Below are 44,797 nucleotides of genomic sequence, written 5' to 3'. Positions count from 1 at the left end.
ACATTTTCAGACACAGTTGCTTGACATCGTTGGAATACTGCCAAGGTCGGTAATGGTCGAGGAACTGGCGACCACAGTGCTTGCATTTGTAGCACTGCCTACCTTTACGGTGAGCGTTCTTAGATACCTCAGTTGCGTTACACTTTGGGCATTTCATCTTAGACAAGGGTGAGACAGGTCAATTATTTTAGTCTATAAATAACATTATCCTTTCAGCAACGCCATAAGCCTTATCTATTGTAGGGTGGGCATCTTCCCCGCCCTTGCTTTGGCCGACAACAGATTTCTCAGCTTCCATTCCCAAACATCATCTTGTGCATTCTCTCAACCATATCGGTTAAACCGATAAATAAAGTTGCCAAAATCTCCAGAATTGCCAGTAATAAAATCGCTGAAAGTTTCACAACTCCCAAAACGAAAAGCCAAGCCAAACCAATAATTTTTGACTCTGTTACCACAATTCGCAGAGCGCGTAAACCCATCCTGGCAATTCTAATCTTTTGACTAAACTTCAAATCTGCGGGTTGAGGATCTTTATCAAGAAGATACTTCTGGGCATCCCTGACCAACTCCTCAATTTCTGCTTCGGAAATTTCTACATTACAGTGTTCGTGCAGCCAGGTAATACCGCAGATTCGACCTAGTATAAAATCATGATCGCGATAGCGTTTATCGAAAAATCCCCCGAAAGCACCCAGAAAATCTGAAGCTAATAATGCCGCTGCGCTTCCTTCCTGAAGCGAAACTTGAATATTGTTTGGTAGATTTGCATAGATTGGTTTCAGTCGGCTCAGATTTGGATGCTTTTCTGGTTCAGCAATTTTGCCAATAATTGCTGGAGTAATCGGGCGAAGATTAACGTGTCGATAAGGTATCGATTCCTCCAGCTTTTCCTTGATCTGGGTTATATTCTCAACACCCTGATATTGGAGCTTTTCTAGCAATTCCTGCTTTGCTTGCACTAACTCATTCCGTTTTTGAATTTCTTTGAGTCGCATTGAGTCGTGTTCTGCTTTTGGCAATGTTAACCCCTTTATGCCAACTTCCAGCATTGGGAAGTATCCTTGTGTTAGTCTTTCGTCACTTTTTAAGTTCTCCACAGGAATTGGACGAATATAAACGTGCAACCTTTCTGTATTGCTTGAGGATTGTTGTGCCGTAAATTCCTGACGGAACTGTTGACGCGAGTTACCGTTATTATGTATCTTTCTTAAACGTAAATCATGTTCAAGGTCAATTCCCTTCAAAATTGGTAAACCATCTAAAATGCCGCCGTCAGTGTACAAAAACATTAAGTCTGTATCGCTGTTTTCGGTTCTTGGTATAGCTCCTAATCCTTCTTTTTTCAGAATTTTAGGATTAAGAGTTGCAAAGTAATCATCGCTGAGATTTTTCAGATTGTGGCTAGTAATATCTGAATGATCCCAAATCGGAGGGAAAGCGATAGGAAAAGCACCTGAAGCTCTACCACCTATAACGGCTTTCTCCCACATCTTATTCATCTTTTCTTGGTCGAGTTTAGAATGAAAAAGAAATTGACGAGTTTCAGAACTAGCGATCGCTTCTATTTCTTGCTCAACCAAACCCTGCGAGTCTGCAAGAGTTACTTTCTCCAGAAGTCCCTGTAAGTTTGTCAGCGTCATCAACAATGCTAAGGGCTTTGTATTGTCTGTTATTTGCGGCGGCTCTATCACAAGTTGGGCAATTTTCTTTATTGCTTCTCCAGACAAAACGCTTAAGTTTGTTCTATTGCGTTTTTGTTGGGGAGTAGATTCTGAGTATTTATTTTTTTTGAATAATTTAAAAATAGCTCTCCGAATTGGGCTAGAGCTAACTTTGTATTTTTCCAAAGTAGATTCAAAGCTATCTACGAAACTTTCTATAGTAGCTTTGTATCCATCTTTGAAACTAGATAGCATCACAGCAAAGCTGTCTATTTGTTCAATATCAGCTTGTTCAACCCAGGCTTGATATAACGGGCTTTTATGCGCTTCATCGGTAATTTTTTCCAAGTTTATGTATTTAGATGGTGGCGCTACGTTTCCATTTAGTAGACAGTAGGCAGCGATCGCGCCCGACATTGCCCCCGCTGAGGAGCCTGTGATAATATCAATGATGACTTTAGGTTCAGGCTTTACTGCTTCTTTCGTCAGCTCATAAAAAACTCCTGCCATATAAGCGCCTAATGATATACCGCCAGAGCAGTTGAGGGTGATGAGTTTGGGGGTTGTTGTCATGTTTTTATCCTTGTACTAAATTTAAGGGTACAAAATAATGATGTTGTAAAATGCGCTCTACTTTATGGTTGCTTGTGCTTCCGGAAGAATTATTATTTTGTTATATTTGGAAATAATATTGAGCAGGTAAAGTAGTGATCGCTTAATATAATTTGTAAATTAAATTTACTTTTTTATAGAAAAACATCCTCCCAAGGAAAGAAATTCAGAATTGTCTAACAGAATTTGGAATGGCTATTTGCCGATAAGCCGAATGTGTTGGTTGCTGGAAATTTGGTTTGGTATCCGTATCCACAAAACTTATCGCTAACATGGTTCTAGCACAGCTTTACTTCCAGTTGAGCTTTTAAAAATATTTTGTCAGCCATTTGCTAAAGCGAAGGTGCTAGAGACAGCTTCCCTTGTCAAGCTTCTATAGACATAGTAAAAAATTCCTGCCAAGTGTACATTTACTCTAAGCCTATCTATAGTCTAAATTTGTTTATTCTTAAAATTACTTGTTGTGTAAAATATTTTCAACTTTTTGTCGATTTACTGTCTGGAATCAGGTTAGTTTTGCCAAAATGTAGAAAACAGAGATTGGTTGAATAGCTAATCGTCTCAACAGACGTATGCTTGTTAAGAGCGTGACTCGCTGGTGTATGTTGAAAAGGTCAAGATTGAGGATGGCATGGCTAAGTGTTCTCAAGATTATCGATGGAATTGGTTCGATTGGTTTTGTCTGTGGTATCCTCCAGGCTGGCTGATTTTATTCAACCGTCACTGGCAACACTATCATGTAGATCCTGATGGTTGGAATTGGTTGGAGTATGGATTATTTTTGATTCCTGGGGGATTTTATCTAGCGTTGCTGATTCGTTGGGTACGTCTTGGTTGCCGTTCTCCGCGCTTTTCAAAAGGGCAGTTCGACCCCAATTATCAGCAAGCTTTTCGAGATGAAGTTCTCGCTCCTATTGTGAAATACTATTTTCAAGGAGAGCTACAAGAACTAGAGAATTTGCCTCAGACAGGCCCATTAATTGTAGCGATGAACCATGCTGGGATGTCCTTCCCTTGGGACATCTTAGTATTAGGTACGCTCTTGAGTCAGACACGGGGATGGAGTATGCGATCGCTTGCGGGTATATCCTTATTTGAGCATCCTTGGGTGATTTGGTGGCTACCTCCCGGATGGTCAAACGTTCTGGGTGGTGTAAAAGCTCAAGCTGATGATTTTGAAGCGGCAATTGCCCAGAAAACAATTTTACTTTATGCGCCGGAGGGTTTGCGCGGGCCTGGGAAAGGTTGGCGAAAGCGCTATCAGCTAGAAACGTTTCATCCCAGTTTTATTAGATTAAGCGATCGCTACCAAATTCCAGTTCTGCCAGTTGTTTGTATTGGTAATGAATCTTTACATCCTTGGGCTGTTAATCTTAAAAAGTTAGCCAGAGTTTTCTATCTACCTTTCTTGCCTATTTCTTTTTTAATGTTTGCCTTCATTCTCTTCCCCTCAATGGGCGTTTGGGCGATGAGAACCAAGTTGCGTTATTATGTTCAACCTATGTATAAAACTTGGTCAATAGAAGATACTCCAGAGCCAGAAACTTCTGTAAGAGAAGAGAGAACAGTTGCTTATCGACAAGCACAACTATTACAAGAAAAAATGCAAAGTCAAATTAATAAATTTTTAGCAGAAGTGTAATTGTTAAAAGTAAATTTAGGTAGGGTTAAATCACATCTTGCACCAAGCTCTCAAAATAGAATTATTAGAGCTATTACATTCCCAGCCCACCTGTATTGCCTAACTGAAAATCAACGGTTTTGTAACCTGATCTCGTCAGATTTCGTTTGTGTAGCTGCCGTTGCAACCGCCTGGTGCAAGATATGAGGTTAAAGTAACTAAAACCCAACCATTTAATCCCTTGGTTGGGTTAAGCGAAACCTAACATACAGCTCTAAACCAATTGCTTTTCCCGAAAATGTTTTAACTCAGCAGGGGCAACTGCACCATGTTCTGTAATAATTGCTGAAATTAATTCAGCAGGAGTGACATCAAAAGCAGGATTATAAAACTCTACGCCTGCGGGAGTGAGAATGGTATCCCCAACTTTATAAATCTCAGCCGGATCGCGCTCCTCAATAGGGATTTCCTCGCCAGAAGATAACTCAAAATCAATCGTTGAAAGAGGTGCTGCTACAAAGAAAGGAACGTTGTGAGCTTTAGCCACCAATGCCAAACTGTAGGTGCCAATTTTATTAGCCGCATCACCATTAGCGGCAATTCTGTCAGCACCGACGACGACAGCATGAATTAAACCTTGTTTCATACAATGAGCCGCCATACTATCAGTAATGACAGTGACGGGGATGCCTTCTTGGACGCATTCCCAGGCTGTAAGTTTGGCACCCTGTAAACGAGGGCGGGTTTCATCGGCAAAGACTCGCATCAAACGCCCCTCGCGCCATGCAGAACGCACCACGCCCAATGCCGTGCCATAACCTGCGGTTGCCAATGCTCCGGCGTTGCAATGAGTAAGAATAGTTAGTTTATCAGGGTTGGAGGGTAAAACTTTTAAACCGTTGTCGCCAATTGCCTGACAGGTTTGCAAGTCTTCGGAATTAATCGTCTGAGCAGTTTTTAGTAAAATGGCTTTGATTTCTGCTACGGTTCCTATGGACTCGTAGGCGGTTCTCATCATTCGCGCGATCGCCCAAAATAAATTAACCGCAGTTGGACGAGTTTGACGCAACATCTGAGCAATTTGCTCTAACTTAGTCAAAAACTCATCCCGGTTTTCGGTTTGAATTTCCGTTGCTCCCAAATACATTCCATAAGCAGCAGCAACACCAATTGCAGGTGCGCCTCGCACAATCATAGTTTTAATCGCCTGCCCCATATCCTCAGAGCAGGTAATTTCCACAAATGTGTACTCGTTGGGAAGGCGATTTTGGTCGATTAATAAAACGCGGTCTTGGTTCCAAATAACCGGATAAACTTGGTTGGTGATAGACATATCAGTTGGGTAGTTAGTGTGGGATGCAAAATCAAAGATTTAACGCAAAGGGTCACTGAGGTAATGGCAGAGTAACGCTAAGAACCTTTGCATTGCTCTGCGCTTCCCTTTGCGTTAAAAAACCTTCTTAACCGCCAACTGCTGACAGTTGAGGGCTAAAAGATTTTCGGACTCTTTCGGCAATTTGCGGCGGTGTCAATCCCAATTCTGCCATAGACTGATCTGGCGTGGCGTGGTCTACTAAGACATCGGGTACGCCAATTCGCATCACAGGCACTACGACATTATTATCTAGGAGAGACTCCGCGATCGCGCTCCCAAAGCCGCCCATCAAGCAGCCTTCTTCTAGCGTCACAACCCGACCAATTTGCTTGGCAAGGGGCAAAATTAACTCAGTATCAAGAGGCTTAGCAAAGCGGGCATTGATCACAGTGGCTTCTATCCCATGTTCGCTCAGAATTTGAGCTACCTGCATGGTTGGGTAAACCATTGAACCATAGCCTACCATCAGCACATCATCCCCTTGCCGCAAAATTTCTCCCTTACCGATGGGCAAAGCTTCCCAGCCTTCTTCCATCAAGGGAACGCCGTAGCCGTTGCCGCGAGGATACCGCATCGCAATCGGGCCATCGGTATAATTCACTCCCGTCACCACCATTTGCTGCAACTCTGCCTCATCTTTGGGTGCCATCAACACTATGTTGGGAAGGCAGCGCAGATAGGCGATGTCATACATCCCCTGGTGGGTGGGGCCATCAGCGCCCACAATTCCCGCCCGGTCAAGGCAGAAGAAGACAGGCAGGTTTTGAATGCAGACATCGTGAACAATCTGGTCGTAGCCGCGTTGCAGGAAGGTTGAGTAAATCGCAGCAACAGGGCGCATCCCTTCGCAAGCCATTCCTGCCGCTAAGGTGACGGCGTGTTGTTCCGCAATGCCAACATCGATGTATTGCTGGGGCAGTTTGCTGGCGAGTTTGTCTAAACCTGTTCCTGTTGCCATTGCCGCTGTAATGCCAACAATTTTCGGGTTGTTCTCAGCAAGTTTCACCAGCGTGTGGGTAAAAACTTTGGAGTAGGCGGGAGGTTTTGGTTTGCTGGAAGGGATGGCTTTGCCAGTGGCAAGGTTAAAAGGGCTTTGGGCGTGGTAGCCTACTTGGTCTTTCTCGGCTATTTCGTACCCTTTACCTTTCACGGTTGCCACATGAACCAGCACTGGCCCTGGCATTTTGTGTGCCTGCTTGAAGGTGGCAATCAGTTCCTCCAGGTTATGACCATCCACTGGCCCCATGTAGGTAAAGCCGAGTTCTTCAAACACCGCCCCTACTTTGGGAACTGCCAGCCGCTTCATTCCTTCTTTCACCCTTTCCAGTTCTGGGGAGAGGGATTCGCCGACAAAGGGAATATGTTTGAATTGTTCCTCTAAGTTGTCTGTGAGGAATTGCATCGGCGGGCTGAGGCGCATTTTGTTGAGATAGCGGGGAATTGCGCCCACATTGGGCGAAATTGACATCTCGTTATCATTCAGCACTACCAGCAAATTAGTTTTCGGCAAATGTCCGGCATGGTTAATCGCTTCTAATGCCATACCGCCAGTAAGTGCGCCATCGCCAATCACGGCAACCACTTTGAAGTTATCGCCTTTCAGGTCTCGCGCTACAGCCATGCCCAAGGCAGCTGAGATACTGGTCGAAGCGTGACCTGCACCGAAGTGATCGAATTTACTTTCACATCGCTTGAGATAACCAGCAATACCGTCTTTTTGCCGCAGGGTGTGGAAGTTGTCGTACCGCCCGGTAATTATTTTGTGCGGATAGGCTTGGTGTCCGACATCCCAGACTACTTTATCTCGGTCTAAGTCGAGAGTTTGATACAGCCCTAATGTAAGTTCCACGACACCCAATCCTGGCCCCAAATGTCCACCGCTGGTGGCTACAGTTTGGAGATGCTTTTCCCGGATTTGACGCGCAATTTGCTGGAGTTGACGAATTGATAGACCGTGCAACTGGTTAGGATGGGTTATTTCACTCAGGTGCATTCCAAGTTTCCCTATAAGCTTAAGGATCGGTTTTTACTTATCTTTTTTACTGTAATGGATTTAGGGGTATTACCATTTTTGATTTTGGATTTTTGATTGCGAAATCCTAGCCTGTAGCGAGTTTGGGGAAATCAAATGCTGCAAGTATAAAACGAAATAGTCTACCCAGGCGGGTCGGTGCTTCATCCACCTTCATATAATGCGGGTGTTCTAACACAACAGGTGCCTTCTGGCTTGACTCTTAAGGGCTTTTTGAGGAAGCGTAGGACGGAGTCCGAGGCGAAGCGATCGCTATCAGCGTAGGTGCGTAGCGCTATTTCATTTCATCCTCAGTGTATTTACTAATGTTGCAAGCCCCTGCCATAGCCTAACCTAACAAAAGTACGTCGGCAGTTTTAAAAATATATTTAAACTTCCATAAAGCTTCACAAACTTTAATTACTTATGTCCCTATCTCACCATAAGCAAAGAGCGATTATTGCTTTTTTTATTTTGATTGCAGCAGCATATGCAGGCAATTATTTCAGCCTTCCGCTCTTTTTTGGGGTAGATTGTGTGTTCGGTAGCATTGCCGTTTTGCTCGCGGTGCGCTTTTTTGGCACCATATGGGGAACGCTGGCAGCCATTATTTCTAGCAGTTACACAATTTTACTCTGGCATAATCCCTACGCTGCAATTAGTTTGATTCTTGAAGCTATGTTTGTGGGTTGGCTGTGGCACCGCAAGCAATACAATATAGTGCTGCTGGATGGTATTTATTGGCTGCTGATTGGTATGCCCTATTTGTGGCTGACTAATTTCGGTATCATGCACGTAAATGCCACTCAAACACTGTTAATTGTGCTTAAAAGTTATGTTAATGGTGTTTTTAACGCCTTAGTTGCCAGTTTGATCATCGCTTATTTACCAATTCATAAATGGGTAGGTCGTCCAACTGTCAACAATAAAATATCTCTCCAACAAACTTTATTTAACTTGTTAGTTGCATTTGTATTTTTCCCAGCGCTGATGCTCATGGTCTTGGACGGACAGCGCGTCTACAGCGATATTGATAATAATATTCAAGTCGAACTCCAATCCACTTCGGCACACATAGCTTCTGATATTCAACATTGGCAAGACCAATATCTGAATGGGCTTAGTGAACTAGGAAAGATTGCTGTTGAGTCTGATATGGAACCATCAGATATGCTACAGCAAAGCACAATACTTATGAAGCGGATGTTTCCGGCTTTCGATAATTTGTATGTGGTTAATAGCTCTAAAACTATCATTGCCTCTTACCCAACAGCTAATCAATCTCAAAATTCAAAGATAGGTGTAGGTGTCCTTAATCAATCACTTTTGCAAAAAACGAAGGCTACTTTGCAACCCTCAAAGATTAATGTACATATCAATCCGATTTTGCTGATTCCCCATCTTGAGTTGAGCGTACCAGTGGTGATAGGCGATGTAGCTGAAGGCTTCACTTATGGTTCTCTAAATTTGAGCCACATCAGCCAACTACTTCAATTGCATGCTGCTCATAAAGATATTCAAATTACGCTGCTTGATAAGCAAGGGAATATCGTTGCCAGCACTAAGTCAGATCGGTTGCCAATGCAAGTTTTTGAGCTCAGCAAAAGGGGGGAGCTCCAGTTAAAAACTGATACTATTTATCAGTGGCTACCAGTTAAGGGTAATATGCCTCTTTTGACGCGCTGGTATAAATCTTTCTACGTGCAGGGAACTATAATTAGCGGCAAGATACCCTGGACTTTAGTTGTGGAGTTACCCGCCGCACCACATGTCAGTTATCTGCAAAATTTTTATATTAAAGACCTTGCTATCATGATACTAATTTCCGGTTTAACACTGCTATTGGCAGTTAAAATCAGCCGGCGATTAGTCAGTCCGCTCCTTAATTTAGCTTATGTTACTAGCAATTTACCGGATAAATTATTAGAACAAGAAAAAATTAATTGGTCGTTTAGTTCAGTGATAGAGATAGACTTGCTTTCGCGAAATTTCAAGTTGATGGCGATCGCGCTCAAGGAGAAATTTCGCGAAATCTGTATCGCCAACGAAACCCTCGAAAAACGAGTCACTGAGCGCACAGGAGAGTTGTTGCACACGAACCAACAATTAGCGATCGCGATCGCAGAACATAAACGCACGGAAGAAGCTTTGCGGGAAAGCGACGAACGGTTCCGTCAGATGGCGGAAAATATCCAAGAAGTCTTTTGGATGAGCAACCCCGATATGAGCGAAACTATCTATGTTAGTCCCGCCTACGAGGAGATATGGGAACGTAGCTGCGAGAGTTTGTATGCGAACCCTAAATCTTGGTTAGACAAAATTCATCCGGAAGACAGGGAAAATGCGATCGCATCTTCGGCAATACACTCTCACACAGAATACAACATCGAGTATCGGCTGGTGCGTTCTGATGGCTCAATCCGCTGGATCTGGGATCGTGGTTTTCCGATTCGCAACCAAGCTGGAGAAATTTACCGTATTGTGGGTATTGCCAAAGATATCACTCAGCGCAAAACCGCTGAACAAGAAATTCGTTATGCACTCTTAAAAGAAAGACAACTCGGCGACCTGAAATCTCGCTTTATCACCACAGCATCCCATGAGTTCCGTACCCCGCTAACCACCATCCTCATGTCTGCCAAATTGCTCGAAAGGTTCAGCCAAGTTGCAACTGAGGAGAAAAAACGCATGTATATTAATCGAATTGAAGTAGCCACCAATCAGATGACTCAGTTATTGGATGGCGTGCTGCTGATCGGCAAAGCAGAAGCCGGGAAACTAGAGTTTAACCCAGCGCCAATGGATCTAGAACAATTTTGTCGGGAGCTGGTGGAAGAAATGGAACTCACTGCTGTTCATAAGTATGCGATTGTCTTTCAGACACTGTTTGCTAACGATTTCCTCTGTGAAGACGACTGTACTACCACCTGTTTAGATGAAAAACTGCTGCGGTACATTCTGAACAATTTGGTCTCGAACGCCATGAAGTATTCACCCCAAGGCGGCAAGGTTTATTTTGACTTAATCTGCGGACAAACAGAAGCAATTTTCCGGATTAAAGATGAAGGCATTGGTATTCCGGAAGCTGACAAAGCACAATTATTCGATTCCTTCCATCGGGGTAGCAATGTCAGGAATATCTCTGGTACAGGATTAGGATTGTCAATTGTCAAACAGTGTGTAGACTTACATGGGGGGAAAGTTACTTTTCACAGTGAAGTCGGAGTAGGTAGCACGTTTATCGTGACGCTGCCATTATGAAAAAGGCAATCATGCAGCGATCGCGCACGTTTAAGGGCGCATACTAACAAATCAAGACAGAGTGATTGTTCTACTTGCAGCCTAGTGTGAATTTTATATACAAAAACGGCGTGATCGCTTCTAATAATAAATTAGTATTCTAACCCCAGAGAAACAGATCAATGCTGCAAGATCGGCTATCCACAGGCATTTCAGGTTTAGACGAGGTTCTGCATGGCGGTCTTGTCCCAGCTTGCTCCTATCTAGTGCGAGGCGGCCCCGGAAGCGGCAAGACCACGCTCGGACTGCACTTTCTGGCGGCGGGCATAGTCAATGGCGAAAAAACTCTTTACATCACACTGGGCGAATCCGCCGAGCAAATCGGCACTAATGGCGATCGCCTTGGCTTTGACATGGAAGGGATGACCTTCCTCGACCTCAGCCCCACTTCTGAATTCTTCACAGAAATTCAGACCTACGACATCTTCTCGCCAGCTGAAGTAGAACGAGAACCAACCACGCAAAAAATTATTGAATCTGTAGAAACCCTCAAACCAAAGCGAGTGGTTCTGGATGCGATCACCCAGTTCCGCTACTTGTCAGCCGATGCCTTCCAGTTCCGCAAGCAAGTGCTTTCATTTATCCGCTTTCTTTTAGAACAAGGTGCAACGGTAATTTTCACCTCCGAAGGCAGCGAGACAGCACCCGACGACGACTTACAATTTATGAGCGATGGGGTAATTAACCTCAACCACGATGCCGAGGGACGTACCCTTAACATCACCAAGTTTCGCGGTTCTAACTTCCACAGTGGTTTGCACTCGATGCGGCTAACCAATAAAGGGATGGGGGTCTCCCCCCGTCTACAGCCGGAAGTTTACAAACGGGAATTTGCCGTTCAAAGCATTCCCTCCGGCGTACCGGAACTGGACGAACTGCTGCACGGCGGGATAGAGCGGGGTACTGTCACCATTTTTACTGGCTCCACTGGTGTCGGCAAAACCACCATTGGTTTACAGTTCATGAAAGAAGCGGCGGGAAGAGGTGAACGTTCTGTCGTCTACTGCTTCGAGGAACCAGAGGAAATTTTGCTGCATCGCTGTGAATCGATCAATATTCCGGTTAATGCCATGAGCGATCGCGGTACCCTTTCAGTCATTCCTGTGGAACCCCTGTACTTCAGCCCTGACGAGTTCGCCAACATGGTGCGTCAGGAGGTAGAGCAGAAAAAAGCTCGGATTGTAATGATTGACAGTGTTGCTGGCTATCGGCTTTCCCTGCGGGGAGAAGATTTGATTAGCCACCTGCACGCTCTGTGCAAGTATTTACAAAATATGGGCGTAACGGTGATTTTAGTCAACGAACTGGAAACAATTACCGGAGACTTCCGGGCGACGGATGTTGGCATCAGCTACATGGCAGACAATATCATTTTCCTCCGCTACATAGAGGTTCAAGGTGAGCTGCGTAAGGCAATCGGGGTGCTGAAGAAACGGATGTCTGACTTTGAAAAGACGATGCGCGAAATCGAGATTACTCGTTATGGCATCAAGGTGGGTAAGCCACTGACAAATCTGCGCGGAATCTTGAGCGGTGCGCCGGAGTTTATCGGTAAGCAGGAAATTGAATGAGGAAAAACTGTTGATGTAACGAACGCAACCATCGCAACACAGAACTGTTGGCTCAACTTTTGGTTAAGGAAGGATAGCAGACTATTGGCGCTACCAGTGGAATCGGCAAATATCCTTTGATAATCTCGCCTAAGCAAAGCGCTGTTATTGGGCAACAGTGCATTGCCCACAGCGGGGGGAGTATGCTAGGTAAAACCACTCGCAATCAAAGAATTTTTTATATTTATTAAAAGTCTGTTGGGAGAATGATCATGGATCGGATTTTGCTGCTTGTAGAAAACAAACAGAACCGCCGCCTGCTGTCGGAGTGGCTGGTGATGCGCTACGAGGTAATTTCACCAGATTTAGAAGTCGCAAAGCAAGAGCCGGATTTTCTACTAGCGCCATCTTTCGATTTATGTATTGTATGTGGGCGATCGCTTGATCAATTCTGGGAATCGGTGCAACGAATACGAGAGCTTCAGCAGCCTGTCTTTCTCCCATTTCTCCTAATTACTTCAGGTGCTGATGTGAGGATGGTAACGCGACATTTGTGGCAAACCATTGATGATTTGATTACTAAACCTATTGAAAAGGTGGAATTGCAGGCGCGGGTAGAAATTTTGTTGCGAAGTCGTCAGTATTCACTGAATCTCAAAGCCGCGAATCAGGAACTGCAAAGCGAAATTGTCCACCGTCAGCAAGTAGAGGCAGCATTGGCTCAAAGTGAAGCCAAATTCCGGGCGTTGGTGCAAAATTCTTCAGATGTAATTAAAGTTTTAGAGGCGGATGGAACCATCACTTATGCCAGTCCTTCAAGTCAAATGGTTTTAGGTTTGTCTAGAGAAGAGCTGGAAGGAACAAATGTTTTTGATTATATTCATCCTGATGATTTAACAGAAGCGATCGCTACTTTTAAGGCAAGTTTAACTAGTCCCGGCGAAACGCAAATCTCCGAATATCGTTTTCGTCACCAAGATGGAAGTTGGCATTACCTGGAATCTAAAAGTACCTTTTCAAATACTGAAACCACTTTAAGGGGGATTGTTGTCAATTCAAGAGACATAACTATTCGCAAACACGCTGAAGAAGATATGCTCGAAACTTTGGAAAAAGAACGAGAGCTGAATGAACTTAAATCCCGTTTCGTAGCAATGGTATCCCACGAGATTCGCAATCCACTAAACACCATTCTAGCTGCAACTCAAATCCTAGAAAATTATAGCGACAAATGGTCTGTAGATAAGAAACGCGAATTTTTTGAGCGAATCAAAAAGAATGTCAAAACTATGACCGCGCTATTAGATAATGTTTTGATAATCGGTCGCTCCGATCAAAGAAGATTAGAAGTCAAACCAGTACCTCTCGATCTGGAAAAATTTACCCGCAATTTAATAGAAGAAATCAAATTAAGTACAAGTTGCAAACACATAATCACCTTTGAAAAACACACTAATGAAGCCTGTGTCAATCAAAGTCAATGTATAAGCGTTTGCCTAGACGAAAACCTGCTGCGGCACATCCTGACTAATTTGCTTACAAATGCGATTAAGTATTCCCCTGAAGGCAGCACTGTTCGTTTTAAGTTGCTGTGTCAGAATGAACAGGCTATTTTCCAAATTCAAGACGAAGGTATTGGCATTTCGCCAGAAGATCAACAGCAACTTTTTGAATCATTCCAACGAGCTAGTAATGTCAGAAATATTCCCGGTACTGGGCTAGGATTAGCGATTGTCAAAAGGTGCGTAGATTTACAAGGAGGCAATATTGCCGTTACCAGTGAAATTGGGGTAGGCACGACTTTTACCGTCACTCTGCCATTACAAAACTCGGTATTGATGGACGCAAATGATATTGTGTCAACGCTATAAAAAGCTATTGGCTTTTAGAACATGAGGAATAGGATTCTGGTAATTGTCTTTCATTATTCAGGAAATTTTCCACACATTTATTTTTCTGAATAGCAGAAGCATCCTTGATAGGATAACTTCCCCGGATTAAGCGATCGCTCTTACCGCTTTCCATAACATTTTCATAACAATCCTATTTCTTCTTTAATATTTTGCCTAGCTTTTTGTTCTAAAGCGAGAAACATTTTTTCAGTAAAATATATTCTTTCTCGCTCTAAAAAGCTCTGCAATACTTGTTTCCTACCCGTTCGATATTTTTCAGGCGAGAGCCATAAATATTCTTTTCTAATTAATTGAGCATATATTTTGTACTTAGAAGGCGATGCTCCTAATATAGATAGATCCGCATCCAGAAAAATTTTGCTGTCAATACTATCTATATCTTGGTGATATTTTGTTTTTATGATCAAGGAATATACCGCCTCTATGGTTGATGAGGGAATATTTAGTGCGTTTAAAATGGTTACTGCATATTCTGCACTTTTTTCTTCATTATCGTTAGCTTTAGGGTTATAAATTGCATCGTGAAACCAAACTGCAAATTCAATAGCTGCATAGTTTTGGGATAGCGATCGCAGATTGTTAATTGTTGCTAAAACTTGTTCTATATGCTCCAGAGTATGATAATATGTACCAGCACTAGAGTAAGCCTGGAATAAATCAAGCAAAACTTTCTGACCAACCTCTTGTTTAACCTGAAACGGTTGTAGTAAAGACTCCCATCTAGATTGCATAAAGCATCTAGATGGATCTAGATCGTAGCGTGATCGCATATTTCCCCAAATTCTTTAGCTAATCATTTGCTCTTTGCCAATGAATTAAAATAGTTCAACTGACTCAAACTGCTTTTGAGAGTGAGCGTATGCAGCTTCGCCACAAGTACGCGGCGTGGGGAATATTTTACCTGGATTTGCTAAACCTTTAGGATTAAAAACTTCACGCACAAATTGCATCGTTTCTAAATCTGTTTCGGTAAACATTTGCGGCATATAGCACTTTTTATCGGCACCGATGCCGTGTTCTCCAGAAAGGCTACCCCCCACTTGTACGCAAAGTTTGAGAATTTCTCCGCCTAATTCTTCCACTTTTTCTAACGCTCCTGGCAGGGAATTATCGTAAAGAATCAGCGGATGAAGATTTCCGTCCCCAGCATGAAACACATTAGCGATACGATAGCCGTATTTTTGACTCAATGCTTCAATTTCTTGCAACACAAATCGCATCTGAGTGCGGGGTATTACGCCATCTTGCACGTAATAATCCGGGCTGAGCTTGCCTGCTGCTGCGAAGGCTGCTTTACGTCCTTTCCATAATTTTAGGCGTTTTTCTGGCTCGTTAGCTGTGGTAATGTTACGCGCCCCATTTTTGGTACAAATTTCAGCAATGCGGTGTTTATTGGCTGCAACTTCTACTTCTAACCCGTCTATTTCTACTAACAGTATTGCTGCTGCATCTCTAGGATAACAACCTGTTGCTACAACGTCTTCTACAGCGTTGATGCTGAGGTTATCCATGATTTCCATACCACCAGGAATAATTCCAGCGCTGATAATATCAGACACTGCTGCACCAGCGTCTTCAACACTGGTGAAATCTGCTAAGAGTACGCAAATTGATTCGGGTGTTTTTAGAATTCTTAGAGTAATTTCTGTGGCAATTCCTAGCGTTCCCTCAGAACCAACAAATAACCCGGTAATGTCATAACCAGGCATTTCCGGAATTTGTCCCCCTACATCTACAATGGAGCCATCGGGTAGCACCAGTTTTAAGCCCAAGACGTGGTTGGTGGTAACGCCGTACTTGAGGCAATGGACACCCCCGGAGTTTTCCGCCACGTTACCGCCAATGGAGCAGATAATTTGGCTGGAGGGGTCAGGAGCATAGTAAAATCCGGCACCGCTGACGGCTTGTGTCACCCAGTTGTTGATGACTCCTGGCTGCACGACGACTCGCTGATTGTCCAAATCGATGTTTAGTATTTTCCGCATAAGGGCGGTTACAATTAGCACGCAATCCTCTACAGGTAATGCTCCACCGGAAAGTCCGGTTCCTGCGCCGCGTGCTACCCAAGGCAGAGAAAAGCGATCGCATATTTTCACCACCGCCGCCACTTCTTCTGTAGTTCGCGGTAGCACGACGAGGGCGGGTTTTTGTTTATAGCTGGCTAAACCATCGCACTCGTAGGTAATCAACTCTTCGCGGCGTTGAATAACACCGTTTTTGCCGACGGCTACTTCAAATTGTTTGATAATTTGTTTCCAGCTTTTCTGTTGTTTATCTTGGGTTATCATGGGTGTCTCTACGTCTGCGAAAGTCCTTTTTGAACAACCTGTTTATAAAAATCTTCAAGACCTGCTACACAAGTTTTGTCGTCATAAAGATAGTCATGGCGAGCCTTGATTGTTTCTGCAACATCGCGCCGCCAAACTGGGTCTAAACCCAACTTTACCGCAATATCAATATATTCTGCTTCAGTTTGAGCAATTGTCTCTGTCACTCTTAACATTCTGAGGAAGCTATAAGAGTGAAGACCTCGCATAAATTTCCCAGGATAGGTGACGACGGGTATATTAAGAGAGGTTTTCCAAAGCTAAGGTGGGTTATGGTGGTTGGCATTATTGTATAATTACGATAGCTAATTATAAATATATTAGGCAAAATCATTAAGAAATTTTACCATAACCTGCTACAGCAGCTGCGGTGCCGCAGCTGCTGCTAGGAAGGGGAAAGAGCCCGATCGCTACCGCTGCTCTTGCGGCTAATTGAGAATTTCGTGCAAGGCTTTTAATAACTCTTCTGCTGTGAAGGGTTTAGACAAAAATGTTTTTATGTTGCTACCTATGCTTGCAGCCAGTTTATGATTTGACACCAGCCCGCTGACAGCAATAATCTTGAGAAGCGGGTTAATTTTTTGCAAGGCGCGGATGGTTGTCGGGCCATCCATAGATGGCATCATCATGTCAATCAACACAGCGCTAATTTCCAATCGGTGTTGTGCGTACATCGCGATCGCTTCAATACCATCACTTGCAGTTAACACCCGATAGCCGTAACTCTCTAGGGATGTTTTTGTCACTTCACAAATTGACTCTTCATCATCAACAACTAGAATCAATTCTCCGTTTCCTGTAGGTAGTTCGTGACGCTCTTCGTTTTCTTGATCTGTTTCAGTTGTCTCTATTGCTGGTAAATACACCTTAAATTGCGTTCCTTTTCCTACTTCGCTATACACATTAATAAAGCCGCCATGCCCCTTAATGATACCAACAACTGTTGAAAGACCCAGACCAGTGCCTTTTCCAAGTTCCTTGGTTGTGAAAAATGGTTCAAAGATTCTATCTAATATTTCACCAGGAATGCCCATACCACTATCCACGACAGTTATCACAATATAAGCACCAACTTGGGCATCTATATTCATCCGAGCATAGTTTTCATCAATGAATAGATTTTCAGCAGTAATACTCAAACTACCGCCATTTGGCATCGCATCGCGAGCATTAACACAGAGATTCATTAAAACTTGATGTAGTTGTGTGGCATCTCCAGAAACAGGCCACAGGTCTATCATCGATACATCAGTGGAAATTTCGATTGATTTAGGAAAGGTTTGCTTGGCAATTTTCTCTATTTCATAAATCAGATGCCCTACTTGCAACATCATCCGCTCACCTTCAACTCCTCGCGCAAAAGACAGAACTTGCTTAATTAGCTCAGCACCACGCTTAGCATTTGTTTCTAGTAGCGTCAATATCCGCTGACTACGCTCATCGGGAAGCACCATTTCTAAGATTTGAATTGATGCCAGAATTGGCGTTAGTACGTTGTTCAAATCATGAGCAATACCGCCGGCAAGAGTACCGATACTCTCCATTCGCTGAGCGCGAAGAAACTGGTTTTCAAGTTTTTTCTTTTGAGTAATGTCAGTGTCAACAGTGAGGATTGATTTTGTTTTCTCTTCTTCATCGCGGACAAGTGTCCAGCGGCTAGCGACAATAACTTCCTTACCGTTTTTGGTAACTTTATGCAATTCTCCTTGCCACTCACCCTTCTCTAGCGCAATATTTTGGGCTTCTAGGAGCTGATTTGAAGGATATTTGTAAAATAGATAATCGGCATTTTTTCCGATCGCTTCTTCTGCCTTCCAGCCATACACTGCCTCAGCGCCTTTGTTCCAGAACAAGATTTTATTGTCCAAATCTTGAACTAGAATCGCGTCTGTTACTACATCGAGTAAAGCAGCTTGTTGGCGGATTTTCTGTTCTGACTGCTTGCGTTCGGTAATGTCTGTATGGGAGCCGGCCATTCGCGCAGGATTTCCCTCTTCATCCCAAAGAGCTTGTCCCCGATCTAGAACCCATTTGTAGGTTCCATCTTTGCACAGTAATCGATGTTCGCTGATATAAAACGGTGTTTTTTTAGCAAAGTGATCTTCTATTAATTGTGTCATAAATGCAATATCATCTGGATGGACTCTTTCCCTCCATTCATCTAAATGGTTGGCAATTTCACTTTCTTCATAACCCAGCATTTCCTTCCATCGTGCTGAGAGGAAAACTTCATTAGTTTTTACATTCCAGTCCCAAATGCCATCATTATTGCCGCGCAAAGCTAATTGCCAACGTTCTTCACTTTCTTTGAGTGCTTTTTCAACCCGCTTCCTCTGGGTGATGTCATTAAAATAAACCGATAAACCTTCTTTAGAGGGATAGGCATGGACTTCAACCCAGGTATTTAACAATGGGTAAAATTCCTCAAATTCAACAGCTACTTGTTCCGCTATTACTTTGTGATATTGATGGAAGAAAACTGAGCCAACAGATTCGGGAAATTTATCCCATATATTGCAACCGAGGACTTCGGCTGCTGCTTTATGTAAAATTTGTTCGGCTTGACGATTAAAATAAGTAAATCGCCATTCTTTGTCTAAGGTATAGAAGGCACCAGTGATACTTTCAAGAATGTTTTTCGTGCGGTTGCGTTCGGCTTCAGCTTCGGCGCGTGCCTCTTGTTGTCTGTTTAAAAGTTGGATGCGTTCTTGTTCAGCAGCAATGCGATCGGTAATATCTGTCTGAATACCGACAAAGTAAAGTAAATCACCTTTGTCTGAGAATACGGGAGAGATTTTTACTTCATTCCAGAATGGCTTACCATCTTTGCGATAGTTGAGGATGGTGGTTTTAACTTCTCGGCGTTGAGCGATGGCGTTTCTAATCAGCGCGATCGCTTCTTTATCTGTCCCATCTCCTTGCAAAAACCGACAGTTACGCCCTAACGTCTCTTCTGGCTGATACCCAGTCATCCGCGTAAAAGCAGGATTAGCGTAAATAATTGGGTTGTCCGGTTGGTTCGGATCTGTAATCACAATTCCATCTGAGACAAAAGCCACAGCACGCGCCAGTCGCAGATTTTCGTCAGCAGCTGCCTTAAGCGCTTCCTCAGTAACTTTGCGTTCGGTGATGTCGCGAGTAAAGCACCTTGTGTGGATAAATTTATCATTTTCCCACAACACGTTTGAATCAATTAGTACATGCTTAATCGAGCCATCTTTGCACAGCAGACGCGCCTCATAGTCATGCAGTGTTTCTTTTGCTTTTAACCGTTGGAGAATATCTTCTATTACCTCTTTGTCTGCATAGAACTTGGCGATATTCTGACCAACATACTCTTCCCAAGAGTAGCCAAGAAGATCCAATTCCGCCTGGTTTACCCAGAGAATTTCTCCATTTGCTCCCACCCAATGCAACCCAACGACTCCATTTTCTAAGAAGTCAAAAAGATCTTTTTCTCTAGTGCTTAGCTTCGCCTCAAGCGCCTTGGCGCGGGCGATATGGCGTTTTTCTTCAGCTAAATTACGCCTTAATTCTAGTTGGCTAACTACCTGACGGCTTAGCGCTTTAAGTGCCTCTACTTGTTGCGAACTCAGCTGCCTTGGTACAGTGTCAACGACACATAGTACCCCGCTCGTCTGCCCCTCTGGTGTAATTAAAGGTGCACCAGCGTAAAACCGGATATGGGGAGAGGAATTCACCACGGGGTGTGTGGCAAACTGTTCATCAGCCAAAGTATCAGGAATAATCAGAACGTCGCTCTTGTTGATACAAGCGGGAGATAAATCGATATCTCGCAGCACTTGGGAGATATCTAAACCCACCTTCGACTTGAACCACTGACGGTTCTCATCGAAAAGATTTATCAACGCTATTGGGGTTCCACAAATCTGCGCGGTTATTTGAGTAAGATCGTCAAAAGCTGCGTCCGGATCGGTGTCGAGAATCTGATATTGGCGAATCGCTTCCAGCCTCGCCGCTTCATTTTTTGGTAGTATATTGTTCATTTTATTATTCCTACTTTGACAAGAGCAAAGGGAGCAACCACCTTTAGAGCGATCGCTTGCTAAGTCATCGCTGATTTCTGTGACGCAGTGAAAAAGCATGAGAAATATTAAGCTATTAGCTACTCGATAAGTCTTATTAAAGTGTTCCCTTTTGTTTCAATGGACTAACGCTTCTGTTGAAGTCCTCATAGAAATTACACAATTCCTACAGACCTACAGATTCAACCACTAAGTAGAAGCGATCGCCTATGGGTACTCCCTAGTCGCTGGCTCTAAGAGTGATTTGCGTAGCTTGAAGATATAAATGGTGGTTTTGCTTCTTCCATTTTTGATTAAAATAGTTTATTCCTATATATTATTAATTTTATGCCATCCATCTTGAGGCGGATTATCGGATATTTATACGAAATATTTTCTTTTATAAAGATTATTATAGATTTATTTGAATGCCGTTTCGTTCATAAATAACAAATCGCAACATATCCCCCAACTCCCCACCTCTGGCAAATCCTCTCCTAACAAGAGAAGCGACTGATGATTGAATTAAAGGTAAGGCGATCGCACAGCTCAAAACAAATCGCCGCAGACCCAACTTGCCTGGTGAAATCTGGGAAAATAAGCTGAATAATGCTTATTTAACAAACAATTGCTTTTCTTAAATCTCTTTTTAAGCCGCATATAGCTTTCTTTAGCAGAAAAGAACTTGGAGCGACAATGAAGCTTGTTTTAATCGAATCGCCGGGTAAAAAAGAAAAATGGCAAAAATATCTTGGTAGTGGCTTTAAAGTCATGGCAAGTATAGGTCATGTCGTCGAATTAGCCAAAGATGGTGAAGATGCACTAGGGTTTGACATGACCGACAACCGGGTAATTTGCCGATTCGTTCCTCGCAGCGATCGCGCTAAAAAAGTGTTAGGGGAACTAAAAAAAGCTTCTTCAGCAGCAACAGAAGTAATATTTGCAACAGACCCAGATAGAGAAGGCGAATGTATAGCTTACCACCTAGCGCGAGAATTAAAAGTCAAAAACCCCAAGCGGGTTAGAACCAGCGAAATAACCGAAACAGCCATCAAAAAAGCAATTAAATCCCCCAGTTCCCTTGACCAAAATCTGATCAATGCAGCCTTGGGGAGAGCAGTATTAGACAAACTGGTAGGATTTCGCGGCTCAAAGCTGATTTGGTCGCTCAACAATGGAGCCAAATCAGTAGGTCGAGTTCAAAGTGCTGCATTACACCTGGTTTGCGATCGCGAAAGAGCGATAAAAGCCTTCGTTCCAGAAGACTATTGGAGCGTATGGGTAGATTACGCCGAAGGATTTCGAGCTTTTTACGCCGGACAAGTTAATACTCAAGACACGCAAGAATCAGAGCGGTTAGATACAACAGATGATTCGGAATTACCAAGCAATGAAAAAGAAACGGGAGCGAGAGTGCGATCGCAATCTCAAGCCGATACTCTAGTGCAAGCAGCTAAAACTCATCCTCATAGCGTACTGAGTGTAATTAGTAAGCAAGCAGTTAAAAACCCACCCGCAGCATTTACAACTAGCTCCCTACAGCAAGCAGCATCAACGCGGCTAAAGTTAAACCCGCAGAAAACAATGCACCTGGCACAGAAATTATACGAAGGCGGGTTTATTACCTATATGCGTACAGATAGCACAGCTTTATCAGCAGAATTTTGTGCTTCAGTGCGGAAGTATTTAGCCGAAAACGACGCAGAAAACCTTTCAGACAAGAGTGTAAAACATAAGAGTTCTAGTAGCTCTCAAGAGGCTCACGAAGCAATCCGACCAACAGAGATTACCCGCACGCCAGAAGTAATTAAAAATCAAGTGGGAGCCGAAGAAGCGGCATTATACGACTTAATTTGGCGGCGTGCCTTAGCTGCTTTGTGTCAAGCGGCTAAACTTTTAAAAACCCGCATACTTACTCAGTCAGGAAATATCACCTGGGTTGCATCAGGACAAGTTTTGCAGAGTGAAGGATATCTGCGTTACTGGAAAGATATTGCAGGAGACGTGGTATTACCTACCCTCAAACAAGGTCAGTCATTAACCTTGAAAAAGGCTGGGGCTGATAAAAAAGAAACTCAACCGCCACCGAGATATTCAGAAGCAAAATTAATTTCATTAATGGAAAAGTTGGGAATTGGCAGACCTTCCACCTATGCTCCGACTGTAGCAACTCTGAAAGAGCGGGAATATGTAATTGTCCAAAAGGGAAATTTGGTACCTACACCTTTGGGACTGGAAGTTGATGAGTTTATGGGACGGGCGTTACCGGATTTAATTAAGTCAGATTTTACCGCCAAAATGGAGCGAGAATTGGATGCGATCGCATCCGGCAAACTTGACTGGGAAAAGTACGTAATTAACTGGAACCAGGACTATTTTGCACCAGCAATATCTAAAGCAAAGCAGTTCGTAACACCTGCTGCAACGGGAGCTATTAAGCAAATCTCCAGCAAGAATTTTTATCCAGCTCAAGTTGAAAATAATAATTCCCCCGTTTCTCGTTCTTCCAGCAGCACAAAACGCGCTCCACAAAAATCTCGCTCTTTACCAAAAAGCGATTTTCCTCAAGTCACGGAAATCGTTTGTCCCAAGTGCAGTAGATTTTTGACCAAAGTTACTTCCAAATCTGAGAAAGTGAAAGCAGGTCACTTCCTAAAATGTGATGAACGTGCTGGTGGATGTGGTGCAGTGATGTTTATGAATGAAGGCACTAAAAAGTACGAATTACCTTACTCAGAACGTTCGGCAAAAAGCTCTGATTCAGAAAACTTGACAAGTTATTCTTGCCCGGTTTGTACTTCTTTTTTGGAAAAGTTTGGTTATTCCGACAAGAAAACCGGAGAAGCTAAAACAATGCTGAGGTGTTCTAATGCTGATAATAGGAAAGGTAGCTGTAAAGAAGTCGCTTTTTGGTGGACTAAAGAGGGTAACTGGTGGTCAAAAGTGTATGGGGAAATTGGAGAAAAGACTGTAAACTCCCGAAAAACAGTACCAAAAACCCGGTCGTCATCGTCTGCAAAACGAAAGTAGTCGGAATGCGATCGCGCAGAAATCGTTTCCTCTATTAGCTAGCAACTATAGCAATCCTATTTAAGTTTTGAGATGCCAGGGGTTCAGATCCCCGACTTCTTTACAGAAGTCGGGGATCTGACCTTCACTTACCTGATTAACGCCCATCTTGCATAGGTATGCACTCGTTAAGCGTACTCTTCTGTTCGGTCATCAGAAACTTGCGGAAGTGTTTAAAAAATGCTTCTATAGTTCCATCTGCTAATGCACGCTGAACTGTAATAATAGCCTTTTCCACAGTGGAATTTGGCTCGACTAGAGACAATGCAAATGCTGCATTTAAAGTTACCAAATCGACAATATGTTTCCGCCCCTGCCCGCTGATTATAGCTAAGAATTCAGCGGCATTAGCTGTAGCATCACCTCCGGCAATATCTGATACTTGCACAGTCGTCATCCCGAAATCTTCAGGTACGATTTCTTTTGTAGTAATGTTATCTTGTACCTCGATTATTTGGGAACTACCAGCTAAAGTAATCTCATCAAGTCCATCCGAACCAGTCACAACTAACGCTTTCACTCCGAGTTCAGATAAAGCTTCCGCAATAACGAGAGCTACTGATGGATTGCCACAGCCTACCATTTGGTGAACTGGTTTACTGGGATTGAGTAATGGCCCTAATAGATTAAAGACAGTAGGTTTTCCTACCTCAGATCGTGCAGCAGCGATCGCGCTAAAAGCAGGATGCCAATCACGAGCAAAAAGAAATGTTAATCCGGTATTCTGAAGACTCTCAACGGCGCGTAGTGTGAGCGCAGATAGGGAAATGCCTAATATTTCCAGTAGATCGAAAGATCCATTAGGTTTTACCGAACCGCGATTGCCGTGTTTAGCAACTCGAACGCCAAGGGCAGCAACAATAAACGCTGCCGTTGTCGAAACATTGTAGCGTGGCTGACGAACGCCTCCAGTACCAACTATATCGAGATCGACGCGACCAAAGTCTGCCTTTCGTCTTTTCTCCCAGAGGGAATCGCGATACCCCAGTAGTTCTTGGGGTCGTGCGTCCAGAATCGGTCGGGACTGAAGGAAGCTGACGATCTGATCGTGTTCAGCGTATCCTGACAACAGAAAGTCCATAACCTCGCAAGCCTGAGAACGTGTCGGGGGTATCGATAGTTTCATATATGGTTAGTTTTTCTAGAGACTTGCCTTCAAAGAGTGTAGTAGCGTGTCCAGGCTAAAGTGGTAGCGATTGTCTTACTCAAGGCGATCGCTACTATAGCAATCCGATCCAGAGTTATGAGATACCAGCCCTTCAGATACCCGACTTCTTAAAGTCGGGTATCTCGTCACGAATCATTTACAAATTAGACAAGAACTGGGGCAGGTTGAGGCCAGCGGTTCATAGCTTTACCAATGATGGACAATTCCTGCATTAGGCGATCGAAGCGCTCTGGAGTCAGGGATTGGGGGCCATCAGACAAAGCTTTAGCGGGATTGGGGTGAACCTCAATCATCAGAGAATCTGTGCCAGCTGCGATCGCTGCCATCGCCATAGAAGGCACATACTCCGCTTTGCCTGTCCCGTGGCTGGGGTCAATCATAATCGGTAGGTGCGTCAGACTTCGCAACACAGGTATCACTGACAAATCCAGCGTATTCCGAGAGTATTGTTGATCGAACGTGCGGATACCTCGTTCGCAGAGAATTACATTCGGGTTCCCAGCTGCTAACAGATACTCAGCTGCCATCAACCATTCTTCAATCGTGGCTGCCATTCCCCGCTTTAGCAAGATTGGTTTATTCTGCGCCCCCACTTTTTTGAGCAGCGAGAAATTCTGCATATTGCGAGCGCCTATCTGGATAATATCCGCTACTTCCGCTAATTTTTCCAAATCAGCAGCATCCATGAGTTCCGTGATGATACCTAAACCTGTCGCTTCCCGCGCTGCTGCCAGCAAACCTAGAGCGCTCTCACCATGACCTTGAAAAGCATAAGGTGAAGTGCGAGGCTTGTATGCACCTCCCCGCAAGAATTTTGCGCCAGCTGCCTTAACTCGTCGTGCTGTCTCGACGATCATTTCTTCATTTTCAACTGAGCAAGGCCCTGCCACAACTACCAGTGGATGGTTTTCTCCAAAATGAACAGGCCCGTTAGGAGTGGGTACCACTACCTCACTCGCCTCACCATGATGAAAGGCACGGCTAACTTGTTTAAAGGGTTTCTCAACTCGCAATACCTGCTCAATCCAAGGGCTAAGTTCTTGCAGTTGCAATGGATCTAATGTAGCGGTATTACCCACTAGACCTATTACAACCTTATGTTTACCGACGATTTTTTGTGATGTCAGCCCCCAAGAAGAGCTGAACTCTTGGCTAAGGCGAGCAATCTCCGCTTCTGGAGAGCCGCTTTTCATAATCACGATCATCTTTTAAGTCCCTGCTAATATGTTTGCGTACAAAATGTTCGGAAAATCGCAATTAGGCTTCACCCAAAAGCAGTAGGGTGAAGTCTAATCAGTAGGATTTAAGCAATGTGCAAAAACTTGGCAACTGTTTGTACATCCTTGTCACCACGCCCAGAACAGTTAATGACAATGCGTTGATTGTCAGCTAGTTGCGGGCAGAGAGTTTCTAAGTATGCGATCGCATGAGCAGTTTCCAGTGCTGGGATAATCCCCTCCAACTGCGACATTCGCTTAAATGCGTCTAAAGCTTGTTGATCCGTCACGCTGTAATATTCGGCGCGCCCAAGTTCCTTGAGATAACTATGCTCAGGGCCCACACCGGGATAGTCTAGTCCAGCACTAATAGAATGCGCCTCAATAACTTGACCATCATCATCTTGCAATAAGTAGCTCATCGCACCGTGCAGAACACCAATTCGCCCTTGAGTCAGAGTCGCTGCGTGCTTTTCGGTGTCTACACCTTCCCCCGCAGCTTCAACGCCAATCATCCGCACTGTTGATTCATCCACAAACTCGTGGAACAGCCCGATTGCGTTGGAACCACCACCCACACAAGCAAGCAGAATATCCGGTAGCCCTCCCCATTTTTCCAGACACTGGGCGCGAGTTTCTAAGCCAATTACCGCGTGGAAATCGCGCACCATCATTGGGTAGGGATGAGGGCCAGCAACCGAACCGAGGATATAATGGGTAGTCTCCACATTTGTCACCCAGTCCCGAATCGCCTCCGAAGTGGCATCCTTGAGCGTTCCTGTTCCTGCTTCCACTGGACGGACTTCTGCCCCCATCAGCCGCATCCGAAACACGTTGAGAGATTGTCGCTCCATATCGTGAACGCCCATGTAGATTACGCACTCCAGACCAAAACGCGCGCAAACTGTTGCGGTGGCGACACCATGCTGACCTGCGCCTGTTTCAGCAATAATTCGCTGCTTGCCCATGCGCTTTGCTAATAGTACCTGAGCCAGCGCATTGTTAATTTTGTGAGCGCCTGTATGGTTTAAATCTTCGCGTTTGAGGTAAATTTGGGGCCCTGTGCCATCAGGCCGAGCATAGCGGGCAGTTAAACGCTCTGCGAAGTACAGGGGGCTGGGTCGTCCTACATAGTCTCGCATCAGGTTTTGCAGTTCCTCTTGGAAACTAGGATCGCTGCGATATTGCTCAAACGCTGTTTCTAGCTCACTGAGTGCAGGCATCAAAGTTTCCGGTACGTACTTACCGCCGAAGCGACCAAACCGACCCAAGATATCGGGGCGCTGGGTAATGGGTGAAGCTAGAGTATAAATGTCTTTTGTGGTTGTCACTGTTAATTTCCTCTATCTGTTGAGTATTTTGCTGATGATTAAGCAGGTAGGCGCAATTGAATTTCACTTACTAAGGGTTGGTAATGGGTAATAGGAAAGACTTCCTCCCAATTAAAATGGCATTGACTTAACGAGAATTGAGTTTTATCGTAGGTTGGGTTTCATGACTTCAATTGAACAAAAACAAAGGAGGCGTTGGGTAACGCTATCACTCAACCCAACTTACAAGCTTGCAATTAGCTATTAGCCATTACTAATAGCCAAGGTTTTCTGTTTCTTTTTGTGCTTGGAAAGAGAACTTATACCCAAAACACCTAGACCTAATAAACCTAATGTAGAAGTGGGTTCCGGAACCGAAGCTGAAGTAGTGTCATAGGTGTAGCCCATTTTCCGGTAATCTAAAACGTCTGCGGGCGTGACAATATCATCAGAGTCAAAAACTGGTAATAGGGATAGTAAATTTCCTAGCCCTTTACTCGCTGGAGTGGACATACCTCCATCCCAAGGCCACATTGGATCGTTGAGATTGTGTCCATAAGGCTGACCTTCCGAAGGATAAAAATCGCTTCCTTCATGTCCATTATCCTGCCACTCAGCCCAGAGACGATCCACATTAGAATGATTTAGCCAAAATACTGGATCGTTTACAGAACTAGGAATGTTGCTCATAGTTCCTATAGGCTGGAACGTGGGTCGGCTCGTAGTTAAATCAATACGAACCCCACCGACTAAGCCATGAATATAGTTATGAGCAAAGCCTCCATTAATTACATTACCGTCTTTATCAAAAGAAATAAATCCTTCTAAAGCAGGACGGAAAGCTTGGTAATTATCGAGGGCAAGAATTCGATCTATCTCTGCTTTAGGTATTGGGTAATCAGTAGCAGGAGGTACTTGCAGAAAACGTAAGAGGGACGTACCCAACGATTGGTTTGTAGATGGATCGATATGTAAGTCTTTGTTGAGAACCCATCCACTAGCTTCTGAGAAATTACCGGATACAACTGGGCCTCCTTCAAAGGCTCCCGCGCCTGGGATATTGATAGTTACGCCTTGACCATTTGACCCCATAAAATCGGGTTGGAAGATAACGTCAATGGCTGTAGGATCTGTCCAATCCCAGTAGGGAACCGTTACGCTTGGGTCTACTGATTGTAAGGCTTGTTCAAATCTGCGTACATATTCGCGATGCCACGGCAGAAATCCTGAATTTTCATGAGCAGTATCAATATTATGATGATGCTGATGTTCTTCATGCCAATGGATTACGCTCATGGCTCCCAGATGTACGGCAACAAACTGGTCATAAATACTGAGAGCGCTGCCTTCTGGAATTGTGGTTTTTAAAGTTTTGATAGCGTTAACGAAGTTGTTTTTTTCCTCAGAAGTAAGGTCAACCACGTTTTTTCTAACAACTAGGTCAGCTGCGATCGCTTCCATCCCGAACAAGCTAACAGCTATACCAAAGCTTAATATCTTAACAGATTCATGCAAAAATCCCATGTTTTTTTCGCTTTCGGTTAACTTCCTCACCGCCAAAATCAGAACTTAAAAATGAGAGCTAAAAAACGTTTCATTTTTAAGTTTTGATTCTTAATGCTTGATTAATTGGGGGGTAATCGCTTCTTTCAACTCTCGACAAAGTTCTTCAACAGCTTGCAGTCCTTGAGTTGGAGTACCAGATGCCAAACGTTTCACAAAGGCACTTCCCACAATTACGGCATCTGCACCCCAATCTTTTACCTGACGAGCTTGTTCTATTCCAGAGATGCCAAAACCAACGCCAATAGGCTTGTCGGTTACGGCGCGCATCTCTACTAACAAATCCTTAACACGCCCTTGGACTTGCGATCGCATCCCGGTAACGCCAGTGACACTCACCAAATAAATAAATCCCTGAGACTGTTGCGCGATCGCTTCAATGCGTTCCTTGGAACTGGTGGGAGCCGTCAGCAAGATTACTTCAATGTCCAAAGCAGCAGCTTGCTGTAGCAAGTTTGAAGCCTCCTCCAATGGTAAATCGGGAACCACCAGCCCTCTTACCCCTGCACTCGCAATGTCCTCCAGAAACTGCTGAATGCCCCGGTTCAAAATTGGATTGTAATAAGTAAATAGGATCAGAGGCGCTTTTAAGCCGGGACTGACAGCTTGAAGCATCTCTAAAACCTGTTCTAATTTGGTTCCCTGTTGCAAAGCGCGAGTCGCTGCTGCTTGAATCACAGGGCCATCTGCCAGCGGATCTGAATAGGGAACGCCCAACTCAATCATGTCAGCACCATTGCGATCTAAGATTCGTAAAGCCTCTGCTGTTGTATCCAGGTCAGGATCTCCAGCTGTGAGAAAAGGAATCAAAGCGCACTGGTTGCGATCGCGTAAAGACTCAAAACAATCAGAGATAGAATTCATTCTGATATTCCTTTAAAAATGGCTAATTGCTAATTGCTAATTGCTCCGAAGCAATTAGCAACTTATGCAACTTGTAAAACGATTTTGCCGCGCACGCCCTCGCCGCCCTGTTCAAGCTTTTTATGCGCTTGGTCAACTTGATTAAGCCCAAAGGTCATCCCGACAACAGGCTTAATCTGACTTCGTTCAATCAAGGTTCTTAGCGCTTCGAGTTTAGGGCGGGGACGCTCTAAATGGACAAAGTGAACAGTAATATTTTTCCCAATAGCGATATTGAGGTCGCCCTGTACGCCAGTTATCGTGACAGCACGACCATCAACTTTGGTTGCTATCAGGCTTTGGGCGAAAACTTCGCCGCCAACCGTACTCAAACAAACGTCAACTCCTTGTCCGCCTGTTTCGCGGTGAATGATCTCAACAAAGTTTTCGTTTCGGTAGTCAATTGCTCTGTCTGCACCGATGGACTTCACTAAATCAACATCGTAGCCGCCGCAAGTTGTATAAACGTATGCACCCGCCGCCTTAGCTATTTGGATAGCAAACGAGCCTACGCCTCCTGCACCACCGTGAATTAGTACAGTTTCGCCGATTTTGATATTTGCCCGGTCGATCAGTGCAGCCCACGCTGTACCGCCTGATACGGGTACGCTAGCTGCTTCTTGATGAGATAAATTTGCGGGCTTTTTGGCGACAATCGATTCGTGCGCGACATGATACTCAGCGTTGGCACCGTCGCCATCCATAAGTCCGATGGCATAATATACCTCATCGCCTACTTGAAAATCCCTCACATTTTCCGCGATCGCTTCGACGACACCGGAAACGTCATAGCCGAGAATTGCGGGTAGTTTGATTCTTGGGCCAAATACCCCTTGACGCACCCCACAGTCAGCAGGGTTAACGGAGGTTGCATAAACTTTCACCAAAAGTTCGTTTTTACCTGGTGTTGGTTTATCTACCTCGCGGAGTTCAAAGACTTCTGAACCGCCGAAGTCTTTTATAACCATTGCTTTCATGGGATCACCTCAATACATCTCGGTTAGTGGTGTTCATCTGGCAAAAATCCCCCCAACCCCCTTTTTTAGGGGGGCTATTGTTGAGTTAAACCCGTTAAAAAGCAGAGCTATTTATACCAGGGGTATACTCCTCAACCCCCTTTTTAAGGGGGTCGCCGTAGGCGGGGAGATCAAGCCTTAGCAGACTGCGTACAGCTTGCTCTATATCGGGTTGCTTAACTAAAGACTCTCCTACCAGAACTGCACGGACACCAGCCTCAGCCACAAGGTCTAAATCAGCTCTTGTGTACAGACCAGATTCACTGACAACCGTTATCCCTAAACTGTGCAACTTTTCCCGCCGCTGTGCCATTATTTGCTGTGTAGTTCCTAGTGAGACCGTAAAATTCTCCAGATTACGGTTGTTAATCCCCACTAATCGCACATTTGAGAGCTTTAGCACCCGGTCGAGTTCTGCTAAAGTATGCACCTCTAATAGAGCGTTCATACCCAGATCACAAGCAATATTCAGAAAGTTTTGCAGCTCTCGATCCGATAAGATGGCTGCAATTAGCAGCACCGCATCCGCTCCAACCGTCCGCGCTAGATAAATTTGGTAGGGGTCAATGATAAACTCTTTGCAGAGTAGCGGTAGCGTGACGCGCTGACGAATAAGATGCAGATTTTCAAAGCTACCTTGGAAGAATTTGCGATCGGTTAGCACAGACAGACAGCTTGCTCCACCCCCCTGATAGCTTTGGGCGATCGCAACTGGATCAAAATCCGCTCGAATTACTCCTTTACTAGGTGACGCTTTCTTGACTTCTGCAATCAAACTAGGGCAATTTGAATGCTGTAAAGCCATCAGAAAATCTTTTGGAGAAGGAGCATTATTTAGCTGTTCTTGAAGAGTTGCTAAAGGTAGCTGTTCTTTGCTTTGAGCAACTTCTTGCTCCTTGTACTTTACAATCTTTTGCAGAATATTGACTTCGAGTTTTGGCGGATTGCGATGGATTTGCATTGGGGTAACTTGAGTTAAGAACAAACGCGATCGCTTTAATGTCGGACAGTAGAAAAGTCGGAATTAACTTGCAAATTTCCATCCAGATTTTCCTGAACAGCCGTTTCCACCATATTTGAGGAATCACTACCTTTTGCATAGGTACGAATCGCGTTGATAATAATCGCCAGACCAACTTCTCCACCAAGCGTCATGATAGATTCTGGGTGGAACTGGACTGCGGCGATCGGGAGTATCTTATGCTCAATTCCCATAATCACATCATCATGGGAAATAGCTGTAACTTTCAGTTCTTCAGGCAATAAATCTTGCAGAGCAAACAATGAGTGATATCTACCGACTTCAAAAGATTGCGGTAAGTTTTGGAAAAGACCCGATTCTGAATCTGTGACAAAAACACGCGATGACTTACCATGTTGTGGATAGTTAAGAACTCCCAGCTCACCACCGAAAGCTTCAACAATTCCTTGCAACCCTAAACAAACTCCGAAGATGGGAATTTGTCGCTGTACGCAAGCTTTTACCATTTCTGGTACATGAAATTCACTGGGTCTGCCAGGCCCAGGAGATAAAACAACCAAGTCTGGATTACTATCAAGAATTTCTTCTGAGAACCCATGACGTAGCGTTGTGACTGTAGCACCAGTCTGGCGGATGTAGTTAGCAAGGGTATGCACAAACGAGTCTTCATAGTCAATTAGTAAGACACGCTTGTTTTCTCCAAAACGAACTTTCCCCTCACCAACAACCGAACTATTTGGCAGAGCTTCAACACTCGTTTGTTTAGCTTGGCGAATTGTTTGAAAAAGAGCTTCTGCTTTAGTGAGAGTTTCCCGTTCTTCCGCTTCTGGAACCGAGTCATAAAGGACAGTAGCACCAACTCGAACTTCTGCGATCGCATCTTTCAAACGCATAGTCCGCAGAATTAAACCAGTGTTCAAATTGCCATTAAAAGTTAAGCATCCAACGGCTCCACCATACCAACGCCGGGCGCTACGTTCGTGCTGTTCAATAAACTGCATTGCTGCCCGTTTTGGAGCGCCCGTCACCGTCACTGCCCAAGTATGACTTAAAAAGGCATCCAAAGCATCAAACTCAGGCCGCAATATTCCCTCAACATGATCTACTGTATGGATTAAGTGACTGTATAACTCAATTTGGCGACGACCAATTACTCTTACTGATCCAGGTTCGCAAATGCGAGATTTGTCATTACGATCGACATCAGTACACATTGTTAACTCAGATTCATCCTTGCGGGAATTGAGCAACTGACGAATCCGATCCGCGTCATCAATAGCATCTTGTCCGCGCACGATCGTACCGCTGATCGGACACGTTTCAATGCGCCTTCCTTCAACACGCACAAATATCTCTGGAGATGCACCAATCAGATATTCCCCACCTAAATTAAAGATAAACCCATAGGGGCTAGGATTTATCTGCTTTAATGTTTGGAACAGTTTAGCTGGGGAGGTTTCGCATACTTCAAAAAAGCTTTGGCTGGGAACAACTTCAAATAAATCGCCTCTTTTGAAGTAATCAAGTGCTTTGTTAACTTGGTTGGCGTATTCTCCGGGTGCATGATCAGATATTTGATTTCGGGTAAGACACTTGCCTTTGTAATCAATTACCTCACCTGTACGAGGTAAACCATTGGTATTACCATGCACAGTATCAAATTCATATTGGATACGATATGCGCTCTGAAGGTAGTAGTCAACTATCGTCAATTCATCAGGCAGATATAGCACCAAGTCTCGCTGATCTGCTGGACGTTCTTGAAGCTGGGAAACTGACTCAAACTGATATACCAAGTCGTAGCCAAACGCACCATATAACCCCAGATGTTCGTCTTCAATGCTGTAAAAAGAATGTAGAATATCACGAACAATAGTGAAAACAGAAGGTTGCTTGCTACGTTCTTCTTCTGGGAAAGATTCTTCTGTTGGTTTTATAGAACCAGTGATAAAATACTTTTCCAGAGTGATTTCCTGAAGTTGCGATCGCGACTTTAAACGCTCTGCCAAATAAGCCAAAAGCACCACCCCGCGCTCGTTAAGTGCTGTCAGAGTGAAAGAGCGATCGCGTGTAGCGAGTTCCAGGGGTGGATTAACAAAACCTATAGCCCATCTCTTGTATCTTCCTGGGTATTCGTAGCTGCTTGCAAGCAAACCTCCTCGCTGAGAATTAATGCGTCCCAAAATCTCTTCAATGGCAGTTTCCATTGAAATCTCGATTATGGAACGAGTTATGTGAACGCCACCTCTGGTTATATAGCTGTGGGAATCAAAAAACATAATAAAGTCAATCCAAATTCTAGTTAAAAGTCGGTATTAATAGCCCTATTTGAGAAAGTTACCCAACTTAGACTCAAATTTTGCTTTTGCCAATGTTTTCTTTAAGTGTCAATCCTCATACCAATTCACTTTTTTGACCGTTACACTTAAGCTTCTTCTTAACCCCCCTTTTAAAGGGGGTTGAGGGAATCTTCAATGTGGCATTAAAACAGTAAATTAGTATCAGACGCTAAGCTTCTGTCTACTCCGCTTTTTGAACCTTGAATACAGTAAAAATGAGAGTCCCAGCACTACCAGCGGTGTTGAAAATCCAGGCTCAGGTACAGACTGAACATTACCGTCATTAGTACCAGTATCTTTGGCAAGGATGAGTCGGTTAAACGTCTGACTTTCCGATTCCACTAAATTGCCTGTTAACCCAATAAAGTCTTCACCAATCTTGCCCATGAGGGAGTTAATCAAGTCGTCAACAGTAGTCTTTATCTCTGGCAATAATGTCTCCGGGCTGGTGATGTTGTCACCATCAACTAGCCAATTGCCATTACCAACGACTGTGTTATTACTGGTGAACAGCCAATTGCCATTACCAATGACCGTGTTGTTACTTCCGAAGTCCCAGTTACCGTTACCGATAGTTGAGTTATTGCTTCCGAAGTGCCAATTACCATTACCCAAGGTTGCGTTATCGCTAACGTAGTCTAAATACCAATTGCCATTGCCAATGGTTGCATTGTCGCTACTTCCGTCCCAATGCCAGTTACCATTACCGATGGTTGCGTTATCGCTTCCAAATTGCCAATTACCATTACCAATGGTTGCGTTGTCGCTACTGAAGTCCGAATTACCATTGCCGATGGTTGCGTTATCCCTTCCGATGTCCCTGTTACCATTCCCAATGGGTGCGTTACTACTATTGAACGATACGTCACCGCCACCAGCAAACGGGTTACTTCCACCGCCACTACCGCCAGCAAAAGGATTGCTTCCACCGCCACTACCGCCGCCAGCAAACGGGTTACTTCCACCGCCGCCAGCAAACGGGTTACTTCCGCCGCCACTACCGCCAGCAAAAGGATTGCTTCCGCCGCCACTACCGCCAGCAAAAGGATTGCTTCCGCCGCCACCAGCGAACGGGTTACTTCCACCGCCACTACCGCCAGCAAAAGGATTGCTTCCACCGCCAGTACCGCCACCAGCAAACGGGTTGCTTCCGCCGCCGCCAGCGAACGGATTGCTTCCGCCGCCACCAGCAACCGGATTGCTTCCACCGCCACCAGCGAACGGATTGCTTCCGCCGCCGCCAGCAACCGGGTTACTTCCACCGCCACTACTGCCGCCAGCGAACGGATTGCTTCCACCGCCAGTACCGCCACCAGCAAACGGGTTACTTCCACCGCCACTACCGCTGCCAGCAAACGGGTTGCTTCCGCCGCCAGTACCGCCGCCAGCAAACGGGTTGCTTCCACCGCCAGTACCGCCGCCAGCAAACGGGTTGCTTCCACCGCCACCAGCAAATGGATTACTTCCACCGCCACCAGCGAACGGATTGCTTCCGCCGCCACCAGCAAACGGGTTGCTTCCGCCGCCACTACCGCCGCCAGCAAACGGGTTGCTTCCACCGCCAGTACCGCCGCCAGCAAACGGGTTGCTTCCACCGCCAGTACCGCCACCAGCGAACGGATTGCTTCCGCCACCACTACCGCCACCAGCAAACGGATTACTTCCACCGCCGCTACCGCCAGCAAAAGGATTACTTCCGCCACTACCGCCAGCAAAAGGATTGCTTCCGCCGCCGCCAGCAAACGGGTTGCTTCCACCGCCACCAGCAAACGGGTTGCTTCCGCCGCCACTACCGCCGCCAGCGAATGGATTACTTCCACTGCCGCTACCACCAGCGAATGGATTGCTTCCGCCGCCACCAGCAAATGGATTGCTTCCACCAGTAGATGAGTTGCTACGACTCAGGGGGTTGGCACCGCCACCGAAGATAGTGAAGAGATTGTCACCAGCAAACGGGTTGCCACCATAGGGTAGGTCGTTAAAGGAATTACCACCTGTAGGAGAACCGCTTCCACCAAAGGGTGAGTTATCACCAAGAACTACAGACAGCCGATCAAAGGGTGATTGCCGAGGCAAGGTGCCACCGCTATTTGGGTTGCTGTTACCAGTAGATGATGGGTTGCCACCAGCAAACGGGTTGCTACCCCTGGATTCATTTGCGTCCATCAGTAATAGTCCTCTTATTTTAGGGAAAAATTTGTTAGAGACGGAGGAACATCAAAAAGACAAACCTTCACTTGCTTTATGACGCTTGTGTTCGGTTTTTCAATACTCCCCGCTTCTGTCTCATGTTTAGTTGCTAAACAGCAGTGCGATCGCGATCGGTTGTCAAATTGATGACTGACTTTTGTTGTCGTTTTCTCAATGTCGCCGCCGCTCCAATCCCCAGGAACGCTAAACTCAATACGGAGGAAGGTTCAGGTACTGCGGTTCTGTCTATGTTTAACACCTGGACGCGACCTTGGAAGAAATCGCCCACATAGAGTTTGTCATCTTTGTAGCTTGTGCCAGCCGTCCAGTTAAATTTCCCTGGTGAGAGGTCGAGGGGGTTGCCAAAGGGTGGCTCACCTAATTGGGGAGGTGGTGCTGCGACAGCTGAACCAAATGCAGTGAGGAAGTTACCGTTTTTATCGAATACCTGAACGCGGCTGTTGATAGAATCAGCCACATAAATATTCTCAAACTCGTCCACTTCTAGGCCAATTGGCTGATTAAACTCTCCAGGCCCGGTGCCTTGTTTGCCAAATGTCAAGATAGGATTACCTTCTGGATCGAGTACCTGAACGCGGTTGTTAAACTGATCACTCACAAAGAAATTTCCACTAACTGGGGAAATTCTTAAACCTGCTGGCCCTTGGAACTGCCCAGGTTCGGTTCCAGAGCTGCCAATGGAACCGATTAGCTCGCCGTCCTTAGTGTATTTGTTGATCTTGTCGCCGCTAAAATCACCCACATACACATTGCCAGCTTTGTCGAATGTCACACCAGATGGGCCAAAGAAAGCCCTACCGGGTATGAGTCCGGCAAATGAGCCAAAGGAGTTAATAAAATTACCTTGGGGATCGTAGACATTAACGCGGTTGTTGAAAACATCCCCTACATATAAATTCCCAGTATCCGGATCGATTTCTAAAGCTGATGGCTCGTCGAATTGTCCGGGGCCTTTGCCGCCCTCGCCAATTGCTCCTATATAGTTACCTTGAGGGTCGAAGACTTCAACTTTGTTACCGATGTCCGGGTTAAAACTGCCGTCTGGGTTAAGACCGCGACCGTTACTGATGAGGGTATTCCCGGAGGCATCCACTGCTATGCCTTGGGGAACAAACAGCTGCCCAGGGCCGAAACCAGGACTGCCAATACTACGCTCGTAGGTTAAGGTTAGTGATTTGGCTTCAGCTGCTGCTGCAACTATAAATCCGGTACTGAGAATGGCAATTGAAAGATTTTTTAGTAATCCCATAAGATTGAATTCCTGGTTGGGTGGGTTTATATGGTTGCGATCGCGCTACACTTTTTTCATTCAGGCGATCGCAACCATGCGTTAAGGCATCTACCAAAAGTTGTTAGATCGTCTCTGCCAAAGCTTTACTGTTTTTGTGTTTTTGTTTGTTGCCCTTTCTGGTAACAGCAGTTATTGTGCCAATGGCTAATAAACCCAGTACCGAAGCGGGTTCGGGAACTGGTGTGGTATCAACGCGAACGACTTGTCCTCGCCCGGGTCCAACACCGCGTGTTGTGACATAAATTTGGTTGTCAGGACCAATAGCAAGACCATCAGCCGACTCCAGCCCTTCACCCGCAGCGACGAGGGTTGTGCGAGTCCCATCAGGAGCTAGTTGAATTAAAGAACCAGGCAGGTTCTGGATGTTCGGACTTGTTAACTGTGACAGGTCGCTGAACTGTAAGACTAGCAAGTTGCCTTGCTTATCAAACGTTAGTTCTGTAATTGCGTTAAACCCTTCAGCATAAACTTCTGGTATACCATTCTCCCCAATTCGGAAGATCCGCGCTTGATCTTGTGGATAGGGAAAGCCTGAATATTCACCAACATATAAAGCACCATCGGGACCAATTGCCCCACCAGTGGGTACGGATTGAATTGTGATCCGAGGGTTTCCTGCTTCATCTGGAGGTAGAAAGTTTACTAGCCCTGGTGGAAGCTCTACTCCTGGTGGAAGTGGTGGAAGTTGTGGGTTAGTAATGATGTTCAGAGGAAGTGCAACTGCTTTTGCATCACTGCCATCAAGTTTGAGGCTATAGGCTACGTTCCCACCGCCATCAATGACATAAGCAGTATCGCCACTAATAGTCAAGTCGTAGGGATTGGTAACTACGTCTCCACCGTCAGGATTATTAATGATTTCATATTTGCCGAAGTCGAAAATCTCAGTTAGCTCTTGTGTGACCAAATCAGCTTTGAACAGTTTTGCCAAGTTAGGAGTATTTAAGACTTCATCGGGTGCGGCTGGAGGGAAAGTAGCGAGTTGCGTTGGTGGGATTGGAAAATTAGCGCCAAGGGCAATTGTTTCTGCATCACGATTTCCCGGATAACCAGCAAACCCAGTTAGAAGATAAGCATTACCAAAAGAATCAAATTGTAGATCCTGAGGACCAGCTCCTTGATTTCCAGAGGGTTGTTCTGCCAGAGACTGGAAGTTTTGAAATATCCGCGACTGCTGACCGTCTGGCGTAAGTTTGACAACTGAGCCACTATTTCCAGCGCAGATCGGCTGAAATATCGTACTAGGTGATGCCTGACACTTGCCATTTCCTCCGATACCGGGCTCGGCTACGTAGAGCGTACCGTCAGGACCAAAACTAACAGCGCGTGCGTTACTGACTCCATCCACAACCACAGTCAACGATGCAGCTTGGGCGGCTTTGGTTCCGGTAATAGCGGTAAGACCAATCAGAAATGTCAGAGTAAATTGCTTGAGTTTCATGTGTCGCAAAGTTGGATTTAAGTGAATGAAAGTTTGTTAGTTGACTTGACGATCTGCGATCGCACATTTACGCTTCCGCATCCGAGTAACACCTATGCCAAGGGTGAATAAGGCTATAGCAGAACTAGGATCTGGCACAGGTTTGGGATCAATTCTTAGGACTTGCCCTTGTCCAGGGCGACCGCCGCGATTTGTGACGTAGATTGCACCATCGGGGCCCAGAGTCAGGGAAGTAGGCGACTCTAGGCCATTACCGCCCAGGAGAGTTGTGCGATCGCCATCTGGGGTTATTTTGAAGAGACTTGCCTCTAAATTACCTTTCCAGGCTGACTGATTGGCGTACTGCAAGGCATACAAATTACCCGCAGCATCGAATTCCAAGTCTGTTAGTTGCGTAAAGCCATCAGCGTAGACGGTTGGTTGACCATCAGCACCAACACGATAGATTTTTGCTCCACCTTCTGGAAAAGGAAAACCAGTAAATTCGCTGACGTAATAAGCACCATCCAAACCTTTTGCCACAGCTGAGGGTACTGGTTGAACTGGAAACTGCAATGGTGGTGTATCAGGAAGAGTATCAGGAGGAGGTACCTGTCCGGGATCGAAAGGTACGGAGTCAGGGCCTGGAAAGACTGGATTAGTCAATATCTGGGTGGGAAGGAGCGCGATCGCTCTCAAATCGTCCCCATTAATCCCTAGACCCAGCAAGTCGTTCGCACCTGCATCAACTACAACAAAGTTATTGCCATCTATGAGAAAATCCAAGGGATTGCTAACTAAATCGCCGCCATCGGGATTGTTAGCGAGTTCATAGTTAGCTAAATCTGCAATACTGCTCCACGAATTTGTATTGAAGTCGGGAGAGATGATTTTGCCAAGGTCAGTGTCACCGATTATGCGATCGCGTAAAGCTGGATTAGCAGCATACCCAAGCAGAACATAAGGCGAACCTTTGGCATCAAATTTTATATCGTGAGGGCCAGCTGCTCCCGTACCGTCTGGTAATGCTACCGAAGGAAGTCCGGTAAGTATCCGCTTGAAAGTCCCATTCTCAATTTTGGTTACTGCACCACTTGTTCCATAACATAAAGAATCGCCTTGGGCGCTCGGTGATGGAACGCAAACCCCGTTTCCCCCCGTTCCCGCCTCTGTAACATACAGCGCACCGTCAGGGCCAAAGCTAAGACCCTTTGCATTATCAAGACCGTCCGCAAGTATTGTAAAAGATACTGCTTCTGCGGCTTTTGCTCCCACAACAGCGACACTACAAAAAGTTAGAAATGCAATAGGAAATTGCTTTACTTTCATCTCAGGCGATATTGGCTCTAAGTAATTTTTGAGAATTAGAGGATGTCCCAGAAGTGTCAAAAGCTAGTTTGATCTCCCCAGCCCCCTTTTCAACGGTGGAGAATCAAGTCTTAGTCCCCCTTTTTAAGAAGTATGCCAGGAGGATCTCCACCATCTAAGAGTCTCGATTATGATCTTTCAAACATCCTCTTAGTTATTAGCAAACAGCTAATGGCTAACTGGTACATAACTCATCCCACGATCAAAGGACTTAACGTTGCCAGCTTTCGCTTCTGCGAATCGCTTAATGTTCATGCTCTCAGCCCCAAAATCCTCAATCTGGAGTTTGCCGTGGGCGAGAGTTTCACCTGTTTTCCAAAATGTAATCCGATGCAGGATGAACCCAGGAGCTTCCGGGTCTCCGAAAGCATAAGATGTTGGGATTATCAGCGCCACAGACCGCTGATAAAAGTCGTAGTCTGGATAGAAATTTTCTTGTTCAAGCAAGTAATATTTGCTCAAAGTATGCAGTCTCAGAGAAACTTTCACCTTCTGGTCATATTCATCCTTGAATTCACCAAATTCAGGACTTATTTCTCCATTCGGTCGTAGTAAATGCGCCCACTCATCTATGTTCCGCAAGTCTTTTAAGTATTCAACCCCGATTTCAATTGGCGCATCAACATAGATGGTGTCAGTATCGATAAAGTAGCGCCCTTTCGCTGCTGCGGTAAGACCAGCTTTGCGTTCCAAAACACCTTTGAGAGAACGACACTCGGAAGTGTGTACCGTATGAATTCCCTGCATAATCATCTGAGTCTGTCGTTTTGGATCGACAAAACTGAGCCAGTGAAAATAGACTCCTTTTTCATCAGTTCCCGGCTCAATGTAGTCAGCGGGAAAAAGCAACACAGGGTAAACTTGAAAATATTTCTGATACTCAAATCCGCAGTGCCATTCAATACCGTAAAATAGCGGATTTTCTAGTTTTTTAACGTGATAGTAGAGATTTTTGTGATAGCCAGATGCTGTTCCCAGCCAGGTATCTTCATCAACTTGCTCTACCATCCGGCTGAAGAGAGTCCACTCGTCCAGATTTTTTAAACTACACAGGTAGTCAAAAGCTATCTCCGGCGAAGTTGCAATATAAGCAGACGTTGCAAACGTATTTCTTTCCACGGTTCACTCCTTCAATTTGTTTGCTGCATAAGCTTGATATGCTTAGCTTTCAGAATTCGCTTTTCAGCCAAAACTTTAGAAGCTTCATAAGTTGTATAACCTTCTTTCTCAGCACTCTCAAAAATTTCCAATAAAGTGCTGTAGATGTTATTTAATTGGCTTAAAGCTTTTTCCTCCTCATATCCAATCATTTCGTTGTAAACGTTGATTAATCCTCCAGCGTTGATTACGTAATCTGGGCAATAGAGGATTCCCTTTGATTCAAGGAGTTTACTGTGTATATGCTCATCTTCAAGCTGGTTATTTGCAGCACCAGCCACAATTAGAGCTTTAAGCTGAGGAATTGTGGAACTATTAAGAATTCCTCCTAATGCACAAGGAGCAAAAACATCAACATCAAGAGAGTAAATTTCGTTTGGTTCAACAACGGTTGCCCCATATAAACGTTTTATCTCTTCTGTCTTCTCTTTACTTACATCAGTGACAAAGAGTTTCACGTCATGTTCATGTAAGCGCTGACAGAGATTCTTGCCTACATTTCCCAGTCCTTGTACTGCAACTTTTAACCCAGCAAGTTCATTTCTTTGCAACCGGAACTCTGTAGCAGCTTTGATTCCTAAAAGAACTCCTATAGATGTTATGGGTGCTGGGCCTCCCGATTTTTCGGAAGTACCGACAACATGATTTGTTTCTTTACTAATTTGACGCACATCTTGAGGAGAAAGATTTACATCTTGCCCGGTAATAAAACGTCCGTTTAGGCTTTCTACAAAACGTCCGTAGGCTCTGAAAAGTTCATCGGTTTTATTTTCCGGATTAGCAATAATTACTGCTTTTCCGCCGCCGACTGGAATGTTGGCACAGGCTGCTTTGTAGGTCATTCCGCGACTAAGACGAAGTGCGTCTCGCAAGGCATCTTCTTCGGTTACATAAGGCCACAGACGTGTTGCACCCATCGCGGAACCTAGTCCGGTGTCATGAATGGCGATAATTGCTTTCAGATTTGATTCTTTGTCATGGCAGAAGAGAACTTGCTCATGACCCATTTCTTTCGTAGTTTCAAACAGTTTCACACAGCTCTCCTGATACGCCTAATTAGGGATTGGGGACTGGGGATTGGGGAGTGGGAGAGAAGGTAGGTTGGGTCTCGCCGCGAAGAAACCTCTCTCTTGAAAAGCTTTGATCGAAGGAACCCTCCGCTCAAACTTTTCGCTCCCCAACCTCACCCCTACGCGGGGAGGGGCTTGAAGATTCCCTTAGCAAGTTGTTGGGTTTCCACACGGTAAGCCCAACCTAAAAATTACTTTTTCCCTAGTTTGGTTAAACTAATGGGAATGAAAGGTGCTTAACCGGGGTTGATACGGCTCCTTGTGCAGCAAGACTCTGATTACGCCCTTTGGATGGTGCAGGTCGATTGGCATCGATAGCGACATCGACAACGAAGGGGACGGTGGATGCGATCGCTTTCTCTAATGCCGCTTGCAGATCAGACTCTTTTTCGACGCGAATCCCTTCAGCTCCCATCCCGCAAGCAATCTGAACGAAATTCGCTGGGGGAATTGCCGCATCTGCACCTTTGAGTCCCAGCAATGTCATCCCTTGGTGGCACATATTGTAGCGGGCATCGTTAAGTACAATCCAAACGGCAGGAATTTGGTATTTTACAGCTGTGCTGATTTCGTTGTTCATCAGCATGGCTCCATCTCCGACAATGGCAACAGCTTTGCCGTTTCGTGCTTGGGCTGCACCGACAACACCCGCGACAGTATGACCCATCGATCCAACTCCGGTGCTGACTCGGTAACGATTTGATTGGGAAAATCGCAGCAGGTGAGTTGCCCAAGTAAATGAGTTTCCGCACTCTGCCATTACTATTGCATCACTGCCTTCGACGATGATGCGTTGAATTGCATCCATGAGTATTTCCGGGCGCACTGGGCTGTCTGCGCCGGGAGCGATCGCTTCCCGTTCAGGATTAGGCAGGGACACCGCCTCTGACCCGCTAGGGCGTTCTGGCAATTGCTTCAGCAAGGCTTCTACAAACACGCCTACGTCAGATTGAACGGGCAACGTTTTCACAAATGGATAGGCAACCCCAGGCACTTCCGGGTCAATATCAACATGGATGAATCCCTCAGAGGGAACCAGCGAATTACTCCAGAAAGAAGTAGGTTCGCCGAGTCGCGTTCCCAGTACCAGGGTATGCAAAGGCGGTTGCTCTTGCATATATGTCAGTACGGAAGCATGACCGCCCAAGCCTGTGACACCGACAAACTGTGGATGATCTTCTGGGAAGATGCCCTTACCACGCGGCGAACACATCACAGCCGCCCCCGTTTTTTCGGCCAGTTGGCGAATTGCATCCGCTGCACCCCGCGCCCCAAAGCCAACCCAGATGGCAAACGATCCTTGTGATAGCATCTGTACGCATTTTGCGATCGCTTCGGAACTCGGCGCGAACAGAGAATGAGACAGGTCTAACCGAGGCAAAGATGTATTCACCAAACTTGTCTGCACTCCGGTGGGAATACTCAAATGGGCGACAAAGCCGCCCGGTTGTGACAGTCCCAAAGCAAGTCTGCGAAAAATCTGTGGAAGTTCTTCAGGAGACTCAATAGTTGTTGCATAGTTGAACAACTCGCCGGAACTAAATATCCCGGATTTCGGCAATGTGTATCCGCTGGTTTCTTGGATAGCCCAGCGCCCGCGTTGCGGTGCTGTGGTGCAAGCTGACAAGAGAATCACCTTTGCACCCTCACCACGCGCTGCAAACAGTCCGGTCAGCGCGTTGGTGATTCCTGGCCCGGCTGTGGTGAATACAACAGCTGGACGACCTGTGGCAAAGTACGCTTCAACGGCTGCAAAGGCGGCTCCGCTTTCATGACGAAAGTTAAGCACCTGCATTAGGCTATTAGACAGGGAACCCCAAAGCGATGCCATTGCACCCCCGGCGACACCAAAAGCGTAGCTTACTCCTAATTCTTCCAGCATTGAAGCGATCGCTTCGGCGACACTAAGCGATACTTCCGGCTGGTTGCTAAGAACCGGCTTGATATTTGAGTCATCGATGCTTTGATAATTGCGCGTTGGATCGGCTGGCGCGGAATCTACATAGGTGTAGGTATCTGTTGCGAATGCTTTGTAGGACTCAATACTCATTGGAGTTGGTATATAGTTTTCGGTCGTTTGGTTGCGATATTTCTAGGAAGTTGAAGCAAGCCCCTGTATGCTTCTTAAAAATTTGAACATCACCCAGCAGCACTGAGAATATGTAATCTCTAGGAGTGCCTTCCGTTTATGCCTCGACTGCCCGATTAAAATTCTTAAATTAAAGTCAAGCCCTTTAATAGGCTTAAACTACGTTGTTTCTGTTGCGTCAGATTCACTAACCTAACTTTTTCATTAGAACGCAACAAGTTTTCT

Annotated in this window: 28 protein-coding genes; 5 read left to right on the top strand and 23 right to left on the bottom strand. The window is 45.1% G+C overall.

Annotation, left to right across the window (positions count from 1 at the left end; all coding sequences use genetic code 11):
• Both NDI42_RS28880 and NDI42_RS04460 read right to left on the bottom strand, forming a co-directional pair.
• Positions 1 to 157: IS1/IS1595 family N-terminal zinc-binding domain-containing protein (locus NDI42_RS28880; protein ID WP_431191428.1), on the bottom strand; the 157-nt coding region annotated here is incomplete at its 3' end.
• A gap of 130 nt (positions 158 to 287) precedes the next feature.
• A complete protein-coding gene (locus NDI42_RS04460) occupies positions 288 to 2,237 on the bottom strand; it encodes a patatin-like phospholipase family protein (protein ID WP_190452906.1) in 1,950 nt (649 codons plus the stop codon).
• Positions 2,238 to 2,907: 670 nt separating this feature from the next.
• Between NDI42_RS04460 and NDI42_RS04455 the strand changes: the two genes are divergently transcribed.
• On the top strand, positions 2,908 to 3,918 hold the full coding sequence (locus NDI42_RS04455) for a 1-acyl-sn-glycerol-3-phosphate acyltransferase (RefSeq protein WP_190452950.1): 1,011 nt from the start codon (positions 2,908 to 2,910) through the stop codon (positions 3,916 to 3,918).
• Positions 3,919 to 4,171: 253 nt separating this feature from the next.
• On the opposite strand, the gene mtnA is transcribed toward NDI42_RS04455, so the two are convergent.
• The gene (mtnA, locus tag NDI42_RS04450) at positions 4,172 to 5,230 is read right to left on the bottom strand and encodes an S-methyl-5-thioribose-1-phosphate isomerase (RefSeq protein ID WP_190452904.1); all 1,059 of its coding nucleotides are present in this window, start codon (positions 5,228 to 5,230) and stop codon (positions 4,172 to 4,174) included.
• A 127-nt stretch (positions 5,231 to 5,357) separates the two neighbouring features.
• Positions 5,358 to 7,265 (bottom strand): 1-deoxy-D-xylulose-5-phosphate synthase, encoded by a 1,908-nt coding sequence (gene dxs / locus NDI42_RS04445; protein WP_190435852.1) that lies wholly within the window; start codon positions 7,263 to 7,265, stop codon positions 5,358 to 5,360.
• A 444-nt stretch (positions 7,266 to 7,709) separates the two neighbouring features.
• On the opposite strand from dxs, the gene NDI42_RS04440 reads away from it, so the two are divergent.
• From NDI42_RS04440 to NDI42_RS04430, 3 genes are all read left to right on the top strand, one after another.
• Positions 7,710 to 10,544: an ATP-binding protein gene (locus tag NDI42_RS04440; protein ID WP_190452901.1), complete on the top strand. Its 2,835-nt coding sequence runs from the start codon at positions 7,710 to 7,712 to the stop codon at positions 10,542 to 10,544.
• Positions 10,545 to 10,705: 161 nt separating this feature from the next.
• Entirely contained in the window at positions 10,706 to 12,154 is a 1,449-nt protein-coding gene (locus NDI42_RS04435; protein ID WP_190452899.1) for an ATPase domain-containing protein, read from the top strand.
• A gap of 251 nt (positions 12,155 to 12,405) precedes the next feature.
• Positions 12,406 to 14,004, top strand: coding sequence for a sensor histidine kinase (locus NDI42_RS04430; protein WP_190452897.1), 1,599 nt, complete (start codon positions 12,406 to 12,408; stop codon positions 14,002 to 14,004).
• Positions 14,005 to 14,165: 161 nt separating this feature from the next.
• Here the strand turns inward: NDI42_RS04430 and NDI42_RS04425 are convergent, their stop codons facing one another.
• The 4 genes from NDI42_RS04425 to NDI42_RS04410 all read right to left on the bottom strand — a co-directional run bounded on the left by NDI42_RS04425 (position 14,166) and on the right by NDI42_RS04410 (position 20,380).
• Complete coding sequence (locus tag NDI42_RS04425; protein WP_190452894.1) at positions 14,166 to 14,777, bottom strand: HD domain-containing protein; 612 nt, start codon at positions 14,775 to 14,777, stop codon at positions 14,166 to 14,168.
• An 84-nt stretch (positions 14,778 to 14,861) separates the two neighbouring features.
• Positions 14,862 to 16,334 (bottom strand): glycolate oxidase subunit GlcD, encoded by a 1,473-nt coding sequence (gene glcD, locus NDI42_RS04420; RefSeq protein WP_190452892.1) that lies wholly within the window; start codon positions 16,332 to 16,334, stop codon positions 14,862 to 14,864.
• Positions 16,335 to 16,342: 8 nt separating this feature from the next.
• The gene (locus tag NDI42_RS04415; RefSeq protein ID WP_242017555.1) at positions 16,343 to 16,540 is read right to left on the bottom strand and encodes a hypothetical protein; all 198 of its coding nucleotides are present in this window, start codon (positions 16,538 to 16,540) and stop codon (positions 16,343 to 16,345) included.
• A 261-nt stretch (positions 16,541 to 16,801) separates the two neighbouring features.
• Positions 16,802 to 20,380 (bottom strand): PAS domain S-box protein, encoded by a 3,579-nt coding sequence (locus NDI42_RS04410; protein WP_199311057.1) that lies wholly within the window; start codon positions 20,378 to 20,380, stop codon positions 16,802 to 16,804.
• 714 nt (positions 20,381 to 21,094) lie between these two features.
• Between NDI42_RS04410 and topA the strand changes: the two genes are divergently transcribed.
• Entirely contained in the window at positions 21,095 to 23,428 is a 2,334-nt protein-coding gene (gene topA / locus NDI42_RS04405) for a type I DNA topoisomerase (RefSeq protein ID WP_190452888.1), read from the top strand.
• A gap of 136 nt (positions 23,429 to 23,564) precedes the next feature.
• Here topA and trpD read toward each other — a convergent pair whose 3' ends face one another.
• The 15 genes from trpD to scyA all read right to left on the bottom strand — a co-directional run bounded on the left by trpD (position 23,565) and on the right by scyA (position 44,533).
• Positions 23,565 to 24,593 (bottom strand): anthranilate phosphoribosyltransferase, encoded by a 1,029-nt coding sequence (gene trpD / locus NDI42_RS04400; RefSeq protein ID WP_190452886.1) that lies wholly within the window; start codon positions 24,591 to 24,593, stop codon positions 23,565 to 23,567.
• A gap of 185 nt (positions 24,594 to 24,778) precedes the next feature.
• On the bottom strand, positions 24,779 to 25,840 hold the full coding sequence (aroF, locus tag NDI42_RS04395) for a 3-deoxy-7-phosphoheptulonate synthase (protein WP_190452885.1): 1,062 nt from the start codon (positions 25,838 to 25,840) through the stop codon (positions 24,779 to 24,781).
• A 98-nt stretch (positions 25,841 to 25,938) separates the two neighbouring features.
• Positions 25,939 to 27,165, bottom strand: coding sequence for a tryptophan synthase subunit beta (trpB, locus tag NDI42_RS04390; RefSeq protein WP_190452945.1), 1,227 nt, complete (start codon positions 27,163 to 27,165; stop codon positions 25,939 to 25,941).
• Positions 27,166 to 27,426: 261 nt separating this feature from the next.
• Positions 27,427 to 28,686, bottom strand: coding sequence for a tyrosinase family protein (locus NDI42_RS04385; protein WP_190452883.1), 1,260 nt, complete (start codon positions 28,684 to 28,686; stop codon positions 27,427 to 27,429).
• A gap of 90 nt (positions 28,687 to 28,776) precedes the next feature.
• Positions 28,777 to 29,589 (bottom strand): tryptophan synthase subunit alpha, encoded by an 813-nt coding sequence (trpA, locus tag NDI42_RS04380; protein ID WP_190452882.1) that lies wholly within the window; start codon positions 29,587 to 29,589, stop codon positions 28,777 to 28,779.
• A 62-nt stretch (positions 29,590 to 29,651) separates the two neighbouring features.
• Positions 29,652 to 30,605: a zinc-dependent alcohol dehydrogenase family protein gene (locus tag NDI42_RS04375; protein ID WP_190452880.1), complete on the bottom strand. Its 954-nt coding sequence runs from the start codon at positions 30,603 to 30,605 to the stop codon at positions 29,652 to 29,654.
• A 94-nt stretch (positions 30,606 to 30,699) separates the two neighbouring features.
• The gene (trpC, locus tag NDI42_RS04370; RefSeq protein WP_190452878.1) at positions 30,700 to 31,605 is read right to left on the bottom strand and encodes an indole-3-glycerol phosphate synthase TrpC; all 906 of its coding nucleotides are present in this window, start codon (positions 31,603 to 31,605) and stop codon (positions 30,700 to 30,702) included.
• A gap of 35 nt (positions 31,606 to 31,640) precedes the next feature.
• Positions 31,641 to 33,905 carry an anthranilate synthase gene (locus NDI42_RS04365; RefSeq protein ID WP_190452877.1) on the bottom strand — a complete coding sequence of 755 codons (2,265 nt, stop codon included), beginning with the start codon at positions 33,903 to 33,905 and terminating at the stop codon, positions 31,641 to 31,643.
• A gap of 222 nt (positions 33,906 to 34,127) precedes the next feature.
• Complete coding sequence (locus NDI42_RS04360) at positions 34,128 to 36,131, bottom strand: hypothetical protein (protein ID WP_190452875.1); 2,004 nt, start codon at positions 36,129 to 36,131, stop codon at positions 34,128 to 34,130.
• A 133-nt stretch (positions 36,132 to 36,264) separates the two neighbouring features.
• Entirely contained in the window at positions 36,265 to 37,425 is a 1,161-nt protein-coding gene (gene scyF, locus NDI42_RS04355; RefSeq protein ID WP_190452873.1) for a scytonemin biosynthesis PEP-CTERM protein ScyF, read from the bottom strand.
• A gap of 103 nt (positions 37,426 to 37,528) precedes the next feature.
• Positions 37,529 to 38,908 (bottom strand): ScyD/ScyE family protein, encoded by a 1,380-nt coding sequence (locus tag NDI42_RS04350; protein WP_190452872.1) that lies wholly within the window; start codon positions 38,906 to 38,908, stop codon positions 37,529 to 37,531.
• 36 nt (positions 38,909 to 38,944) lie between these two features.
• Positions 38,945 to 40,216 carry a ScyD/ScyE family protein gene (locus NDI42_RS04345; RefSeq protein ID WP_190452870.1) on the bottom strand — a complete coding sequence of 424 codons (1,272 nt, stop codon included), beginning with the start codon at positions 40,214 to 40,216 and terminating at the stop codon, positions 38,945 to 38,947.
• Between the two features lie 207 nt (positions 40,217 to 40,423).
• Complete coding sequence (gene scyC / locus NDI42_RS04340; protein WP_190452867.1) at positions 40,424 to 41,374, bottom strand: scytonemin biosynthesis cyclase/decarboxylase ScyC; 951 nt, start codon at positions 41,372 to 41,374, stop codon at positions 40,424 to 40,426.
• A gap of 11 nt (positions 41,375 to 41,385) precedes the next feature.
• The gene (scyB, locus tag NDI42_RS04335) at positions 41,386 to 42,447 is read right to left on the bottom strand and encodes a tryptophan dehydrogenase ScyB (RefSeq protein ID WP_190452865.1); all 1,062 of its coding nucleotides are present in this window, start codon (positions 42,445 to 42,447) and stop codon (positions 41,386 to 41,388) included.
• A 247-nt stretch (positions 42,448 to 42,694) separates the two neighbouring features.
• Entirely contained in the window at positions 42,695 to 44,533 is a 1,839-nt protein-coding gene (gene scyA / locus NDI42_RS04330) for a scytonemin biosynthesis protein ScyA (protein ID WP_190452863.1), read from the bottom strand.
• Positions 44,534 to 44,797: the final 264 nt, after the last annotated feature.

This window comes from Funiculus sociatus GB2-C1 (assembly GCF_039962115.1).
GTDB classification, from domain to species: Bacteria; Cyanobacteriota; Cyanobacteriia; order Cyanobacteriales; family FACHB-T130; genus Funiculus; species Funiculus sociatus.
This window is presented reverse-complemented; position numbering and strand designations above follow the sequence as displayed.

What these genes read in the sequence shown, in the direction of transcription:
- NDI42_RS04460 (WP_190452906.1), bottom strand. Translation starts at nt 2,237, where the DNA reads ATGACAACAACCCCCAAACTCATCACCCTCAACTGCTCTGGCGGTATA.
- NDI42_RS04455 (WP_190452950.1), top strand. Translation starts at nt 2,908, where the DNA reads ATGGCTAAGTGTTCTCAAGATTATCGATGGAATTGGTTCGATTGGTTT.
- mtnA (WP_190452904.1), bottom strand. Translation starts at nt 5,230, where the DNA reads ATGTCTATCACCAACCAAGTTTATCCGGTTATTTGGAACCAAGACCGC.
- dxs (WP_190435852.1), bottom strand. Translation starts at nt 7,265, where the DNA reads ATGCACCTGAGTGAAATAACCCATCCTAACCAGTTGCACGGTCTATCA.
- NDI42_RS04440 (WP_190452901.1), top strand. Translation starts at nt 7,710, where the DNA reads ATGTCCCTATCTCACCATAAGCAAAGAGCGATTATTGCTTTTTTTATT.
- NDI42_RS04435 (WP_190452899.1), top strand. Translation starts at nt 10,706, where the DNA reads ATGCTGCAAGATCGGCTATCCACAGGCATTTCAGGTTTAGACGAGGTT.
- NDI42_RS04430 (WP_190452897.1), top strand. Translation starts at nt 12,406, where the DNA reads ATGGATCGGATTTTGCTGCTTGTAGAAAACAAACAGAACCGCCGCCTG.
- NDI42_RS04425 (WP_190452894.1), bottom strand. Translation starts at nt 14,777, where the DNA reads ATGCAATCTAGATGGGAGTCTTTACTACAACCGTTTCAGGTTAAACAA.
- glcD (WP_190452892.1), bottom strand. Translation starts at nt 16,334, where the DNA reads ATGATAACCCAAGATAAACAACAGAAAAGCTGGAAACAAATTATCAAA.
- NDI42_RS04410 (WP_199311057.1), bottom strand. Translation starts at nt 20,380, where the DNA reads ATGAACAATATACTACCAAAAAATGAAGCGGCGAGGCTGGAAGCGATT.
- topA (WP_190452888.1), top strand. Translation starts at nt 21,095, where the DNA reads ATGAAGCTTGTTTTAATCGAATCGCCGGGTAAAAAAGAAAAATGGCAA.
- trpD (WP_190452886.1), bottom strand. Translation starts at nt 24,593, where the DNA reads ATGAAACTATCGATACCCCCGACACGTTCTCAGGCTTGCGAGGTTATG.
- aroF (WP_190452885.1), bottom strand. Translation starts at nt 25,840, where the DNA reads ATGATCGTGATTATGAAAAGCGGCTCTCCAGAAGCGGAGATTGCTCGC.
- NDI42_RS04385 (WP_190452883.1), bottom strand. Translation starts at nt 28,686, where the DNA reads ATGGGATTTTTGCATGAATCTGTTAAGATATTAAGCTTTGGTATAGCT.
- trpA (WP_190452882.1), bottom strand. Translation starts at nt 29,589, where the DNA reads ATGAATTCTATCTCTGATTGTTTTGAGTCTTTACGCGATCGCAACCAG.
- NDI42_RS04375 (WP_190452880.1), bottom strand. Translation starts at nt 30,605, where the DNA reads ATGAAAGCAATGGTTATAAAAGACTTCGGCGGTTCAGAAGTCTTTGAA.
- trpC (WP_190452878.1), bottom strand. Translation starts at nt 31,605, where the DNA reads ATGCAAATCCATCGCAATCCGCCAAAACTCGAAGTCAATATTCTGCAA.
- NDI42_RS04365 (WP_190452877.1), bottom strand. Translation starts at nt 33,905, where the DNA reads ATGTTTTTTGATTCCCACAGCTATATAACCAGAGGTGGCGTTCACATA.
- NDI42_RS04360 (WP_190452875.1), bottom strand. Translation starts at nt 36,131, where the DNA reads ATGGACGCAAATGAATCCAGGGGTAGCAACCCGTTTGCTGGTGGCAAC.
- scyF (WP_190452873.1), bottom strand. Translation starts at nt 37,425, where the DNA reads ATGGGATTACTAAAAAATCTTTCAATTGCCATTCTCAGTACCGGATTT.
- NDI42_RS04350 (WP_190452872.1), bottom strand. Translation starts at nt 38,908, where the DNA reads ATGAAACTCAAGCAATTTACTCTGACATTTCTGATTGGTCTTACCGCT.
- NDI42_RS04345 (WP_190452870.1), bottom strand. Translation starts at nt 40,216, where the DNA reads ATGAAAGTAAAGCAATTTCCTATTGCATTTCTAACTTTTTGTAGTGTC.
- scyA (WP_190452863.1), bottom strand. Translation starts at nt 44,533, where the DNA reads ATGAGTATTGAGTCCTACAAAGCATTCGCAACAGATACCTACACCTAT.